The organism is Bacillus cereus group sp. BfR-BA-01430 (genome assembly GCF_022663115.1).
Lineage (GTDB): Bacteria > Bacillota > Bacilli > Bacillales > Bacillaceae_G > Bacillus_A > Bacillus_A cereus_BD.
Genome location: NZ_JAKUEW010000018.1, coordinates 1 through 52,716, shown reverse-complemented (window position 1 = coordinate 52,716; position 52,716 = coordinate 1). Strand labels below are relative to the sequence as shown.

Below are 52,716 nucleotides of genomic sequence, written 5' to 3'. Positions count from 1 at the left end.
TACCTCACTTATATCGTTGTATCCATTATAACGAGGTTTGCTTATAAAAATACACAAAAACCCCGAATTATGGACTTTTTTTAAGTGTCCACGATTCGGGGTACAGTTCAAACTGCTCGTGAAGGATCTTTTTTCACTTTTTTACTCATTCCTATTCACCCCTTCACGTTACTTTTTACTTTTCAATAAAAATCTATACAAAAAAAGCGAGAGGGCCTTCCTCTCGCTTTTTTTCATATTTTAAAACTCCGCAGAACCTGGCGTTCTTGGGAATGGAATTACGTCACGAATATTCCCCATACCAGTGATGTACATTAAGAAACGTTCGAAGCCTAGGCCGAATCCAGCGTGTTTTGTACCGCCGTATTTTCTAAGTTCTAAGTACCACCAGTAGTCTTCTTCTTTCATGCCTAATTCTTTAATTCTGTCTACTAAAACATCCATTCTTTCTTCACGTTGACTTCCACCGATTAATTCGCCGATGCCAGGAACAAGAAGATCAGTAGCAGCTACTGTTTTACCATCATCGTTCATACGCATGTAGAATGCTTTAATATCTTTTGGATAGTCTGTTACGAATACAGGACGTTTAAAGATTTGTTCTGATAAATATCTTTCATGCTCTGTTTGTAAATCAATGCCCCATTCTACTGGGTATTTGAAGTCAGCACCTGATTCTTGAAGTACCTTAATTGCTTCTGTGTATGTGATGCGACCAAAGTCAGAGTTAATGACATTGTTCATGCGCTCAAGAACTGTTTTATCAACAAATTTGTTGAAGAATTCCATTTCTTCTGGCGCATGCTCTAATACGTATTTCATTGCATATTTTAGCATATCTTCTGTAAGATCCATTACATCTTCCAGTTCAGCAAATGCAATTTCCGGCTCAACCATCCAGAACTCAGCTGCGTGACGAGTTGTATTTGAGTTTTCCGCACGGAATGTAGGTCCGAATGTATATACATCGCGGAATGCTAATGCATACGCTTCAGCAGGAAGTTGACCACTTACTGTTAAGTTTGTTTCTCTACCGAAGAAGTCTTTCGAATCGTCTACTTGTCCATCTTCTCCTTTTGGTAGGTTGTTCATGTCATGTGTTGTTACGCGGAACATTTCACCTGCACCTTCTGTATCGCTACCAGTAATAATTGGTGTGTGAACATGAACAAATCCGCGCTCTTGGAAGAACTTATGAATCGCATAAGCTGCGATAGAACGAACACGGAACGTTGCAGAGAATGCATTTGTTCTTGGACGTAAGTGAGCGATTGTACGTAAGTATTCAAATGTATGGCGTTTCTTTTGAAGTGGGTAATCGGAATCTGATAAGCCCTCAATTTCGATTTTTTCCGCTTTAATTTCAAATGGTTGTTTTGCAGTAGGTGTTGCAATTAACTTACCTTCTACTTTAATAGAGGAGCTAAGCGGTAATTTTGTAATTTCCTTAAAATTATCTAATTCTGTATCGAAAACAATTTGTACGCTTTTAAAGAAGCTACCATCGTTTAATTCGATAAAACCAAATACTTTTGAATCACGTAAGTTACGAATCCAACCAGATACTTGCACGTTTTGATCTACATATTTATCTGTTTCTCTATACAGACTTTTTACTAATGTGTTTTCCATAGTGAATGTCTCCTTTACTGATATTTAAATACAAAAAAACCTTTCATCCATAAAGGGACGAAAGGTTAAACTTCGCGGTACCACCCAATTTGTCATAAAGACCAACTTTGATTCGTATGTAATCCATACTTCCCGATTTGTAACAGGTCGGTTTCCCGTCTAAGTCTACTCTTGAATGGCAACATTCAATTTCGGTTAGCAACTCCAAGGTGTTCTTCATATATACCGCCTCACCAGGCTCTCACCGTCCCTGATTCGCTATGGATTATAGTATATACTACTTTTCCTTATCATCGTCTTTCATTTTGTTAAACTAAATTTAATGTACTACATTCGAGAGAAAGATGCAAGACGTCAGAAAATATATGAGTGATCTTTCTATTGTTGATTCGCCATAGAATATTGACTGACCAACACCAATCGAACTGTTACTGCGCTAAAATAGCGGGATAAAAAAATTGCCGGATTGATTCCGGCAATTTTTTATTATTTACGTAACTCCGCACCAAATTTCTCTTCTACCGCTGCTAATACACGGCTATGTGCTTCTGTTACTTCTTCGTCTGTTAATGTGCGTTCTGGATCAAAGTAATTCATAGAGAATGCAAGTGATTTCTTACCTTCTTCCATTTTTTCACCTTCGTATAAATCAAACAACGTTACTTCTTTTAGAAGTTCTCCGCCCGCTTCTGCAATAACCTTCTTCATTTCACCAGCTTTTACATCTTTCACTACAACAACAGCCATATCACGTGTCATAGATGGGAAACGTGGAATTGTCGAGTAATACGTTTCTTCTACATCTGCGCTAAATAGTTTTACAAGAGATAGTTCGAATACAAATGTATCTTTTACATCTAATTGTTTTTGTGCTTCTGGATGCAATTGACCGATAAAACCAATTACTTCGCCATCTAATAAAATATTAGCTGTACGACCTGGATGCATACCTTCACGCTTTGCTGGTGTATATGTGATATGGTTTGTAACGCCAAGTACGTCAAATAATCCTTCTAATACCCCTTTTACAACGAAGAAGTCGACAACTTTCTTTTCGCCTTGCCATGCATGATGAAGAGCAAGACCTGTCATAACACCTGCAAGATGCTGTTCTTCTTTCGGAAGCTCTCCTTCTGCTGTCGGTAAGAAGATAGAACCTACTTCATATAAAGCAACACTATCATTTTTACGAGCAAGGTTGTAAGAAACTGCTTCTAACAATTGTGGTACTAAACTTAAACGAAGCTGACTACGCTCTTCACTCATTGGGAGTGCCAAGTTCACAGGCGCTTTTTCATTTGGTTCAACTATATATTGTTTCGCCTTATCCGCACTTGTTAATGAGTACGTAATGGCTTCGTATAAGCCAGCACCCTCTAGGAAGCGGCGTACTTTACGACGTTTCGCTTGTGCTTCTGTTAACTTACCACGTGTCATTGTACCTGTTGGAAGTGTTACTGGAATATGATCGTATCCGTACAGGCGTCCTACTTCTTCTACTAAGTCTTCTGCAATTGTAATGTCAGGACGACGAGACGGTACATTTACATGGAATGTTCCTTCTACTTCTGTGAATCGAAACTTTAAGTTTGTGAAAATTGTCCCCATTTCACTCGCAGTAATGTCTGTACCTAATACACGGTTGACTTTTTCTACTGTAATCGATACTGTACGTTCTTTTACTTGTAAGTTATCAACTTCTACTACACCTTCTAACGCTTCACCACCAGCATATTTCGCCATTAGAGCAGCGGCGTGTTGAATTGCTTCGAACGTGCGTGTTGGGTCAATTCCTTTTTCGAAACGCGCACTTGATTCACTGCGAAGACCTAAATCTTTTGATGCGCGGCGCACTGTTTGACCTTCAAAGTATGCAGCTTCAATTAGAACGTTGACTGTATCATTGGTAACTTCAGAATCTGCCCCGCCCATTACACCTGCAATACCTACTGCTTCGTTTCCATTTGTAATCACAAGGTGATGTGCTTGTAATGTACGTTCTTGATCGTCTAATGTTTGAATCTTCTCGCCCTCTTTCGCATGACGAACAACGATTTCTTTTGAACCTAATTTATCATAATCAAATGCATGTAATGGTTGACCGTATTCCATTAAAATGTAGTTTGTAATATCGACTACATTGCTAATCGGACGAATGCCAGCTGCCATAAGACGTGTTTGCATCCACATTGGTGATGGACTAACCTTTACATTTTTCACCATTTTCGCAATATATAACGGATTTTCTTCTTTTGCTTCTACACTTACAGAAATATAATCCGATGTTTTTTCTGTTGACTCTTGTAGGTCAACAGCTGGAAGTTTTACTTCGCGACCGTAAATAGCAGCTACTTCATAAGCAACACCTAACATATTTAAGCAATCCGCACGGTTTGGTGTTAACCCAAGCTCAAGTACTTCATCGTGCAAGTTTAAAATTTCAAGTGCATCTGCACCAACTTCTGCATCACTTGAGAAAATGAAGATGCCGTCTGCATAATCTTTTGCAACTAACTTCGCATCAATGCCAAGTTCTTGTAGAGAACAAACCATACCATGAGAAGCTTCACCACGTAATTTTGCTTTTTTAATTTTGAAGTTACCCGGAAGTACAGCACCAACTTTTGCAACCGGTACTTTTAACCCTTTTGCAATGTTAGGAGCACCACAGATAATTTGTACTGGCTCTTCTTCACCGATATCGATTAAGCATTTGCTTAATTTATCAGCTTGCGGGTGTTTTTCACATTCTAATACGTGACCAACTACAACACCTTTTACCCCTTTATTTAATACTTCAACGCCTTCTACCTCAATACCACTTTTTGTGATTTTATCTGCTAGTTCTTGCGCCGTTACATCTTTAATATCTACATACTCTTGTAACCAACGATATGATACAAACATTCTTTATCTCTCCTTCCCTTACGCTCGTTTAAATTGTTGTAAGAAACGTACATCGTTTGTATAGAAATGACGAATGTCATCTACGCCATATTTCAACATTGCGATACGTTCTGCACCAATACCGAAAGCAAAACCTTGATATTCTTTTGAATCATACCCGGCCATTTCCAGTACATTTGGATGAACCATACCTGCACCTAAAATTTCAATCCAGCCTGTTCCTTTACATGTGCCGCAACCTTTACCATGACACATCATACAAGAAATATCCATCTCTACAGATGGCTCTGTGAATGGGAAAAAGCTTGGACGAAGACGAATTTCTCGATCCTCACCAAACATCTTTTTCACGAATACTTGCAGTGTACCTTTTAAATCACTCATGCGAATATTTTTGTCGATTACAAGCCCTTCAATTTGCATGAACTGGTGGGAATGCGTCGCATCATCATCGTCACGGCGATATACTTTACCAGGACAAATCAATTTGATTGGACCTTTTTCTGTATTCTTTTCCATCATGCGTGCTTGCACAGCTGATGTATGCGTACGAAGCAATGTTTCTTCTGTAATATAGAAAGTATCTTGCATATCACGCGCTGGATGATCTTTCGGTAAGTTTAATGCTTCAAAGTTATAGTAATCTTGCTCTACTTCTGTTCCTTCAGCAACTTCATATCCCATACCGATAAATATATCTTCCACTTGCTCAAGTACTGCAGTTAATGGATGATGACAACCTGTTTCGACAGGACGACCTGGCAATGTAACATCGATTGTTTCAGAAGCTAATTTTGCTTCAATTTCTGCTTTTTCAATATGATTGATTCTGTCTTCTAAACGCGTTTGAATTGCTTCACGCACTTCATTTACTAACGCTCCCATACGCGGGCGCTCTTCCGGAGATAATTTTCCCATGCCACGTAATACTTCAGTAATTGGACCTTTCTTCCCTAAATATGCTACGCGTACATCGTTTAAACTCTTTAGCTCTTTCGCTTCTTCAATAAGCTCTAACGCTTTTTGCTTTAGCTCTTTTAAACGTGCTTCCATTTAGAACCCTCCTAATAATAAAAAATAAAAAAACCTCGCTCCCTAAAAAGGGACGAGGTAAATTCGCGGTACCACCCTAAATTGACAGAACGAGTCTGCCCACTTGATTTGTATAACGGTCAACTTAGACCGGAACGCCTTTACATAATAAAAATGGTCCTGGCGTCAACTCCAGAGGTGAATTCACTTCCGTCTACCATAAGAATGCTTTCAGTCTGCGGCACTCTCTCCCTATATGGCGATTTTGAAAGTTACTCTTCTCTATCAATGTTTTTCATTCTATTCTTTTTATTATATGTTCAACTTATTATAAGAAGTTTTTTAACGATTCGCAACCGGACTTTGTAAATAATACGTTAAAATCCCAGCAGCAACTGCTACATTTAGCGACTCGGCTCCGCCGTAAATCGGAATGTATAAGTTTTGATCACATTTTGCAAGAATATCTTGGTGCACACCATTTCCTTCATTTCCTACAATTAATGCGAAACTTCCTGTTGGTGTTATTTCACCATATGGAACGCCATTTTCTAGAGCTGTTCCATATACAGGAACGTTATGTGTTTTTAACTTGTCTATCCATTCTTCTAAATCCCCTTTGACAACTGGCAAATGAAAAATAGAGCCTTGTGTAGAGCGCAGCACTTTACTATTATAAGCGTCTACACATCCTTCTCCAAGTACAACAGCATGAACACCTGCTGCATCAGCTGTGCGAATAATTGTCCCTAAATTACCTGGATCTTGAAGACCATCGAGCAAAAGAAATTTTCCATTTGTAAGCTCTACTTCTTTTTCTTGTTTCTCACAAACTGCAAATACACCTTGTGTTGTTTCTGTTTCACTAAGCACCTTTACAATCGATTCAGGGACAATATACATTTCGACATCAGAAACAGTCCAATCTTTCGGAAGGTCTGTTTGATCTGATACGATAAGTTCTGTAACAATGTCTGCTTTTAAAGCTTCTTCTACTAAATGGAATCCTTCTACAAAGAATAGATCTTTCTTATCGCGTTCTTTTTTTGTTTGTAACTTTTTCCACTGCTTCACACGCGGATTTTTTACTGAATCAATGTTTTTCATTCTATGCATTCCCTCTCTTCTTGTCTTCTCATTATAGCCTATTTTTCATACATATTTACATAAAAAAGAACAAAAACTAATGGCAGTTTCAATTTCGAAAAAGAGGTGACTGAAATGAACTTTAATTTACGCGGAGCAGTATTAGCAAACATAGCTGGTAATACACAAGATCAATTACAAGAGACGATTGTTGACGCTATCCAAAGCGGCGAAGAAAAAATGCTACCAGGACTTGGTGTTTTATTTGAAGTCATTTGGAAAAATGCAGATGAAAATGAAAAACATGATATGCTCGAAACATTAGAACAAGGATTAAAAAATAAGTAATATCACAAGCCTGTCTCCAAAGAAATATTTTTTTGGAGACAGGCTTGTGTACAAAATCATCATATATCGGCGTTTCGACACGAGATATCGACCAGCCGACAAATTTCGTCATCTCATTCCTACTAAAAATAATAAAAACCCGTCTCTTTTCCCTAAACATTTCTACTTTACTAATACCGCTTAATGGAGTACAATGTTCAAAATATATTTAAATCGGTTAAAAAAGGAGTGAATGTTTTATGCGCCACGTTACACTTGAACAAATTTTTGAACATCACATTACACAAAAGTACGTAAACCGTTCTGGAATGGTCCATGCGATTGCCGTCGCTTATCATGCGTTTCACTTAGCGAAAAAGCATCACACCTCAGTCGATGCGGCAACAAAGGCTGGTTTTCTTCATGACATCGGACATCATACATGGTATACAGGCGGCGAATGGGACTATGAATTATATAAAAAGAATGATATCCATGCAATTAAAGGAGCTGAAAGAGCTCACAAATTGTTGATTCGATTAGGAGAACACCCTAAACTTGCCAAAGAAATTTCCATTGCGATTCTTCTGCATACAGACTCTTTCTTAGTAAAACAAGAGATTGAAAGAACACCTCTTCAACAGATTATTAAATGGGCAGATGAAGCAGATGAAGAACCGGGCGGAGCACATCACTACCGCACAATTTCTTATGAAAAAGCACGAAAAGCAATTCAGCAATTAGATCAAATGGTAGAGCGTGAATTACAAACACAACAAACGAAATCCAATAAAAAAATAGCGCAAATTTGTCAATAAATAAGAGGTATCACTGCATAGCGATACCTCTTTTATTATTTTACAACAACTACATTTTATATTTCTTTACTCCTATATAAACCATGACATAATAAAGCAATATCAAGTTTTATTAATGATTGTTTATCCCTATTTTTGAAGAAAGCATTTTTCGAGGAATCATTATTATGATTATAACTTTCTTTATGGGCTAGTAAACGAACAAATTCTATTATTCCAACTATATTATTTCACGTTATGAATAATACGTTAGCATTTTTATCATAAAAACAGATTCGTTTTTAATCCTAATATTGTAAAATATAACTTATCAACTAGAAGGAGATTTTATATGGAAGCATCCGGAATATTCATTTGGATTTACTTAACGCCGATTTTCATATTATGTGGAATCATTTGCGGAATTTTTTTCATTATTACTGGAATTAAATATCGAAAATTACTTACTATTTTAGCAGGTTTGATTTGTCTCTCACTTATGGTTTCTCCTTTCATTTGTTTAGGGATTGGAATAGATTGCGAAAAACTACTCCCCGTTTCACCTGTTGTATATTGGAGCTTATTCCCTTTAGCTGGTGTACTCGCTATTATAAGTGGAAGGTCAATCAAAAGTATTTCTTACATGGGTATAATCACATTTATAACAGGATTCATCACATTTATCGCGTATCAACTTCTTATTGCAGCTTAATTATATTTGTAAAGAATACAAAAAAGCAGGGACATTAATTCCCTGCTTTTCGATTTGGCTTATTACCTGATTTCAAGAAGAATGATAATATCCAGGCAATACCCGCTAATATAGTTGCAATTAAGAACGCATCATTAATACCGTTAATTGCAGATAGCTTTGAAATTTGTCCGTATAATAGTTGCGTACTCATCACATCTCCAGCTTGTGCGGAACCAGCTAAAGCTGCTAAGCTTTGTCCCATTCCGTGCACTTTATCAACTAAAATCGGATTTGTCGTTGTTAACATATTTCCGTAATCTGCTACATGATAGTTTGTTTGCTGCGTCATGATTGTAATTAAAATCGCTGTACCGATTGAGCCAGCCACTTGTCTTGACGTATTTTGTGTTGCTGTACCATGAGAAATCAATTTTATCGGCAACGCGTTCATACCAGCTGTCATAATTGGCATCATAATGAACGACATTCCGATTGAACGTATGATGTAGTCTCTCATGATTACACTATATGGTGTATCCATTGTTAATTTCGTAAATTCATATGTTGCATATGTTGTAATGGCTAACCCAATAATCGCTAATGGACGAATGCCATACTTATCAAATAGTTTACCTGCAATCGGTCCCATAATCCCCATAATTAATGATCCAGGAAGAAGAAGTAGACCTGATTCAATTGGCGTAAAACCACGAATATTTTGCAGATATACAGGAAGTAATAACATACCTCCAAATAGCGCCATTGTTACAATTGCGTTAATTAACAATGTGAAAGTAAATGTTGGATACTTAAATACATGTAAATCCAACATCTTATTATCCGTCGTCATTTCTCTCCAAATAAACAATGCAAGACCAATTGTACCGATGATAAGAGAAACAACAACTTCTGCACTGCTCCAACTATTATTGCCGGCTTCACTAAATCCATATAATAAACTACCAAGTCCAATACTTGAGCTAATGACACCAAATGAGTCTAATTTTGCTTTCGATACTGGCTGTGCTAGTGTAAAGAATTTAAATGACAATAAAGTAATGATTAAGCCGATCACAAACATCGCATAGAACATTAAGTTCCAGCTGTAATTTTCAATGACCCAACCTGTTACAGTCGGTCCAATAGCTGGTGCTAAAATCATTGCTACCCCTAATAATCCCATTGCAGCTCCTCGCTTATGAGGAGGGAACAGTGTCATAAAAATATTCATACCAATCGGCATTAAAATACCTGCACCAACTGCTTGAATTACACGGCCTATCATCATCATCGTAAAGTTTCCAGATATAGCACAAATAATAGAACCTACTGTAAAGAATACCATTGCTGCTATAAATAAATTACGATACGTAAAGCGCGATACTAAAAAGGCACTGATTGGGACTAAAATCCCGTTTACAAGCATAAATCCTGTAATTAACCATTGCGCTGTTGAAGTTGAAACATTAAACTCATTCATTAATGGTGGCAAAGCAACATTAATAATCGTTTGGTTTAAAATTGAAACGAACATGCCAAGAATCAATACTGTTACAACTGCTTTTACATTTACATTTTCTATTGGCAAATGCTTTTTGGATGCTTCTTTTTTCATGTTTCGTATATCTGGCTCTACTGCTTCTTTCTGAGTTGCTTCTAATTCTACAATATTTGAAGCATTTTGTTCCGGTTGCTTCGTTTCTATTTTACTTACGGCTGGGACCTTCTCTTCTCCCGCGTTTGTTTTTTTCTTTCTAAAAAGACGATTTACAAGGAAGAAGACGATCATACAAAATATAGCATATCCTACTATTAAAGATGAGGACATTTTATCTCCCCCCCTTATTTATGAATACGAACTGTCACATTCATTCCAGGAACAATATTTACTGACTTACTGTGGTCTAAAGAAATTTTAACTGGTACTACTTGTGTCACTTTTGTATAATTTGCTGTCGCATTGCTTGATGGTAACATCGAGAACGTATTTGCCGTTGTTAAACCAACTTGTTCTACTTTTCCTGTTAATGTTGTATCAGGGTATGCATCAACATACACATCTACTTCTTGTCCTTTTTGTACATCATCAATCTCTGTTTCTTCAATGTTTGCTGTTACCCATAAATCATTCATATCAAATGCGTATGCAATTGGGCTGCCTGCCCCAACAAAAGCATTTGTTGTTGCATTAGATTGTACAACTGTTGCACCTTGCGGAATTGTCACATCCATTGTTTGTTCACCATTTGGACCTGATGTTGTAACAGCACCTAGTTTTTCATTTTCATTGTAGTTTTTACCTACTTCTGCTTGCCATTCTGTTAATTTCCCCGCTACTGGTGATGCGATTGGAATTACTTTTCCATCAATTTTCGCATTCTCTGTCTTTAAATAGTTTTCAGATTGGTTGTAGTAGTAATAACCACCGATACCGCCGCCAACTAATACGATTAATGTGATAATGTTGATAATCACCATTCTTCGAAATTGATTCATTGCTTTTCTCTCCTTATATCGAATATAATTTTTCTCTAAACTATTTCCATTCCTTTTGTTTATACTATTTAATTGTTAATTATATTAACAATTAACCAAAAAAAGCACACCTTTTGCATGATAAAATAAGCTTTTCTTTTCATCATACGAGTGGTGCTGTTTTCTAAAGGAATATCGTTTATAATTATAAATAATTATTTCAAATCTACAACCGACAAATTAAGCATATATGTTGTTTATCCAACATTTAATTATGTATATGTTGATTAAATAAATAAAACTCAACAAGGAGAAGCGAAAATGTCTATTAAAAATACAAATGATCCACGTGTAAAACGAACGAAACAGCTCATACAGGATGCTTTTATCACTTTAGTAGGCGAAAAAGGTTTTGAAAATGTAACTGTGCAGCACATTGCGGAACGCGCTCCTGTCAATCGCGCTACTTTTTATAGTCATTACCATGATAAGTACGACCTGCTCGAAAAAACGATTACTGAAATGCTAGAAACACTAACTGAAGCAATTAGACCAACAAAGCGAAATAAAGAAGATTTCCAGCTCACATTTGATTCACCACACCCAAGCTTTTTAGCTTTATTTGAACATATCGCAAAAAACGAAAATTTTTATCGCGTTATGCTCGGTGATCAAGCAGCTGGCAATTATGGATATAAAATGATGAAAACCATTCAAACTCATTTAACTTTAAGTTTATCCATCGCACAGCCAAATGATGAAAAGCTTATCGTTCCACGCGATATTCTCATCAGCTATATCACTGGCGCTCACCTTGGCATCATTATGTCTTGGCTCAAAAAAGGAATGATTTACACACCGCACTTTATGGCTCTTCAATTAACGCGTTTAATTATTTTAGGAGCGCATACTGCAGCTGGATTAGAGCGCCCTTTTTAAACAAAAAACGAAGAGACATCTCTTCGCTTTTTTTGTTTAACCAAATGTAATATTATGTACAGTCTCTTTATCAAGACGTTTAATCACTTCTACAATGAGTTTCACTGCATTTTCATAATCGTCACGATGTAACATAGCAGCATGAGAGTGAATATAACGAGTTGCAATTGTAATTGCCATAGATGGAATACCATTTACAGAAATATGAATCGCCCCTGCATCAGTTCCGCCTCCAGCTACAGAGTCGTATTGATATGGAATATCTAACTCATCCGCAACATCCACTACGAAATTACGAAGCCCAGCATGACCAATGACAGATGCATCATATAAAATAATTTGTGGGCCATCTCCCATTTTACTTTGCGCTTCTTTTTCTGTTACTCCCGGTGTATCGCCAGCAATTCCAACATCTACTGCAAACGCAATATCCGGTTTAATATAGTTTGCTGATGTTTTCGCACCGCGTAGTCCTACTTCTTCTTGAACTGTTCCAACACCGTATACAATGTTTGGATGTTTTTCATCTTTTAATTGTCTTAATACATCAATCGCAATAGCACAACCAATGCGGTTATCCCACGCTTTGGCAAGCAGCATTTTTTCGTTTTTCATCACTTGGAATTCGAAATATGGTACAACTTGATCTCCTGGTCGTACGCCCCATTCCATTGCTTCTTCTTTGCTAGAAGCACCGATATCGATGAACATGTCCTTAATTTCAACTGGTTTTTTACGAGCTTCTGCTGGTAAAATATGCGGTGGTTTTGAACCAATTACACCTGTTATATCCCCTTTGCGCGTTATAATTGTTACACGCTGCGCAAGCATAACTTGTGACCACCAGCCACCTACCGTTTGAAAACGAAGAAAACCTTTATTATCGATTTGTGTAATCATAAAACCCACTTCATCTAAATGACCAGCTACCATAATTTTTGGACCGTTTTCTTCCCCTACCTTTTTAGCAACTAAACTTCCTAAATGATCTGTAGAAAGTTCATCCGCAAACGGTTCAATGTACTTTTTCATCACTTCACGTGGCTCACGCTCATTTCCCGCAATACCGCGCGCATCTGTTAGTTCTTTCAGCATTGTCAATGTTTTATCTAACTTTTGCATTGTCAATCCTCCTTTTTCTTCGTTTAACCTATTATACAATAAGTAAATTGAAATATTCAAAAAAATAAAGCAACACTTTAATCAGTGGAGATTTTCTTTATGCTCCACTGATTATAAACCTTCATCCATTAATATCCTTGCGTTTGACGTTGATGATTCACTTTATTTTTATCCAAATATGCTTTTTCAATTTCTTCTTGACTAAATTCAAGAACTTGTCCAAGGCGAAGATAGCTTGTAAATAATTCAATGTAATTTGTAATAGATGGTTGATCTGTGAAACGAATTACTTTTGCATATGTGTCTAAGAAACTTTCCACCTGTGTTTTATTCGTTTGCGCACATTTATAAAATAGAAAGTTCTTATCAATTCCTAAATCAATACCAATTGATAAAATGAAATGTAAACCATCTACATATTCTTCTAGTATGACTTCACGCTCAGATGCTGGTTTTGTACTCCAGTATTTAAAGCAACGCGTTTCATTTGCAAGTTCTCCAATCTCAACAAGGAGCGCTAACATTTTTTCTTTTAATAGCTTCTTCGGCTGTAAATCATGTTCTTTTGTAATATGATCATCTAATTCTTTTTGCAATTTAAATAGCTGTAGTAAATCCATTCCATCGTCCTCCTCTAACATCGCACAAAGACAATGTTGTTTCATCTCATATTTCATGTAAGCTAAAAGTCCTACCCTTATTACCTATTTCGCTTTCTATTCCCTTATGAAATATCTTGTCCTTAAATCATGAATCCATTTCAAACATTAGTAAATGATATGATAATACTTCTATATCATCTTTCCATTATAACAGTGTCGTTTCTACTAGAAAAGATACCTTTCAGAAGCAGTAAAAAAGTCAGAGAAATCCCCCTTGACGTTTTGTTACCTATTATAAATTTTATACAAATTTTGTCATATCGATTACAAAATCCCCATTTCTTTTCTTCATTTCCAGCTAGCGTTATATCTTAGGAACACAAAAAAACCTTAGAAGAAACTCTTCTAAGGTTTTTAAGTAATTATTTTAAGTTGTTTTTTGCAACTGTTGCTAATTCAGCGAAAGCTTTTTCGTCATGAACAGCTAAGTCAGCAAGCATTTTGCGGTTAACTTCGATACCAGCAAGTTTTAAACCGTGCATTAAACGGCTGTAAGAAAGACCATTCATGCGAGCTGCTGCGTTAATACGAGTGATCCATAATTTACGGAAGTCACGTTTCTTTTGACGACGGTCACGGAACGCATATAATAGAGACTTCATTACTTGTTGGTTAGCAACTTTGAATAAAGTATGTTTAGAACCGTAGTAACCTTTCGCTAATTTAATCATTTTTTTACGACGTTTACGAGTAACTGTACCACCTTTTACTCTTGGCATAATATTACCTCCTAGTGTGTTCTATATATCAACCGAACTTATTTTAAGTTGTCAAGCATTTGACGAATACGTTTGTAGTCACCAGCACTTACTAGACCAGCTTTACGTAGTTTACGTTTCGCTTTTGTAGACTTATTTGCAAATAAGTGGCTAGTATAAGCGTGATCACGTTTAAGTTTACCAGATCCAGTTTTTTTGAAACGCTTTGCAGCGCCGCGATGAGTTTTTTGTTTAGGCATAGGTATTTCCTCCTCTATCTATTACTTATCGTTTTTCGGTGCTAAAATTAAGAACATGCTACGTCCTTCCATTTTAGGCTTAGATTCAATTGTTCCTACTTCAGCACAAGCTTCCGCGAAACGATCTAAGACACGTTGACCGATTTCTTTATGAGTAATGGCACGTCCTTTAAAGCGAATAGATGCTTTAACTTTGTCGCCTTTACCTAAAAATTTAAGAGCGTTGCGAAGTTTTGTGTTAAAGTCATGTTCATCAATTGTTGGACTTAAACGAACTTCTTTCATGCTAATTACTTTTTGATTTTTACGCTGCTCTTTTTCTTTCTTTTGTTGCTCAAAGCGGAATTTACCATAATCCATAATGCGGCATACTGGTGGTTTCGCATTTGGAGCAACTAATACTAAATCAAGATTAAGATTTGCAGCCATATCTAAAGCGTCATTACGAGACTTAATACCAAGTTGATCACCATTTGCACCAACTAAACGTACTTCACGGGCACGAATTTGCTCGTTAATCATCATATCCTTGCTAATAGTAAGCCACCTCCAAGATTTTCTCAGAATATGTTTGCAGTCATAGAACCCGAACAAAAAAAGTGCGGGCATACGGGCACCCACACTTGTACTATCTTAAGTAAGAAATACATTTACCTGTTAACTGCGAATGCGTCAATCAGGTGAGAAGCGGGTGCTTCTACTTGTTCTACAAAACAATATTCTATTATCCTTGATGAGTTTACCATAGGATATAATGTCTGTCAAGAAGACACGTTTTACTAACAACAAGAAATATTGTAACAAACAACACGAATACATGCAATACTTTTTTATGATAAGTATCATTTCATTATGATATGTATTCAGCAAGAAAGTCGCGGCATGCCGCGACTTTCTTATCGTTTTCCTTCAACTTTAATCATATCAACAAAGGCATCTAATGCAATTGTTTCTGATTTTTGCTCACCATATTTACGTACATTCACGCCGTTTTCAGCAACTTCATTATCACCTACTACAAGCATGTATGGAATTTTTTGCATTTGTGCTTCACGGATTTTGTAACCAATTTTTTCTTCACGTGTATCTACTTCAACACGGATACCAGCACGTTGCAATTGTTCTTGCACTTTCTTCGCATAGTCTAAATGCACTTGCGGAGAAACTGGAATAACTTGTACTTGAACTGGTGCTAACCAAGTTGGGAATGCACCTTTGTATTCTTCAATTAAGAAGGCAACGAATCGTTCCATAGTAGATACGACACCTCGGTGAATAACTACTGGACGATGTTGTTTTCCATCTTCACCCACATAAGTTAATTCAAAACGTTCTGGAAGTAAGAAGTCTAATTGAACTGTTGAAAGTGTTTCGTCTTTTCCAAGTGCAGTACGAACTTGAACATCAAGTTTTGGACCATAGAATGCCGCTTCACCCTCAGCTTCATAGTATTCAAGTCCCATTTCATCCATTGCTTCTTTTAGCATTCCTTGTGCTTTTTCCCACATTTCATCATCCGCATAGTACTTTTTAGTATCTTCTGGATCGCGGTAAGATAGACGGAATGAATAATTTTCTAAACCGAAGTCTTTGTATACCTCTAAAGTTAAGTTCACAACACGTTTTAACTCTTCTTTAATTTGATCCGGGCGGACGAAGATATGCGCATCATTTAAAGTCATCCCACGTACACGTTGTAGTCCAGATAACGCACCAGACATTTCATAACGGTGCATTGTTCCAAGTTCTGCAATGCGGATTGGTAATTCACGATAACTGTGAATGTCGTTTTTATAAACCATCATATGATGAGGGCAGTTCATTGGACGAAGGACTAATTCTTCATTATCCATCTGCATAGATGGGAACATACCATCACGATAGTGATTCCAGTGACCAGAAGTTTCGTAAAGTTCTCTGCTTCCTAATACTGGAGTATATACGTGGTCATAACCTAAGCTTGCCTCTTTATCAACAATGTAGCGCTCAATAATACGGCGAATTGTTGCACCTTTTGGTAACCAAAGAGGTAAACCTTGTCCTACTTTTTGACTATTTGTAAATAATTTCAACTCTTTACCTAATTTACGATGATCACGTTCTTTTGCTTCTTCAAGCATACGCATATGTTCATCTAATTCCGCTTTCTTCACGAATGCAGTACCGTAAATACGTTGTAGCATTTTATTATTGCTATCACCACGCCAGTAAGCACCTGCAACGCTTAACAATTTAAACACTTTAATCTTTCCTGTAGATGGAAGATGCACACCGCGGCAAAGATCGAAGAATTCGCCTTGTTCATAAATTGAAATAACAGCATCTTCTGGAAGATCGTTAATCAATTCTAATTTTAGTTCATCATTAATTTCCTCATAGCGACGAAGAGCTTCAGCGCGTGGCACTTCATGACGAACAATTTCTAAATTTTCATTTACAATCTTTTGCATTTCTTTTTCAATTTTTGGGAAATCTTCAACTGTAATCGCTTCTTCCATATCAATATCATAATAGAAGCCGTTTTCGATTACTGGACCAATACCAAGCTTCACATCTTTATATAAACGTTTTAATGCTTGGGCTAATAAATGAGCTGTTGAATGGCGTAAAATATATAAACCATCCTCAGAATCTAATGTAACAATTGAGATTGCACCATCTTTTTCAATTGGTGTACGAAGATCAAGCATCTCATCATTCAATTTTCCAGCCACAGCTTTTTTCTTTAAGCCTGGGCTAATAGAAGCTGCGATTTCTTCAGTTGTTATTCCTTTAGGAAACTCCTTAACAGCTCCATCAGGGAAAGTAATTTTAACTACATCTGCCATCACTGGTCACTCCTCTTCTTCTCAAAATAAAAAACACTCATCCCCGTAAAAGGGACGAGTGTTGAATTCGTGGTTCCACCCTTGTTCCAATTAACTAAATTGTTAATTGCTCAAGTTCAACATAACGGTGTTGTCCGTTAGCAATTACTAGACAAACGTTCACTGCTAAAGTTCAGAGGTGGTAAGTAATAAACCCGTATTAGGAAGCTCACACCTTCATACTTCCCTCTCTGAAAATCGTAGTAAATTACCCATGTCCTCATCGTGACATTTCAATATATTTCGTTTATGTAGGTAATTATATGCTCAAAAACTTAGAAAATCAAGGGCGTCACCCTTATTTTTTATTTTTTTCACATTGCGCTCAAATTCATGTAATCCATACAACTGCACCCGTTCCTGAAATACATTTTGAAGGGTAATAATCATATTGTGATCCTGTTCCTTTGCATACAAATAAATCTTTTTAGGTGCAATCGACAAAAGCGGTGCAATTACCTTCGTATCAAGATAGATATCTTTTTGATTTACTAAATCTTCATCTATATACTGCACTAATTTCTCTTGTTTTAAACGTACTCCTTTTTCATTATAAAAAATAAAACTTTCATCAAATACAAGATGTAAACAAGACAATCGGGATTTTCTACTACTCACTTGTTGCCTTAACATTTCGATAAACATTTGATATTCCTGCTCCATTTTATATTCATCAATCGCGACTACGGCGAGTCGATTGATCCTCTCTCTATATGCGCGAAGACGAAATTGAACATAGGATGAAAATGAAAAGGATAAAGGGTCTCTTAGCCAACCTTTTAACGAAGAAACAACTTGAGACTCCATCTCTTTCTGCGTTAAGTCTTGTGCAATTCCTTTTCGTCTCCCTTTTAAAATCTCATGTGCCATATGTAAAATTTGGCGACACTCCTCTTGATCCTCGTAAAAAAACTTCTCTTTCAAAATCGTACGGAGCCATTCATTTTGTTTCATATTTACAATAAAATAAAGGAGCACTGGCATCAGAACTTTTCTAATATAGTGCGATTCACATATCGGGATATGAATTACTACTTTCTTTTCACTTACATAAATACTCGTTTCTTTATATAAGGCTTCCGTCCTTTTCATAAGTTGTCGATATACATATACAGCTTCATTTTTTTCTTCGAAGCAAATTTCAATCACTTTTGTCCCCCCTTTTATCCCCGTTCAAAACATTGTCTTCTCTTAAGAAGAAGCGAAAGAGTCTACCACCTGGAAAGCTTTTACTCTTCGCCCGATATTTCTTGCTAATTTTATATATATTAAGGGCAGGGAAAAAAAATGATACAAGCTGGTTGCTTTAATAAAAAAAGAGCAAGCATTCCACTTACTCTTTTTGTCACGATTTGTTTCGTAACTAGTATTCTTGACCCGAATCGTTGCGATCTCATATCTATAGGTAAGATATATGTTTACATATGACGACGATTCTTACCACCAATTGCAACGGGTTTTGCTAAGTATTTAATCCGCTCCATAATACGAGCCGCTTTCATCTCTTCCGCTTCTCCACGCTGCGTATATGTTAAATGATGCTCTAACTGTTTAAAATCAAAATTAGATGTAAAAAACGTTGGTAAGTTCTCTAGCATTCGGAACTGCAATATCGCACCTAGGACATCATCACGCACAAAGCTCGACATCGCCTCTGCTCCAATATCATCTAACATTAATACCGGCACATATTTCACCGCATCAATTTTCTCACTAATTGTATTGTTCTGTAATGAGCTTTTAATCTCACGTAAAAATTCCGGTAAGTAGACAATCATCGAACTTATCTTTCGCTGCGCTAATTCGTTTGCAATTGCTCCTAAAATAAATGTTTTCCCTACACCAAATGGCCCATAGAAATATAGTGCTTGCACCTTTTTCCCTGGTTCATATGCACTTAAAAACTCATTAGCAGCACGTATCGCTTCAAAACGATCTCCATCTGATAAATCAAGCGAAGACATAGAGGCTTGCAATATATCCTTTGGCATATATACACTTTGAATTAACTTTTCTTGTTTCTTTCTCTCATCGTAAGCCACTTGTCGAACGCAGCGATCATAATGAATGTCTATCATTTTCCCTTGAATGATTAATTTCGGCTCATATCCTTGAATGATATTTTTACACGATTCTAAGTTCGGACAATCCGCACACCCAACACTTTGACCAATGTATTCATATAATTTCACCAAACTTCTCTCGATCATAGAAGTTGTCACTTCATCTTTATGTTCTTCAATAAATTCCTTTACACGCGGATGTTCCATAACTTCTGCTTTCAATATTTCATATCTATTTTTAAAGCTTTCATTTTGCATTAATTTTGCAAATGAATTTTGAATATGCTCCATTCTTTCACCTCAAAGAGCGTTCATTCTCCTCTATTAATCACGCTTATATTTTTTCAATTCTTCTTCCAATCTCTTTCGTTCTTCTTCTAGCTTGTTCGTTTTTCGTTTCGAACTTGCCTTTTCCTTATCTGGCAATGATTCTTTTGATTCTTCTTTCAGCCAATCTGGCACCATTTCTTTTCGTACTGTTTTTGTCGATGGACGCCCCTTTTTCTTCGTCTCCGCCCATTCTTGATATTGACGATTTTCTTCTTTCGCTAAAGCCATCGCTTCTGACACTGTGCTTACTTTTTTCCTTGCCCAATGACCTGCAATCTTTTCAACATATGTTTTAGCAAGTTTCATATCAGAACGCAACATTACATAATAAATAAGAACATTCACAACTCCCGGTGCTAATTTTTGATTTAACATAACATCTTCGACAATTTGTAAATCTGCCTTTGTTGCCTCTGCGCCACCTGAAATTTCTTTTAATAACTGCTTTGGTGAAATTTCTTCTAATTGTTTTATTAACAACTCTTCTTGCGTAGAAGGTTCTTTCTCCACCATTGTTCGTGCTGAATGAGGCTGTACACGTTCACTTAATACCGGAAGTGCTTGTCCATGTTCAAATTGATACCAATCACGAGCCCCTTTACGAAGGCGTTCCATATCAATTGTTTGCATTTCCGTCATCGCACCAAGAACAATATTTTGCATGGATAACACATCCACTCCGTATACATAAGCTAGTGTAACGACGCATTCACGAACCTGTTCTGTAATTGATTTTTTAGGGACAAGCGCCGATAATCCTTCAACAAATAATGAAAAATCAAAGAAATCATTCCAAATCTTAGGTGCATTTCCCGTTTCACTTTGCGGCATCACTGTTGCCTTTGGAATGCGAAGTTCTTCTTGTACATGTTCAAACTGTTCCGGATTAAACGAACCAAATACATCATTAAAAGAATGGGTAACATTCTCATATGAAGTAAAATCAAACATTTCTTCTAAAAAATATTTTTTTACTTGGTTGTACTTCGTTCTACTTAACCTATTGTATAAGAAAATACTTAAAACAATATCATCAAAAAACTGTTTTGGAGATAATGGTGGTTGCAGTTCATATATAAACATACGAATGTCTTTTTCTTTTTTTATATAGACATTTAAAAGCCCAATTGCTTCTAACTTTCTTCGTTCCTCATATATTTCAGGAAGCTGCATTTGCATGGTTACCATAAGAGAGTGGTGCGTATTCTCTTTTCCAAACAAGCGATCTTGTTCCAACTCTCCCCACAGCGTCATGTATAAACTAAAAGCTTTGCTACCTACTAAAGGTTGATATAGCATGGTTAATACTTTCCGGTCATAGCTATGCAACAACCCTTTTGCACTTACTTTATAACGATCAATTGGCAATAGCTCCATCCATGACTGTTTTTCCATCCTTGAAATTCCTTTCTTTCATCCATTCTAACCTAACATCCACCATGCGTTCACCTTATAGAACTTCTTAGTGAAAAAGAGCTATTAGCTTACGCTTCTAGCTCTCTTATCCCGTTATTCGCAAATCAGATTTTTACCCTGCTATTTCAAGGCAGTAAAACTCCCATCTTAAGATTCAGAGAGAAACAAGGGAGATAACGGCCCATAATAACCCAATCAGCGCGAGATGAAGCCACGTTTATCATTGCGAGGCAAAAACCTCATCTTACTCTCTCTCTTTTTGCAGTATATCTTTTAATTCTTCAATAAACACATTTAAATCTTTAAATTGGCGATATACCGAAGCAAATCGTACGTAAGCAACATCATCGATATCCCTTAATGCTTCCATTACAATCTCACCAATCATATCACTTTTTACTTCCGATATCCCTAGATTCCGAAGCTCACGCTCTACATTTTGCGTTACTTCTTCTAATTGCTTTAAAGAGACCGGTCGTTTTTCACAAGCTTTAATTAAGCCACGTAAAATCTTTTCTTTATTAAATTCTTCTCGTGTACCTTCTTTTTTTACAACAATAAGAGGTGGTTCTTCCACTCGTTCAAATGTTGTAAATCGGTTTAAACAACTTTCACATTCTCTCCTTCTTCGAATAGAGCGTCCTTCATCTACTGGACGTGAATCCAACACTCTCGTACCATTATGAAAACAGGATGGACAACGCAACGTATTCACTCCCTTACAAAATAATCTTTACTCTTTTTCATTTCTCTACACGTAAATATATATCCACATTATATAACTTATTTATCTGTGCTTACCACTTTAAACTCATTTTATATAAACTAAAAAAGAGGTGTATTATACACCTCTTTACATTTTAAATCAATTATGTTCTTTTTTAAAGAGCTTTTGTTTCTCTTTGCTTAATTTCGAAGCTACCTGTACCTCGAGGAAGCTCGATGCTCTCACGCGTTTTCGCATTTAAGCCTTCTGCAATATATTCTGCAGCAACATTTGGATCGATACGATCCCCGCAAGTATAAACATCAATACTCGCATAGCCGTGTTCTGGAAAGCTGTGAATTGTTAAGTGTGATTCTGAAATAATTACAACTCCACTTACACCCTGCGGTGCAAACTTATGAAAAGCAACCTCACGTACTTCAGCACCAGCTCTTAGCGCTGCATCCACAAACAATTGTTCAATAAACGGCATATCATTAAGCTTGTCGAAATCGCAATCCCAAAGTTCAGCGATTACGTGACGACCCATAGTGTCCATAGTATCCATTCTACAGTTCCCCCTTATAAATTTAATCTAACTGTTCGAATTGAAAACTAATTTGCAATTTGGCTTGCTCCACTACCACGGGGGAAAGTTAGTCCAGAGAGGTCCTAACCCTTTAAGTAGTGACTACGTACCTCAGCTCTTAAGTTTACGAGTGTTAGTATACTTTGTTTATTTTCATTTTGCAACAACAGTTTTTTCGATTTTTTGTCAAATTCTCTTCTTTACTTTTCCCAAAACGAAATAAACGATTCACAAATACAGTAATCACAATGTTTCTAAGTATGTATCTGACTTAACAATATATTTATATAACTTTTTCATTTTTTTGAAAAGGAAAAAGAAGGCAAGCAATCGCTTGCCTTCTCATTTTTCCACTTAAATATGTTGAACATTTTCTTGTTTTGCTAGTTCTGCAGTAACTAATTTCACAAGATCGACAACACGGCGAGAGTAGCCCCACTCATTATCGTACCAAGCAAGAACTTTTACTTTACGTTCAGCCATTACCATTGTGGATAAACCATCAATAATCGCTGAGTGTGTATTCGTATTAAAGTCAATAGAAACTAAAGGCTCTTCACTGAACTCAATAATTCCTTTCATTGTACCATTTGCAGCTGTTTTAAACGCTTCATTAATGTCCTCAACTGTTACATCACGTTTTAAATCAACTACTAAGTCAACAAGAGACACGTTTGGTGTTGGAACGCGAAGCGCCATACCGTGAAGTTTTCCATTTAAATGTGGAAGAACTTTCGCTAATGCTTTTGCAGCTCCTGTTGTTGTAGGAATGATAGACTGCCCACAAGCGCGTGCTCTTCGTAAATCTTTATGTGGATTATCAATATTTTTTTGGTCATTTGTATAAGCGTGAACAGTTGTCATTAAACCGTTTTCAATTCCGAACTGTTCATCTAACACCTTCACAACAGGTGCTAAACAGTTTGTTGTACAAGATGCATTTGAAATAACTGTATGTTTTGTTACATCTAATTGTTCTTCATTTACACCAACTACAACTGTTACATCTTCATTTTTACCAGGCGCTGTTAAAATAACTTTTTTCGCACCAGCTTCTACATGAAGAACCGCTTTTTCTTTTGCATTAAATTTACCAGTTGCTTCAATTACAACTTCTACACCTAGTTCTTTCCAAGGCAATTCTTTTGGATCGCGATTGTTTAGAAGGCGAATCATTTTCCCATCCACTAGTAAATGATCTTCAAACGCTTCAATTGTTCCATCAAACTTTCCATGAATTGTATCATACTTAATCAAATGTGCTAATGTTTCCGCTGGATAGCTTGCATTGATCGCCACAATTTCGAATGCGCTTTCTTTTATTGCCTGACGAAATACCATTCTTCCAATACGTCCAAAACCATTAATTGCCACACGAATCATAATATGTTATCCCCCTTGAATGCGTTATACTATTTATCTCCAATCCCAATAATAGTATAACACAAAAAGAGGATATGTCACTAAGCATTTTCATTAATTTCAAAATTTTTTAGTTAATAATGCCCCATTCCTTTAAAATCCGCTCCAATTGTCCTTTTGTCTCAGCAATTGTGCCATCATTATAGATAACTTTATCTCCTAATGTTATCTTTTCTGCTAGCGGCATTTGTGAATGAATCCTCGCTTTCGCTTCTTCTTCTGAAAAACCATTTCGCTTCATTAAACGTTCTAATTGTACACGCGGTGAAACTGCTACAACTAAAACATGATCTACAAGATTTGTTAATTTCCCTTCAAACAAAAGGGGAATATCTAGCACAACCGCTTGTACTCCTTCATTTATGTACCGATCCTTTTGTTCATTCATCTCTTTACGCACAGCAGGGTGAGCAATTCCATTTAATTGCATTCGTTTTTCTTCATTATGAAATACAATACTCCCAAGTTTTTGACGATTTAATTCTCCATCCTCTTGTAATATTTCTTTTCCAAACACCTCTACAATTTTGTTATATGCTGGTTTCCCTTGTTCTACAACCTCTCTTGCAACAATATCTGCATCAATAACAGGAATGTTACATTCACGTAACATTTGCGAAACAGTGCTTTTTCCGCTTGCAATACCTCCTGTTAATCCAATTACAACTGTCATCCGTTTTCCTCCTTAACAATAAAGGCGTGAAACTTATGTTCCACGCCCCCTACATTTTCCAAAGTCCAATAATAATTAGTAACACTCCAGGCAGGAAAGTAAATCTTTGTAACCACCGCATATTTGATAACATTGTGCCCATTTGCATTCCAATAAATAAAAATAACGAACTCATCACCGCTACTAGCATTGCCATCATCGCTGGTGCATACCCTAATAAAGACGCTCCTATTCCAGCTCCAAATGAATCTACTGAAAGCGCAATGCCCAGTAATAAAGCTTCTCCAGCAGAAATTGTCCCCGACCTGTCAAAATCAGCGACAGTTGGTTTTCGTAAAATTTGAATTACTAATCCAAGGGAAGCAATTTCTAATTTCCAAACTTTTTCTTCTTGCTTCAGTTCCTCTTTTTTATCGCCTCGAAAAAACTGATATAACACCCACGCACCAATTCCGACAAGGACAAACCCACCGATGCGTGTTGCAATCATAGGCGAAAACACTTCCGCAATCATATTTCCGATTCCCATAGAAACAAGCATTACGGCTGCTGAGCATATTCCAATGATTATGATGGAGCGTAGCGGAATCCGCACGTTCCTCAGCCCATACGTAAGCCCTACACTACAACTATCTAAACTTAATGTAAAAGCTAATAAAATAAGAGAAAAGTAAAGAGACATCGGCAAGCTCCTTCCTATACACAACTCTGCTGTATGTATATGATAAATGCCTATCCGATGTTCACTTTCTTAGTTTCTCGGCTGACAATGCGGGCAATAATGCGTACCGCGTCCACCAACTACTATTTTTTCAATGGCTGTCCCGCATGTTACACATGGTTCACCTTTTTTTCCGTATACATTCAACAGATCTTGGAAAGAACCAATTTCTCCTTGTGAATTGATATACGACCGAATTGTACTGCCGCCCCGCTTCACTGCCTCTGTTAATGTCGCTACAGTTGCCGCATGAATCTTTTCGATTTCATTTTTTGCAAGAGATGAAGCTTCTCGTTCCGGATAAATGCCGGAACGGAACAACACTTCATCTACATATATATTTCCAAGCCCTACTAAAAGCCGCTGATCTAATAACGCAACCTTTATTTTACGATTTGTCTTTTGCAATTTCTCTTGCAAATACTCCACTGTTAGCTCAGGGCCAAATGGTTCTGGCCCTAAATCAGCAAGCGGCATTTCTTTAAATTCCTCGCCCTTTGTAAAAAGATGCATCGTTCCAAACTTTCTTACATCTTTATAATGAAGCTCTGTGCCATCAGTAAATTGAAAGCGTACATGTGTATGCTTATCAACTAATTCATCACTCTCATGAAGGAAATATTTCCCTTCCATACGCAAATGTGAAACAATCACATAATTCGTTACATATAGAAGAAGAAATTTTCCTCTTCGTTCAATTCGTTCAATCGTTTCCCCTCGCAACAGTTCTTTAAAAAGCTCTGCATCATCTGGTCGTTTCACTAATTTCGGATATGTTACAATGACATCTTTCATTGTTTTTCCTGTTACAAGATTTTCAAGTGTTCTTCTTACATTTTCAACTTCTGGTAATTCAGGCATTTCATCACTTCCTTATTTTGCATCATACCAAGTTGACCCGTATGAATAATCAACCTTTAGCGGAACAGCAAGTTCAATCGCATGTTCCATTACTTCTGGGACAAGCTTTTCAAGTTTTTCTATTTCCTCTTTTGGCACTTCAAAGATTAATTCATCGTGTACTTGTAGAAGAAGACGCGCTTGCAATCCTTCTTCTTCTAAACGATCTGCCATAACAATCATTGCTTTTTTAATAATATCAGCGGCACTACCTTGAATTGGCGTATTCATTGCCGTACGCTCAGCAAAACTACGCAAATTAAAATTTCTACTTGTAATTTCTGGAATATAGCGACGGCGATTTAATAAAGTAGAAACATATCCCTTTTGTTTCGCTTCTTGGACAATTTCATCCATATACTCTTTTACACCAGGGAAGCTAGCAAAATACTTCTCGATAAACTCTCCTGCTGCTTTCCGTGTAATTCCTAAGTTTTGTGAAAGTCCGTAATCGCTAATGCCGTACACAATACCAAAGTTTACTGCTTTTGCTTGTCGTCTCATATTTGATGTTACTTCATCTTTTCCAACACCAAAGACATCCATTGCTGTCTTTGTATGAATATCCATATCATGCTGAAACGCTTCTACTAATCCTTTATCCTTTGCAATATGTGCCAGTACACGCAATTCGATTTGTGAATAATCAGCCGCATACATGACCCAGCCTTCTTGTGAAGGAATAAAAGCCTCGCGAATCTTTCTTCCTTCCTCTAAACGAATCGGGATATTTTGTAAATTTGGTTCTGTAGAACTTAAGCGCCCCGTTTGTGTTAATACTTGATTAAAACGAGTATGAATTTTAGATGACTCATCATGAACAACTTTTAGTAGACCTTCAATATACGTTGAGTTCAATTTACCAAGTTGACGATAATGTAAAATCTTTGGAATGATTTCATGATGATCCATCAGCTTGTCTAGTACATCAGCTGATGTAGAATATCCTGTCTTCGTCTTTTTAATCACCGGTAAATTCAGTTTCTCAAACAGAACAACACCGAGCTGCTTTGGCGAATTAATATTAAATTCTGTACCAGCAAGCTCATAAATTTCTTGCTCCATTTCCTTTAGTCTACCAGCAAGTTCATCTCCCATATTACGCAAGCGCTCTGTATCAACTTTCACACCTTTTACTTCCATGTCAGCTAAGACGCGCGCTAGCGGCATTTCAAGATTTGTGAACAGTTCATATTGTTCATTTTTCTCTAATTCATCTATAAATGTTTGTTTTACATCGTATAAGACATGTACTTTGCGAGCTACATGTTCCGCAACAATTTCCTGCGCCGGAACAGCACGTTTTGCTCCCTTACCATACACTTCTTCATCCGATTTCACCGCATGCGTTTCTTTCATTTTCGCTACCGTACGAAAATCTTTATCTGTATCAGCTGGATCAAGTAAATACGCAGCGATTAATAAATCAAAATCAATCCCTCTAATTTCTACATCTTTCCATTTAAGCGCTACAATGGCACGTTTGGCATCAAATGTATACTTTCTCATTTCTTCATCTTTCAGCCACTTTATGAATGCCTCAGACGCAAGAGCTACATCCGTTGGGATGAAATAACAACCATTGTCATTTTGAATACCAAATCCTTGAATGTCTGCTTTATGATAATTCTCTTCTTGCACTTCTACAATGATTGCACTATCTCGCTGCAGCATCTCTTCTGTTACTTCTTCAGCAATTTCAAATGAAATCTCATCTAATTCAGCTGGAGCAGTTTCTTCAGAAGGTGCCCCAAGCTTATTTAATAAAGACGTAAACCCTAGATTTTCAAAAAGAGGAATAACGTCGACTGCCTCATATCCTTTATATTCAATATCATCTATATGCACGGTAATAGGTGCATCCGTAATAATTGTCGCAAGTTCTTTACTCATAAATGCTTGCTCTTTATGTGTCTCTAATTTTTCTTTTAACTTCTTACCGCTCACTTGATCTAGATGTTCATATACAGCTTCCACTGTCCCAAATTGCGTTAACAGTTTAATCGCTGTTTTCTCTCCAACACCTGGGACCCCAGGAATGTTATCTGATTGGTCTCCCATTAGACCTTTCATATCAATAATTTGCTTTGGTGATAAGTTATACTTTTCAAAGAGTGTCTCTTTTGTATACTCGTCCACTTCTGTAATTCCTTTACGCGGAATACATACACGTGTATGATCAGAAATGAGTTGAAGTAAATCTTTATCTCCTGAAATTACTTTTACCTGTGCCCCTTGTTCACTTGCTTCTTTCGCTAACGTCCCCATAATATCATCAGCCTCGTAGTCTTCTAATTCATAACGAGGTACATGAAAAGCATCTAACAATTCGCGAATGAAGGGGAATTGCTCTGAAAGTTCAGGTGGCGTTTTTTGACGTCCTCCCTTATAGTCACTAAATGTCTTATGGCGGAATGTTGTCTTCCCAGCATCAAATGCCACAAGCATATGCGTAGGCTTTTCTTCTTCCAATATCCTCATAAGCATCATTGTAAAACCATAAATTGCGTTCGTATGTATCCCCTTATCGTTATTTAAAAGCGGTAGTGCGAAAAAAGCACGATACGCGATATTATTTCCATCAACTAATACAACTTTTTTTTCCAAATTTGAAACCTCCCCATACAAAATTGAACTGTTCTTTCCTATATAAAAAAACCGTTCTTTCCTTCTCTCTATATTAACACGACTAAGAGAGAGAAGAAAAATAACGGTTTTCCTTATTACATAAAAATATAATATCTCACAGAAAAGGGAAGTGACGAGAACAGAGCATCTATTCTCGTCCCAATTTACTACTCCTTGGATGAAGGGGTTTTCATGTATTATATTAACAGGTCTTTATTAATCTTTAATGAAGCTATTGTTAATATAATGTAAATATCCCTCAACCAAAGTCTAGAGATTTACTTTTGGTAAAGCTACCGTAAACATTGTCCCTTCTCCTATTTTACTTTCTACAGTAATCATTCCGTGATGAGCTTCAACTAAATGTTTAACAATAGATAGTCCAAGCCCTGTTCCACCTGTATTTCGGCTTCGTGCCTTATCTACACGATAAAAACGTTCAAAGATTCGTGGGATTTCTTCTTTACTAATCCCAATTCCCGTATCAGCTACTTTCACATATGCATTCTGTTTGTCCTCAAATAACGAAACAGAAACGGTCCCACCAACAGGCGTATATATAATTGCATTATGAATTAAATTAATAAAGATTTGCTTCAAGCGGCTGGAATCTCCAATAACAGACACATGCTGCATAGTATCTATCTGTAACATAATCTCTTTATCTTGCGCCTTTTTATCTAACACCATTTTTATATCTTCCAGCAAGTCCTTTATATCCACATTTCCCATATTTAATTTAAAACCTTGTTGCTCGATTTTCGATAAATCTAACAAATCTTCAATCAAGTCTTGCATACGTTCACTTTCTTTTAAAATAATATGTAAAAAATGCTCACAAAATTTTCGATTCTCCATCGCTCCGTCAAGCAACGTTTCTGAAAATCCTTTAATAGAAGTAATTGGTGTTTTCAACTCATGAGAAACGTTCGCTAAAAAGTCTTTTCGCATTTGCTCAAGTTTCTTTAATTCGGTTATATCATGAAATACAAGTACAATCCCTTTCCACTCATGATTCGTCCCAATAATAGGCGCGCCGTATACTTCAAAATGCTTTCGTTCAATATCAAGCGGCAACAGCACTTGTTTGCGCACTTTCACTTCTGTCATAAAAATCTCTTCTACAAGTTCAATAATCTCAGTGTGATGAAACGATTCATAATATAAACGATCTAAATATTCTTCATCTGTAACATGAAAAATCTCTTTATACGAACGGTTTACAAGACTAATATATCCTCGGCTGTCAATTAAAATCATACCGCTCCCCATATTTTCAATAAGCGTATGCAAGCGATCTTGCTGCATTTCTTGCTCTAACGTCATCTCTTGTAAATTACGGGCTAAAATATTAATTGCCTTACTTAACATTCCTGTTTCATCAGAATGATTCTCATACGCTCTTGCCTTATAATTCCCCTTAGCCAACTCAATGGCTACCTTTGTAACAGATTCTATCGGGCGAATATACTGTCCAGTAATTTTCATTCCAAGAAAAACAACTACAAGACAAGCAATTACAAATCCAACAATTAATAGTCCCCATGTTTTTTGATGAACATCCTTTAAAGGTTCGATTATACTTTTCACAAGAATATAACCTTGCTTTCCTTGCGTATCTTGTACAAATACAGCATGGTAAAATACATTGCTCTGCTTTGATTCTTTTGTAATGACCTTACTTTTTTGGCCGGCTGTTTCAGAAGCAAGCTCCTCTATCATTTTTTGATCAAACACCGGCTTATCGCTCTTACTATATTGAACCTTTTTCGCTTCATCAATAAGGAGGATAGAAATCGGTATTTGTTCTTCTAATTCGGTAAAAACATTCTGTTCATGTAAAACCTTATCAATACCTAACTCTTCTACTAATAAAGCAACATACCTTGTTTCCTTTATCGTTCTCTCTTTCGTGTGCTCGATATAATAATTCTCAAACAATGTCTCTAACAGTACACCGAGTCCCACTAAAATAAAAATAATAAGCGAAACAAATGTAAAAAGAAGCCTGGAGCGAAATTTATTCATCTCCTTTTGGCTCCTCTAATTTATAACCTAATCCTCGAATTGTCTTAATATACGTTGGTTTTTTTGTATTGTGTTCTATTTTATCTCGCAGATGACTAATATGAACATCAACAATTCTCGTATCACCAGCGAAATCATAATTCCATACCGCGCTTAATAATTGATCGCGGGTTAATACCCGCCCTTTATTCCTCGCAAGATAAACAAGTAATTCAAACTCTTTCGGAGTAAGTTCTAACTTTTCTCCTCTGAAATATGCCTCATAAAATTCTGGTAAAATCTTTAGTTCAGAAATCATAATGCTATTTTCATCTGGCACTTCTGGAGTTTGTTCCTCTTGCAGCTTTGTTCGGCGTAAAATGGCCTTCACTCGCGCAACAACTTCCCTCGGGCTAAACGGCTTCGTCATATAATCATCTGCCCCAAGTTCAAGCCCTAGTACTTTATCAAATTCATCATCTTTTGCAGTTAGCATAAGAATAGGTGTCATAACGCGCTGCAAACGTAATTCTTTACATACTTCCATTCCATCCATCTTTGGAAGCATTAAATCTAATATAATCAAATCTGGACGCTCTGTTGTCGCCTTTTGAAACGCAACTTCACCATCCATTGCTGTGATCACTTCAAAACCAGCCTGCTGTAAATTAAACTCAATTAAAGTTAAGATAAACTCTTCATCATCAACAACTAAAATTCGATTGCTCATTCTCTTCCTCCAAGTAATAGACTTGAAACCTTCTTCATCCTAGTATTTTCCCCACTATTCTCATCATACTAGAAAACAAAGCCCCTCTCAATAGAATTGTCCATTCGGAAAACCTTATCGTTACAAAGTTGAAACGATAAACTAAAAAACAGCATGCCACCGTTCCTATCAAATGAAGGAACAAACATATGCTATTTTCATTCTTTTTTGAAATTGGTGTAGTTCTCTCATTTGAAAATGGTTAAGAGAAGGCTGTTCTACTTGGAGACATCATTTTATGCTTATACCGTACCATGCTATATTTCAATTATGTTCCAGTTTTGAACGTGTATATGCAAATGATGAAGGCATATTTACTATGAGGATAAGATCCATTAGAAACCCCCGATTGGTGAGGGCTCATAATGAAGGAGACTTGACCATTTGACTTACCTACCTTAAAATGAAACTATTATATATCGTTTAATTAAAATATATTGTTAAAAGAGGTACTTTTGTAATGAATCAAAAAAAATGGATATTATCTAGTATGGCCTTCTTATTTGTCGCTACATTTGTGATTGGATTTTCTAACTGGGACACATTACACTCCTTCTTATCTGATTTTGGAGAAGGATTTGCCGCAGGATTTTTTAACTAAATGACTGCTATATGATTATACGAAAAAAGTAGTGCTAGTCCAGTGGAGCAGCACTACTTTTTTTCTGTCAAACTGATTTAACGTGTTTAGAAGTTATCTAATGTTTTTTCTAACATGGACACCGATTGGTAAGGAGGCGTTACTGTTAATCTTCCTTTCACAACCACTTCTTCACTTTCATCATAAGCAAATACACGCATATCAATTGTATGTTCTTCTTGAGAAACCTCAATCACTTCAAAATGAATTTCTAATGTTTCATAATGATGAACTGGTTTGACAAACATAAGATCCTTCCTAACAACATGACTTCCTGGACCTGGTAAATATTTTGTAACTGCTGTTGTAACCATTCCTGTTAACATCATGCTCGGTACAATCGGCTTTTCATATGGAGTTTGGGATGCATAATCATGCTGAATATATAACGGATTCGCGTCATTTGTTAAACCTAAATACAATAACAAATCTTTATCTTCTATTTTCTCAGTAATAGATAACTTCTCTCCTACTGCTATTTCATCTATTCGACGACCAATTTGAACTTTTTTCTTTAACATGTCACATTCCCCCTCCGATTTTCACCTTATTATCCTACTAAAAGCGATTTTTATTCGAAGCGTTGCAATAACGAAGGCAATGTCTGTTACAATTCTATCGTTCTACTATAGGACATAACGATTGATAGCGCTTTCAAATTATTTCAAAAAAACAATCTACTAAATAGCGGAAAAAGATTCGGAACCCGAATCTTTTTCCTAGCACATATTTAACTTAAGAAAGAATTTTCATAACGTTACGCACAGATTCAACTGAACGATCTAATGCCGTTTTTTCTTCTTTGCGAAGTTCCAACTCAATCACTTTTTCAATACCGTTACCGCCTAAAATTACTGGTACACCTAGGTAAAGATCACGATAACCATATTCCCCTTCAAGATATGCAATAGCTGGTAACACGCGGCGTTGGTCTTTCAGGATTGCTTCCGCCATCTCAACGAGAGAAGCAGCCGGTGCATAATATGCACTACCATTTCCTAATAGATTTACAATTTCACCGCCACCTTTACGTGTACGTTCCACAATTGCATCTAAACGCTCTTTCGAAATGAGTGTTTCTAGCGGTATACCACCTGCATACGAGTAGCGAACGAGCGGTACCATATCATCACCGTGACCACCAAGAACAAATCCAGTAATATCCTTAACAGAAAGGTTCAATTCTTGTGCGATAAATGTACGGAAACGAGCTGTATCTAATACACCAGATTGACCAATAACGCGTTCTTTCGGGAATCCCGCTTCTTTAAATACAGAATATGTCATTGCATCAACTGGATTTGTTAACACAATAATAATTGTGTCTGGTGAGTATTTTACAATTTCTTTTGTCACACTTTTCATAATTTTAGAGTTTGTTGCTACTAAATCATCGCGGCTCATACCTGGTTTACGTGCGATTCCTGCTGTAATAATTACAACGTCAGAATCAGCAGTATCTGCGTAATCAGATGTACCGATAATGTTAGCATCAAAACCTTGGACAGGGCTTGCCTCTAACATATCTAACGCTTTCCCTTTTGTTGGATTTTCAAGCTGTGGAATATCCACTAGTACAACATCTGCAAGCTCTTTTTGAGCTAATAAAAACGCCGTTGTTGCTCCTGTAAATCCCGCACCGATGACTGATACTTTTTTGCGTTTGATTGTCATACGTTCACCCCCGCTTTTATTACGCGTTTTTAATTGCCGCTACGTCCATATTGTTAATAAGAGCATCAGCAAATTCAGAACATTTCACTTCAGTTGCACCATCCATTAGACGTGCGAAGTCATATGTTACCACTTTTGAAGCAATTGTTTTTTCCACTGCCCCAGTTACTAATTTTGCAGCTTCATTCCACCCTAAATGTTCTAACAATAATACTCCTGAAAGAAGAACAGAAGATGGGTTTACTTTATCTAAACCTGCATATTTCGGAGCTGTACCATGTGTAGCTTCGAAAATTGCATGTCCAGTCACATAGTTAATATTTGCACCTGGAGCAATACCAATGCCACCTACTTGAGCTGCAAGCGCATCAGAGATATAGTCACCATTTAAGTTCATTGTTGCCACAACATCAAATTCACGTGGACGTGTTAAAATTTGTTGTAAGAAGATATCTGCAATGGAATCTTTTACGATGATTTTACCAGCTGCTTCAGCTTCTGCCATCGCCTTATTCGCTGCATCTTTACCATCTTTTTCAACAATGCGATCGTATTCTGCCCATGTAAATACTTTATCACCAAACTCTTGTTCAGCAACTTCATAACCCCAATTTTTGAAAGCACCTTCTGTAAATTTCATAATATTCCCTTTATGAACTAATGTAACAGAAGAACGTTTTTCATTAATTGCGTATTGAATCGCAGCACGAACAAGACGCTTTGTCCCTTCTTCTGAAATTGGTTTAATACCAATTCCTGATGTTTCTGGGAAGCGGATTTTATTTACACCCATTGTATCTTTTAAGAAAGCAAGAACTTTTTCTGCTTCTGGAGATCCTTTTGCATATTCAATACCAGCATAAATGTCTTCTGTATTTTCACGGAAAATAACCATATCAGTATCTTCCGGGCGTTTTACAGGTGAAGGAACACCTTCAAAATAACGAACCGGACGTAAACATACATATAAATCTAACTCTTGACGAAGCGCCACGTTTAGAGAACGAATTCCACCACCAACAGGAGTTGTAAGCGGACCTTTAATCGCAATTAAATACTCACGAATTGCATTTAAAGTTTCCTCTGGTAACCATTCACCCGTTTGGTTGAATGCTTTTTCCCCTGCAAGCACTTCTTTCCAAATAATTTTCTTCTCGCCATTGTAAGCTTTCTCTACAGCCGCTTCTAATACACGAGATGCAGCTGCCCAAATATCCGGTCCAATTCCATCCCCTTCGATGAAAGGGATAATTGGATTGTTCGGTACATTCATAACACCATTTGTTACAGTAATTTTTTCTCCTGTCGTCACTGTGATAACCCCCATGTTTGAAATTTCATATGTATGAGACTGAGGGAATAACCCTCAGTTCAAACCGTTAGTTAAATTAAAATATTCCAATCATTACTTCTTTCCTAAAAAGTCAGACTTTTAAAAGTGTATTTCTACTATCGAAATAGTGCTTTTTACTTAGCGTTGTGCTAGCGGAACGTATCTTTGATGCGTCGGTCCACTATATTCAGCACGCGGGCGAATTAAACGGTTATTTTCATATTGTTCTAAAATATGAGCTAACCAGCCTGACATACGGCTAATCGCAAAGATTGGTGTAAATAAATCATGGTCAATTCCTAAACAATGGTATACAGAAGCAGAGTAGAAATCGACATTTGGCGGAAGAGCTTTTTCTCTTGTTACAATATCTTCTATTTTCACAGACATATTATACCATTTCTCTTCTCCTAAAAGCACGCATAATCTCTTAGACATTTCACGTAAATGTTTTGCACGTGGATCACCATGTTCATATACGCGATGACCAAATCCCATAATCTTCACTTTATTTTGAAGCGCATTATGAATATAGGATTCTACATTTTCTTCTTCACCAATTTCTTTTAACATCTTCATTACATTTTCATTTGCCCCGCCATGAAGAGGCCCTTTTAGCGCACCAATCGCTGCTGTAATACCAGAATATACATCTGAAAGTGTAGCAACACAAACGCGCGCTGTAAATGTAGAAGCGTTTAATTCATGATCTGCATGAAGTACAAGCGCCTTGTCAAAAGCCTCAATTTCAACTTCATTCGGTTCACGATTATTTAGCATGTATAAGAAGTTTGCTGCTAATGATAGATCTTTTCTTGGTTCGATAACCTCTAATCCTTTACGAATTCTTGCGTATGCTGCGACAATTGTTCCGACTTGAGCCTGTAATTTAACCGCTTTCAAACGATTGGACTGTTCATCCATGATTTCAGCGCTCTCATCATATAATGCTAACATGGAAATCGCTGTTCGTAAAACTGACATCGGATGCGCAATCTTTAAATCTACTTGCTTTAAATATGTGAAAATCTCATTTGGAACTTCCGAATACTTGGATAAAGTTTCCTTGAATTCCGCTAATTCAGCTTCGTTAGGCAGTCTGCGATTCCATAATAAGTATACGACTTCTTCAAATGTAGCATTTTCTGCTAAATCATCAATATTATACCCAACATATGTTAATGTATCATCAATAATTGAGCTCACAGATGATGTTGTTGCTACTACCCCTTCTAAACCTCGAATAACAGTCATGACACTCTCTCCTTTTCCTAAAAATTCTCCCAACCTTGTATCCACTTGCACTCCTTCTAAATTATGAACGCCCGTTCACTCTTTAGGCAAGCAAAATGCACGATCATGCAATTTGTTGTGATATCCCCATCATGTAAGTTCTATTGCCTTATTTGTCTAAAGCATGAGCGTGAGTTTCTCCCCGACTCCTCACACTTAGAACTACAGATGGTGAGGAAAACTAGTTTCGAAGAGTTTATGATAAAAACAACATAAAACAATATTACTAAAAATTGTTTTATGTTGTTTTTATTTTATCTGGTGTAAGTCTTTGTTGTTATGTAACCTTTTTAAGTTTCTATCTTTATTATAAACAATTATCTGACTTTTGTGAATGGAAAGAATTCAAAAAATTTATATTACTATAAAATTTTTCATTTAAACATCTGTATAATGTTCATGACTGCATAGGCAATTCCAGCTCCGATTAACGGTCCTACAGCTACCCCATTAAATAGAGCAACCGCAATAATAGTCCCAAATACAAGCGCAGTTGTAATATGCGGATCGTTCGTTAACAACTGCAAACCGCCCTTTGCCAATAGTGCAACCGCTATTCCTGAAGCTAACGCAATCCATGCATAATAAGATTTCGTCGCTTCACTCAGTTGCTTAAAACCAATTTCACCTGTCGCAATTGGAACAAGAACCGCTATCGTAATGACTGTTACTCCTAGATTAATCCCTTTCGTTTGTAAATAAGGTAGAATTTTATCTCCCAAAAACGTCCACTTTAATACAAATAGCACACAAATGGCTACAATTAATGATTGATTTTTAGCAATTAACCCAATAATAAGCAGTATGAATAAAAATAACGTTGATTGACTAATCATGATTGCACTTCCTTTCTGAAAATAATGAACCTGTTTCCAAACAAAAATACTGTTAAACATATCGTTATACCAGATATAAAGTCTTCATCCATTACTTTCTATAAAAATAAGTACTGTATGGACGATACAAATAAATTACATACAATTTTTGCGATTTGAAAACTTAAACCAGAATGAAGAATAGTATACAGCCATAAAACAGATTCCTTTTCTTTCTTTTCTGAAAAGAAACAGGTAAAATAAAAAGAAAATAAAGTGAGGTTCTTACCATGTAAACATAACTTTTCTGTTTGGTTAATCCGCATCATCAAGCTTTTACGAGAGGATGGTTTTGCCGTTTTAGGTGTATCCTAACACTCGCAAATAGCAGGATAAATCCATCATTCCACTATAACACAATACACTTTGGAATGGGAGGTAAACATCTTTGAATCGTAACTCACTATACATCTTATTACGACTGATCTTAGTCATCATGATAACAATAATCGGGTTTTATGTTCTCATCTATATTTCAGGACTCATATACCCATTTATTATCGCTCTAGCATTTGCTTATTTAATTAATCCAGTCGTAAATTTTCTGAACCAAAACCTACACTTTCCTCGTGCATTATCGGTGCTCGTCAGCTTAATTCTCGTTTTCGGTGCCATCGTTGGACTCGTCACATACCTTGTGACAGAAGTTATTTCTGCCACAACTTATTTATTGCAAATTGTTACCGACAAATTTCCGACTATCGTTCAATATGCACAACAATTTGCACTCAACAATATTATGCCTCTCTACGACGATTTAATTTCTAAATTTAATCATCTTGGAGAATCTCAGCAACATACCATTACACAAAACATTCAAAATCTAGGCACGGAAGCTACAAAACAAATGAAAGATTTGTTAACTGCTATTATTAGTGGATTAACAAACTTTATTAGTGCACTTCCAACTACGTTAACTGTGCTTGTTTTTGTTCTCTTAGCAACTTTCTTTATTAGCTTCGATTGGCATAGACTTGCTCATAAAACAAGACATTTTCTTCCAAATCGGGTACACGGATACGGAAAGACCATTTTTGTAGATTTAAGAAAAGCATCATTTGGATTTGTGAAAGCACAACTTACCCTCGTATCGATGACAACGATTATTGTATTGGTTGGTTTATTAATTTTACGAGTACCATACGCAATCACAATCGCATTAATAACTGGTATTGTAGACTTGCTTCCTTATTTAGGAACAGGAGCTGTCTTTGTTCCTTGGGTTATATATGTCTTTTTTACAGGAGATACAGCCTTTGCAATCGGCTTACTCATTTTATATATCGTCGTAATTGTCCAAAGACAAATTATGGAGCCAAAAGTCTTATCATCAAATATTGGACTTGATCCTCTTCCAACACTTGTCGCTTTATTCGTTGGATTTAAGCTCTATGGTTTTTTAGGGTTAATTGTCGGTCCAGTCACATTAGTACTCTTAAATACATTGCATAAAGCACATGTCTTCCATGATTTATGGAAATTTATTAAAGGGACTCCCTTAAAATAATACCATTCATATGTAACACTTTTATTCGAAACAAAAAAATAAGGGATTAGTCATCTATCACGACTAATCCCTTATTTTTTTGCATATAATATCATAATTGAGGGCAGTTTTGTATTTTTATTCTATTTTCAGTATTTTTATCATTACCTTTTCTTCCTTTTTCTACAAATGAATAAATATACAATTTATGATTCGACAAAAAATAACCCGTAGAGCATTCCTCGTTCTACGGGTTATTTTTGTACAATAATAGTTGTGTTTCTTCTTAATTTCCACTCTAGCCATCTCATTACTATCGGCTTCCATATCTTTCGCGTCACTGGCATGATGAACACAAAACCAATTACATCTGTTACATATCCAGGCACTAACAAAAGCACTCCACCTATAAGAATAAAAATCCCATCTAATACAGCATCTCCTGGCATCTCTCCTCGGTCTACTCTAAGCCTAATTTCCCTAAGTACCCTAAAGCCTTGTTGCTTCGCTAAATAAGCTCCTAACGCAGCTGTAACAATAATCATAGCAAACGTTGGCCATATACCAATTAGATGACTTGAACCAATCAAAACCGTCACTTCAAGAGCTGGTATCAAAATAAATAAAACGAGAAGCCATTTCATTTTTCTATCACTCCTTTCAACTGTCCCTAGCAAGCTGCACAATCTTTCAGAAGAACGAATCCCCATATCCCTAATCCCTTCTCTGGTAAGGGCTCATAATCAGTAAGAGCGGAAGAAACTCCCTTACTACACCCCTTATTCAATCGTAGTTTTACGAATTTCCTTTTTAAGTTGTAAAAAAAAGAGAAGGATCCTCATCCTTCTCTCCATATTACTTCTTATAGCACTTCCGCATGTCCATTATAAACAATTCCGCGAGCTGCATCAACTGTTACTTCTTGGCCATTTTTTAAAGTTTCTGTTACACTGTTTACGCCAACGATAACTGGAATACCGATTGAAACACCTACAACAGCTGCATGGCTTGTTAAACCGCCTTCTTCTACAACTAAAGCTGCCGCTTTTTCAATTGCAGGAATCATATCTTTATCAGTACTTGTTGTAACTAGAATATCTCCTTCTTTTACGTTCGCTACAGCCTCAGCTGCTGTTTTCGCTACAACCACTTTACCTTTTGCCGCTTTACGACCAATCCCTTGTCCTTTAGCGATTTCTTCGCCAACAACATGAATTTTCATTAAGTTTGTTGTACCTGTTTCAGCAACTGGAACACCAGCTGTAATAACTACAGTATCACCAAGTCCGATTAGACCAGCATCCATACCTGTTTGAATAGCAGTATCTAACATTTCATCAGTAGACGCCGCACGTTTACTAGCCATAAACGCTTGTACACCCCAAACAAGCGCAAGACGACGGCATACTTGCTCATCAGATGTTACAGCTACGATTGGAGATTTTGGACGGTATTTAGAGATCATTTTTGCAGTATAGCCACTTTCAGTTGGAGCAAAGATTGCAGCTACATCAAGAGCGATTGCTGTATGTGCAACAGATTGACTAATCGCATCTGTAATTGTTGGTGTAAGCTCTTTAATACGTTTCTTGAACATATCTTTATATTGTAATGACTTCTCAACGCGTGTTGCAATATTCGCCATCATCGTTACTGCTTCTATTGGATATTGCCCTGCTGCAGTTTCACCTGAAAGCATGATTGCATCTGTACCGTCAAAGATTGCATTTGCTACGTCACTTGCTTCCGCACGAGTCGGACGTGGGTTACGTTGCATAGAATCTAACATTTGTGTTGCAGTAATAACTGGTTTGCCTAATACGTTACATTTTTTGATTAGACGTTTTTGTACTAATGGCACTTCTTCTGGTGGAATTTCTACACCCATATCACCACGAGCTACCATTAAGCCGTCAGAAACTTCTAAGATTGAATCGATATTATCGATACCCTCTTGGTTTTCAATTTTTGGCACGATTTGGATATGTTGTGCATTATGTTCTTCTAATAATTCACGAATTTCTAACACGTCAGCTGCTTTACGAACGAAAGATGCTGCGATGAAGTCAACGTTTTGCTCGATACCGAAGATGATATCTTTTACGTCTTTTTCAGTAATACCAGGAAGCTTAATGCTTACGTTTGGTACGTTTACACCTTTTTTATTTTTTACAATACCGCTGTTTAGTACTTTTGTACGGATATTTCCGTCAGCTTTCTCGATTACTTCTAGCTCGATTAAACCATCATCGATTAGAATGCGAGAACCTGGATTTACATCGTCATATAAACCAGCATAAGTTACTGAGAACTTTTCTGCAGTTCCTAATACTTGCTCAGTAGAAATAACTACTTCTGAACCAGTTGTTAGCTCAGCTTGTCCGTCTACGAAGTCGTGTGTACGAATTTCTGGACCTTTTGTATCAAGTAAGATTGCAACTGTTTTACCAGTCTTTTTAGACGCTTCACGAATGTTTTTAATACGTGCTCCGTGCTCTTCATGGCTACCATGAGAGAAGTTTAAACGAGCAACGTTCATACCAGCCTCAATTAACTGTTCTAATTTCTCAATATTTTCACTAGCAGGACCTATAGTACATACAATTTTTGTTTTACGCATATTGCACCTCCGAAATTTCTGAAACCGTTCCCAAATATCTGACATTACGTCGATTAGATGGATAATTCTTTTGATAATTCATACATATCTGTATCAATTACATGTGTTTGAGCTAACGCTTCGATAATATCATGATCAACTAGTTTGTTGTTTTGAATACCAACGCAACGTCCGCCCTTGCCTTCCATTAATAATTCAACTGCTCTCGCGCCAAGGCGACTCGCTAATACACGGTCTTGTGCACTTGGTGATCCACCACGTTGTACATGACCTAATACTGTTACACGAGTATCAAAGTTTGTCGCTTCCTCAATTTTCTTACCGATGTCAATCGCACTTCCAACACCTTCAGCTACAACAATGATACTATGTTTTTTACCACGTTCGCTACCGCGTTTTAAACGAGCAATTACATCATCCATATCATATTCTACTTCTGGAATCAAGATTGTCTCTGCACCATCAGCTAAACCAGCCCATAATGCGATGTCTCCAGCGTGACGCCCCATTACTTCAATAACGTATGTACGTTCATGAGATGTAGCTGTATCACGAATTTTATCAATTGCATCAATAACAGTATTTAAAGCCGTATCGAATCCAATTGTAAAGTCTGTTCCAGGAATATCATTATCGATCGTACCTGGTACACCTACACAAGGGAAGCCTTGCTCTGTCAATTTTTTAGCTCCTTGGTAAGAACCGTCTCCACCAATAACAACAAGTCCTTCAATACCAAGTTTCTTCAATTGTTCGATTCCTTTTTCACGAACAGCTGGATCTTTAAACTCAGGGCATCTTGCTGTATATAATTTCGTACCACCACGGTGAATAATATCGCCAACGGAACCAAGTTCTAATTTTTCAATGTGACCAGAAATTAGACCAGCATATCCATGGTAGATACCATATACTTCAATATCATGGTAAATCGCTTTACGAACAACCGCACGAATGGCAGCGTTCATACCAGGTGAATCTCCACCACTTGTTAATACACCAATACGTTTCATTTGTACTCACCTCAAAAAGATTATTTGCCTTATAATAAAATAACATGAAGAAATATAAAAATACAATGGAGAAGATGTGTCTTTTCACAATAAAAACGTGCATTCGCGAAAGGGAACGCACGCTTTTATTATTTTACCCAAATGGAAGCGTTTGAAAACGAAACTTGCCCAATTTTCATATATTTTTCATAACGTTTTTCAATTAATTCGTCTTTCGAAATACCACTTAATTGTTCAAACGTTTTCTGCAACACAACATTGATATTTTCTGATTGCTTTAAAATATTACGATGCGCTCCGCCTCTTGATTCGGGAATAATTTCGTCAATTACACCTAATTCTTTCAAATCAGCCGCTGTAATTTTCAATGCTTCCGCAGCATCTCTCGCTTTTGTCGCATCTTTCCAAAGAATGGTCGCGGCACCTTCTGGACTAATGACAGAATAAGTGGAATTTTCTAGCATATAAATGTAATCCCCTACTCCAAGACCTAAGGCACCACCGCTACCACCTTCACCAATAACAATACAAATAACAGGAACAGTAAGACCCGCCATTTCAAATAAATTGCGAGCGATCGCTTCACTTTGACCACGTTCTTCAGCCGCTTTCCCTGGATAAGCACCTTTTGTATCAATAAAACAAATAATTGGACGATTAAACTTTTCCGCTTGTTTCATTAAACGCAGCGCTTTACGATAGCCTTCTGGATGAGGCATTCCAAAATTACGGCGAATATTTTCCTTCGTATCTTTCCCGCGCTGATGCCCAATTACAGTTACAGGCATGCCATTATACTTCGCAATGCCGCCAACAATCGCTGCATCATCACCAAAGAAGCGATCTCCGTGACATTCAAAAAAATCAGTAAATAAGTGCTCAATATAATCAAGCGTCGTTGGCCTTTCTGCATGCCGAGCAATTTGAACGCGATCCCAAACCTTCATATTGCCGTATATTTCTTCCTCTAAATTTTCTAGCTTATCTTCCAAAATACGAATCTCCTCACTGAAATCCATCTGGCTGTGTTTCGTATATTCTTTTAGTTCATGAATTTTATTTCTTAGCTCAACAACCGGTTTCTCAAATTCTAGTTCTGCCATACAGCCATTCCCTCCCCTTGATGAACTTCTAAAATCTTGCGGAGTGATTCTCTCATCTCATTGCGATGCACAACGGCATCCAATTGACCGTGTTCTAACAAAAATTCTGCTGTTTGGAAATCTTCTGGGAGTTTCTCACGCACTGTTTGTTCAATAACACGTCTACCAGCAAAACCAATCAGTGCACCTGGTTCTGCAAGATTATAGTCACCAAGTGAAGCGAAACTTGCTGAAACTCCGCCCGTTGTCGGATGCGTCATAACAGAAATAAATAATCCTCCAGCATTACTATATTTCTTCAAAGCTACACTTGTCTTTGCCATTTGCATTAGACTTAATATACCTTCTTGCATACGAGCACCACCCGAAGCAGTGAAAATGATAAACGGCACTTGTAATTCATATGCCTTTTCGACTGCACGTGCAATTTTTTCGCCTACTACAGAGCCCATGCTGCCCATTCGAAAACGAGAATCCATTACTGCCACAACAACAAGCATTTCATCAATTGTTCCCTCACCTGTCACAACCGCTTCATTTAATTCTGTTTTCTTTCGATCGTTCTCTAGTTTTTCTTCATAGTTTGGAAACTGAAGTGGATTTAAAGAAACCATTTCTTTATCATATTCACGAAATGATCCTTCATCCAATATACTGTCGAGACGTTCCCATGCATTCATCGGATGATGATATCCACAGTTCACACATACTTTTAAATTTTTTAGAAGCTCTTTTGTATACATAATTTTTTTACATTTTGGACATTTGGTCATAACACCGTCCGGTACATCTTTTCGTACTTGTTCTGAAGGAATTGCAGCGTACTTTTTCTTTTTCACGAATAAATCTCTTAGCACAATTTGACCCCCTTTGTTGAGAGCTAAGGTTAGGAAGAAAATGGGGCTAACACCAAAAATCGATGTTAGCCTTCTTTTCTTAATCTGTCTAATAACCTCTCTCTTTACGTTTAACTTTAACCGCTATGCGGTAGATTGTTTGTCATAACGTGTCATGGTCATTTCGACAAATTTTATACATTACGAGTGAAACTGTATTTTCTCTATCAATTCATCATAAATGTTCAGTGTCTCTTCTTCCTGTTTTGCTTCCAAAGCTTTGTACAGTTTTCTATATCCCTCTATAGAGTCTATTAATACTTTACAAGAAAGGGTTGCCACATAATCATTTACAATCATCCAAATGCGATATAGTAAATAGTTATCCACTTGTTCAATAAGTGTTTTGAAAAACGTTTGATGAAACGCTTGAATTGAACTTTCCTGTCTCTCAAGCGCCTGTTTTAATTTACTTAACACCGTAGAGAATGTATCATCTGATAAATTACAGACAATCCGAATCATATCTTTTTCAATTAATCGTTTCGTTTGTAATAAATCCTGTCTTGTTTTTTCATCTTGCAATAAAAATGGTGCAATTAATTGAACGAGACCATTTTCATAAAAGTTACGAATAAACGTCCCTTCACCGCGCCTTGTTTCAATTAATCCTACCAGTTCTAAAGCACGCAATGCTTCTCGTACAGACGAACGCCCAACATTCAAACGTGCACTTAACTCACGCTCTGATGGCAAACGGTCACCTGCAACTAAACCATCCTCCTCCATAATGGAGCGGATTTTCTTTACAATTTCGAGGTATACTTTTGTATTTGATGATGTCAATTAAAACTCCTCGCTTATTCGTTACCAATCAACGCTAATCGTTTTGTTTTCTCAGCAACTTCATTTGGATCTACTTGACGACGAGCTACCCCTGTTTCCATCGCAGCTTTCGCTACATAAGCCGCTACCTGAGGCGCTACACGCGCGTCAAATGGCGCCGGAATGATATAGTCTTCATTTAACTCATCAGCTGTTACAAGCTCTGCTATAGCTGCTACAGCTGCCATTTTCATTTCTTCGTTAATTTGGGTAGCATATGCGTCAAGTGCACCACGGAAAATGCCAGGGAATGCTAACACATTATTTACTTGGTTCGGGAAGTCAGAACGACCTGTTCCAACAACCGCTGCACCCGCTGCTTTTGCCGCTTCTGGCATAATTTCTGGAACCGGATTTGCCATTGCAAAGATAATTGCGTCGTTATTCATCGTACGAACCATTTCTTCCGTTAATGCACCTTCCACAGATACACCGATGAATACATCCGCACCTTTTATAACATCCGCTAAAGAACCTTCTACACGGTCTTTATTTGTATATTTTGCAACTTCTTCTTTCACTGGATTCATACCAACAGGGCGGCCGTCGTAAATCGCTCCTTTACGGTCACACATAATAATGTCGCGCACACCGTAGCGGTATAAAAGTTTAATAATCGCAATACCCGCTGCACCTGCACCATTTGCCACAACTTTAATATCAGACATTTTCTTTCCAACTAGCTTCAGAGCATTTACAAGACCTGCCACTGTTACGATAGCCGTTCCGTGTTGATCATCATGGAACACAGGAATATTCGTTTCTTTTTTCAAACGTTCTTCAATAATAAAACAGTTTGGAGCTGCAATATCCTCTAAGTTTACACCACCAAAGTTTGGCTCCATTAATTTTACAGTTTCAATAATTTTTTCTACATCGTTTGTATTTAAGGCAATCGGGAATGCATCTACGCCAGCAAAGCTCTTAAATAATACCGCTTTACCTTCCATTACAGGTAGAGATGCTTCTGGTCCAATATTACCAAGACCAAGTACTGCTGTCCCATCTGTTACAACAGCTACCATGTTTCCCTTCATTGTATATTCATATACCTTACTTTTATCGTCATAAATTTCTTTACAAGGTTCTGCAACCCCTGGAGAATATGCAAGACTTAAGTCTTTTGCATTTTCTACTTTTACTTTTGATACAGTTTCTAATTTTCCTTGATGCACTTTATGCATGTGAAGTGCTTCTTCACGAAGTGTTGACAAACTATCCACTCTCCTCAAATTATTCTTGCTGCTATCAATTTTTCCGAGTGGTCTGACCACGAACACTACTACTATAATAATCGAACTATAGGGGCGTTGTCCATTATATTTTTACGACCACATTTTCCTTGCCGACAATTTCACGAAGTGTTCTTAAACATTCCTCGCTCGGATGGATTGACAAACTACGAGATAATTGTACCACTTTATGTTCCTTTTCATAATAAATTAGTACTTTCGCAAAACCTGAATAGTGAAATAATATTTTTGTAACTTGATTGAATAACTTCTTATCGTACTGCGAAGGTAATTTGACATAAATGGATGCGTCTTTCATTTCGTTATATACATCCATTTGTTCTAATGAATAGAGCCCGTTTATAATCCACTGTAATTTATTATTTCTAGATTCAACCGTTCCCTCAACAAGAACAATTTCTCCTTCTTGTAGCCTTTCTGAAAAATGAATGTATGTCTCTGGAAAAACAACCGCTTCCATTTCATCGTTATGATCACAAAACGTAACAAACGCCATTTTTTGTAATTTCTTTGTACGAATGACTTTCACTCTTGTAATATAAACAATCGCACGTTGTACTTTTCCTTTTTGTCTCATTGCTTGCGCAAGAGAAGGAATTTCTAATTCTTTTACTAAGCTTGCATACTGAGCTGTCGGATAACTTGATAAATAAAAACCAAGCGTTTCTTTTTCCTTATTCAATTGTTCGATAAAAGACAACTCTTTCCCTTGCACGTAAACTGATTTTGGTACACTTTCTTCCCCTAATTCACGCGCAAGACTTGCGTACTCGAAAGCACCCTTTATGCTGTTAAACAAAGTTGTTCGTGAAACTTGAAAGTCATCGAAACAACCAGACCAAACAAACGCCTCTAAATTGCGCTCTGTTACAAATTTCACTGGCATTCGAAGACAAAAGTCAAATAAATCTTGAAACGGTGCTTTCTCTCTTTCTTCAATCAAAGCAGTCACTGTTGCCATCCCAATATTTCGAATGGAAAGAAGGCTATAACGAATCGCATTTCCTTCAATTTGAAAATGATAGCTACTTCTATGAAGTGATGGCGGCAAAACACGAAAACCCTTTCGTTTTGTTTCGCGTATATATTGCATAATCTTATCTTCATTTCCAATTGCACTTGATAATAAAGCAGTCATAAACTGAAGTGGATAATTCGCTTTTAAATATGCAAGTTGATACCCAATCATACTGTACGCCACCGCATGGCTTCGGTTAAAACCGTAATTTGCAAATCTAACAATTAAATCATAAATTTTCTCCGCAGATGTTTGATCATATCCATTTTGTAAACAACCTTGCACAAAATGCTTTCGCTCTTCCTCTAAAATATCTCGACTTTTTTTACTGACTGCACGGCGAAGTAAATCCGCTTCCCCAAGTGAAAATCCAGCCAATTTAGAAGCAATTTGCATAATTTGTTCTTGATAGACAATTACGCCATATGTACTCTCTAAAATCGGTTTCAAATCTGGATGTAAATATTGAATGTTTCGTCTTCCATGTTTAGATTCAATAAAGACCGGAATTTGTTCCATCGGTCCTGGGCGATATAAAGAGTTGACGACAACGATATCTTCAAATTCGTTTGGCTTTAACCCACGAAGTACATTTCGCATGCCACCTGATTCAAGCTGAAATACCCCTGTTGTATCTCCTCTTCCGAGCAATTGAAATGTCTTTTCATCTTGGAGCGATACATTCCTTATATCAATTTGTTTTCCAGTCGTTATTGTAATAAAAGTAAGAATATTTTCAAGCAATGTTAAATTGCGCAACCCTAAAAAGTCCATCTTTAGTAGACCAAGTTCTTCTAAAACATCCGCTGGATATTGCGTTACATATACATCATTATGCCCTTCTTGAATCGCAATACTTCTTGTTAGGGGCTCTTGACTCATAATAACGCCAGCTGCATGAATAGACGTATGACGCGGTAATCCTTCCACACGTTTTGCAATTTCAAACACACGTTCATGCAAAAGATTTCCTTGAATAAAATCACGAAGAGCCTCTGACTCCTCATAAGCTTCTTTTAATGTAATTCCAAGTTTCGACGGAATCAGTTTAGAGAACAAATCAATATCTCGAGGCGGCAATCCCATTACACGAGCAATATCACGGATTGCTGCTTTTGCAGCCAGTGTTCCGAACGTAACAATTTGAGCAACACGAAGCTGGCCGTATTTGTCCTTTACATAACGAATCATTTCATCGCGTCTTACATCAGGGAAATCAATATCAATATCTGGAAGCGTAACACGTTCCGGATTTAAAAATCTTTCAAATAATAAATTGTATGCAATTGGGTCAATATCTGTAATTTCTAGTACATATGCGACAAGTGAACCCGCTGCCGATCCACGTCCTGGCCCTGTTAAAATCCTCTGTTCATGTGCATATTTCATAAAGTCCCATACGATGAGGAAATAATCACTGAACCCCATGCGAGAAATAACCTCAAGTTCATGATATAAACGGTTCATATGTACCTCTTTTGGTGTTCCATAGCGCTTGTATAGTCCCTCTTCACAAATTCGGCGCAAATAAGCATCGCTCGTTTCATTAGTAGGAACAGGAAATTCCGGTAATTGATTCACATGAAATGGAATTTCTACATGGCAATGTTCTGCAATATGGATGGTATTACGAAGCGCGTCTTCCACATGAGAAAATAAGGCTTCCATTTCAGCTGATGATTTCAAATAGTACTGATCCGTTTTCAATCTTGGTCTATCCGGATCCGTCATTTTTGTACCGCTCTGAACAGATAATAAACATTCTTGTACAAGTGCATCGCTTTGATTAATATACCGAACATCATTTGTTGCCACGATTGGAATATTCATGTTTCTGACAAACTCTGCTACTTTTTCTTGCAACAATAATTCATCTTGAATTGCATGATGCTGCACACTCATATAAAAATGTCCAAACATATTTTGATACGTGCGGGCAATTTCTTCTGCAAGCTCCTCTTTTCCTTGCAATAATAATTGTTCAATTTCTCCATCTTTCCCTGGTGAAATTGCGGTTAATCCTTTCGCATAATGGACAAGCCACTTTTTAGGAATTCCATCTTTAGACTTTGTCATAATCGTGCTAGAAATTTTCAATAGATTTTGATAACCTACTTCATTTTCAGCCAATAAAACAAGTGGATAAGCGCGTTCTTCTTCCTCATTCAAAACGGAAGCTGTTAATCCGATAATCGGCTTTATCCCCATCTTCTTACATGCTTTATAAAACGGAATAACTCCGTACATCACGTTTTCATCTGTAATTGCAAGAGCTGAAAACCCAAGTTCTTTCGCTCTGACCACAAGTTCATCAATTTTACAAGCACTTTTTAACAAACTATAAACGGTTTGACATTGTAAATGCACAAACTTCACTGTTGTACCCTCTCTTTACCTATTTGACTACTTTCATTATAGGTGATGAGGAAAGGGGAAATCAAAACATACTTCTCACACTTTGTCCATATATATGAAGAGGAAAGGGGAATGACAATGGACATAAGAGAACAAACTTTTTTCTCTCTTCTTATTATTAGTTACTTTATTGCCTTTGGAGTCCTACTCGGCGGCTCGTTAATCGGAGGAATTGGAGCATTTCTTATCGGCAAACCAGCCCTTACCTACATCAATCAATTCGCACAAAACTTACGAATTTGGGCACTGGTAGCGGCAATTGGTGGCACTTTTGATACGTTTTATAGCTTTGAGAGAAGTTTTTTTGAGGGAGATATGAAAGATATCGTGAAACAAATTTTACTTATCTTCTTTGCAACAGGCGGCATGCAAACTGGTCTTATTATTATTAAATGGTTAACGCAGGAGCATGTATGAGAGTTCCCAGCGCTTCTACTGCCAAACGATGGTATTTATTTTTAGCTGGTGCTGCTGTTGGCGGTGTAATTAGCTGGTTTATCTTCCTCTACATATATGGCATCTTCCAACAAGAACAAGCTAGTCAACTTGCAGAGCAAAAGTACATTATAAATAAACAAGAAGAAAAACTACGTGTGCTTCTTGAAGATCAAGATAAACTAAATAAAGAGAATAAACGACTCTTAACAATCCAAGAAATTAAAATAAAAATTATCAACGGGGAAAAATATGACTTAGACAACCTCACACTTGAGAATATGACTACTTCTATTCATAACGACCTCCAGCATCTTTTAACGAAAAATATTCAAAGTATCGCCAAAAATAAAGAACTGCTCAAAAAATTAATTGAAAATAAAACTTACAAACATTACGATCGTATGTATCGCTTTAAAGTCGACATGATTTCTTTTGATACTGTACTTGAAATTAGTGTTCATATAGAAAAAGAAAAGTAGAGCCTTTTCGCTCTACTTTTCTCCTCAGTCTATTGAAATGATTCCAACAACGATAGGAGGCATTCCCCCTACTTACTTGCAAATGGCACGTAAATCTTCAAAAAGGCGATCTGCTTCTTCCCAAGAAAATACTTTCGCACCAGAAGCCATCGGATGTCCCCCACCATTATATTGCATTGCTAAAGTATTAATAACAGGCCCCTTCGAACGAAGACGAACACGAATCACATCGTCCTCTTCTAAAAACAGAACCCACGATTTTAATCCATCAATATTACCAAGCGCTCCTACAACGCCAGATGCTTCTGAAGGAAGCACATCAAATTGTTGTAATATTTCTTTCGTTAGCTTAATATAGGCCGCACCTTCTTCTGTCATCGTGAAGTTTTGTAAAATGTAGCCGTTTAAACGAGCAATTTTCTCTTTCGTTTTATACATTTCATCATATAATTCAGTAAATGTAACACCCATTTCGACAAGTTCACTGACATAGCGGAACGTTTTTGCGGTTGTATTTGGAAATAAGAAACGTCCTGTATCTCCAATAATTCCCGCGAAAATAAGACGTGCTGCTTCCGCTGTCATTTTTAAGCCTTTCTCTTTCCCATAAGAATAAAACTCGTAAATCAATTCACTTGTAGAGCTTGCTGTTGTATCCACCCATGTAATATCTCCATACGGGTCTTCATTTGGATGATGATCAATTTTAATTAACATCTTCCCTTTTGTATAGCGCTGATCACAAACACGTTCCTGGTTTGCTGTATCACAAACAATAACAAGTGCATTTTCATATACACTGTCTTCAATCTCGTCCATTACTCGTAAATACGATAAAGACGGTTCATTGTAACCAACCATATAAATATTTTTTTCTGGAAACGATTCTTGCAAAATTGTTCCAAGCCCACATTGGGATCCTAATGCATCTGGATCTGGACGCACATGACGATGAATAATAATTGTATCAAACTCTTGGATTGCCGCTAAAATTTGTTCATGCATATGTATAATCTCCTTCTTATCAATCGATATTTATATACTCTATTTTCACTTTATTCTCCATTATAGCGGAAAATATTTCATACATGCGAACAATTCCTTTATAATATAAATCAGAAAGTTTAGATTTTTACCACTTATACTTATCATTCTGCGGAGAAACAGAATATGCAAAATAATGGAGGGATTGTATTATGCCAGTATTAGTCTTTTGTATTATCATCTCATTTATGTTGTATCTTTTCTATAAAACAAAATATTTTCGTACAAACCGTCCAATGGAGAAAGGCTGGCTTTCCGGAAAATCGGCAATGGCACTCGGTTCATTCGTTTCTTTATTTGGTTTCAATCAATTTTTCCTAGAACTTTCTACTGCACGAATCATTGTCGGTGCATTATTTCTCTTATTTGGCATTGCAAGTATTGTAAATGGTTTCCGTCAATATAAGCATTTCTTACCTCTAGCTGTAAAAGAAGCAGAAGCTTATAAAACAATGTAATATAAAAAAGCATCGGCTATTTGAACTGTACCCTATAAAATGGACAGTTTAATAAAAAGACCTTTAAAAATCAAGCACTTAAAAGATGGTTCCGGTATTGTACCGGAGCCATTTTTTTGAGTGTCCATTGA

Annotated in this window: 47 protein-coding genes, 1 pseudogene and 4 other annotated features; of the genes and pseudogenes, 10 read left to right on the top strand and 38 right to left on the bottom strand. The window is 36.9% G+C overall.

From position 1 onward, the window contains the following. Nucleotides 1–240 precede the first annotated feature (240 nt). From asnS to MR058_RS20325, 4 genes are all read right to left on the bottom strand, one after another. Nucleotides 241–1,632, bottom strand: coding sequence for an asparagine--tRNA ligase (gene asnS, locus MR058_RS20340; RefSeq protein ID WP_242145559.1), 1,392 nt, complete (start codon nt 1,630–1,632; stop codon nt 241–243). Between the two features lie 50 nt (nt 1,633–1,682). Then, nucleotides 1,683–1,935, bottom strand: a binding site (T-box leader). A gap of 183 nt (nt 1,936–2,118) precedes the next feature. Next, nucleotides 2,119–4,539, bottom strand: coding sequence for a phenylalanine--tRNA ligase subunit beta (gene pheT, locus MR058_RS20335; RefSeq protein WP_242145558.1), 2,421 nt, complete (start codon nt 4,537–4,539; stop codon nt 2,119–2,121). 18 nt (nt 4,540–4,557) lie between these two features. Next, nucleotides 4,558–5,592, bottom strand: coding sequence for a phenylalanine--tRNA ligase subunit alpha (gene pheS, locus MR058_RS20330; protein WP_242145557.1), 1,035 nt, complete (start codon nt 5,590–5,592; stop codon nt 4,558–4,560). A gap of 45 nt (nt 5,593–5,637) precedes the next feature. After that, nucleotides 5,638–5,869: a binding site (T-box leader), on the bottom strand. A 44-nt stretch (nt 5,870–5,913) separates the two neighbouring features. Then, entirely contained in the window at nt 5,914–6,678 is a 765-nt protein-coding gene (locus tag MR058_RS20325; RefSeq protein ID WP_242145556.1) for a TrmH family RNA methyltransferase, read from the bottom strand. Nucleotides 6,679–6,792: 114 nt separating this feature from the next. On the opposite strand from MR058_RS20325, the gene sspI reads away from it, so the two are divergent. From sspI to MR058_RS20305, 4 genes and pseudogenes are all read left to right on the top strand, one after another. Next, the gene (gene sspI, locus MR058_RS20320) at nt 6,793–7,005 is read left to right on the top strand and encodes a small acid-soluble spore protein SspI (protein ID WP_242145555.1); all 213 of its coding nucleotides are present in this window, start codon (nt 6,793–6,795) and stop codon (nt 7,003–7,005) included. A gap of 239 nt (nt 7,006–7,244) precedes the next feature. Beyond that, nucleotides 7,245–7,802 carry an HD domain-containing protein gene (locus MR058_RS20315; RefSeq protein ID WP_242145554.1) on the top strand — a complete coding sequence of 186 codons (558 nt, stop codon included), beginning with the start codon at nt 7,245–7,247 and terminating at the stop codon, nt 7,800–7,802. Between the two features lie 70 nt (nt 7,803–7,872). Further along, nucleotides 7,873–8,069, top strand: a pseudogene (locus MR058_RS20310) (CPBP family intramembrane glutamic endopeptidase); the annotation flags it as partial. 64 nt (nt 8,070–8,133) lie between these two features. Then, on the top strand, nt 8,134–8,493 hold the full coding sequence (locus tag MR058_RS20305; protein ID WP_242145553.1) for an ammonia permease: 360 nt from the start codon (nt 8,134–8,136) through the stop codon (nt 8,491–8,493). Nucleotides 8,494–8,527: 34 nt separating this feature from the next. Here the strand turns inward: MR058_RS20305 and MR058_RS20300 are convergent, their stop codons facing one another. After that, complete coding sequence (locus tag MR058_RS20300; RefSeq protein WP_242145552.1) at nt 8,528–10,303, bottom strand: DHA2 family efflux MFS transporter permease subunit; 1,776 nt, start codon at nt 10,301–10,303, stop codon at nt 8,528–8,530. Between the two features lie 14 nt (nt 10,304–10,317). Then, nucleotides 10,318–10,971 carry an HlyD family secretion protein gene (locus MR058_RS20295; protein ID WP_242145551.1) on the bottom strand — a complete coding sequence of 218 codons (654 nt, stop codon included), beginning with the start codon at nt 10,969–10,971 and terminating at the stop codon, nt 10,318–10,320. 300 nt (nt 10,972–11,271) lie between these two features. On the opposite strand from MR058_RS20295, the gene MR058_RS20290 reads away from it, so the two are divergent. Continuing rightward, nucleotides 11,272–11,889 (top strand): TetR/AcrR family transcriptional regulator, encoded by a 618-nt coding sequence (locus tag MR058_RS20290; RefSeq protein WP_242145550.1) that lies wholly within the window; start codon nt 11,272–11,274, stop codon nt 11,887–11,889. A 36-nt stretch (nt 11,890–11,925) separates the two neighbouring features. Here MR058_RS20290 and MR058_RS20285 read toward each other — a convergent pair whose 3' ends face one another. The 18 genes from MR058_RS20285 to MR058_RS20200 all read right to left on the bottom strand — a co-directional run bounded on the left by MR058_RS20285 (nt 11,926) and on the right by MR058_RS20200 (nt 31,683). Next, nucleotides 11,926–13,011 carry a M42 family metallopeptidase gene (locus tag MR058_RS20285; RefSeq protein WP_242145549.1) on the bottom strand — a complete coding sequence of 362 codons (1,086 nt, stop codon included), beginning with the start codon at nt 13,009–13,011 and terminating at the stop codon, nt 11,926–11,928. A 128-nt stretch (nt 13,012–13,139) separates the two neighbouring features. Beyond that, nucleotides 13,140–13,631 (bottom strand): dUTP diphosphatase, encoded by a 492-nt coding sequence (locus MR058_RS20280; protein WP_041810065.1) that lies wholly within the window; start codon nt 13,629–13,631, stop codon nt 13,140–13,142. A 404-nt stretch (nt 13,632–14,035) separates the two neighbouring features. Next, entirely contained in the window at nt 14,036–14,392 is a 357-nt protein-coding gene (gene rplT / locus MR058_RS20275) for a 50S ribosomal protein L20 (protein WP_012095717.1), read from the bottom strand. A 38-nt stretch (nt 14,393–14,430) separates the two neighbouring features. Continuing rightward, nucleotides 14,431–14,631, bottom strand: coding sequence for a 50S ribosomal protein L35 (gene rpmI, locus MR058_RS20270; protein ID WP_012095718.1), 201 nt, complete (start codon nt 14,629–14,631; stop codon nt 14,431–14,433). 21 nt (nt 14,632–14,652) lie between these two features. Next, on the bottom strand, nt 14,653–15,156 hold the full coding sequence (infC, locus tag MR058_RS20265; RefSeq protein ID WP_109090154.1) for a translation initiation factor IF-3: 504 nt from the start codon (nt 15,154–15,156) through the stop codon (nt 14,653–14,655). Between the two features lie 62 nt (nt 15,157–15,218). Beyond that, nucleotides 15,219–15,340 (bottom strand) — a sequence feature (ribosomal protein L20 leader region). 187 nt (nt 15,341–15,527) lie between these two features. Further along, nucleotides 15,528–17,459 (bottom strand): threonine--tRNA ligase, encoded by a 1,932-nt coding sequence (thrS, locus tag MR058_RS20260; RefSeq protein ID WP_242145548.1) that lies wholly within the window; start codon nt 17,457–17,459, stop codon nt 15,528–15,530. Nucleotides 17,460–17,506: 47 nt separating this feature from the next. Next, nucleotides 17,507–17,734, bottom strand: a binding site (T-box leader). A 31-nt stretch (nt 17,735–17,765) separates the two neighbouring features. After that, nucleotides 17,766–18,647 carry a putative sporulation protein YtxC gene (gene ytxC / locus MR058_RS20255; protein ID WP_242145547.1) on the bottom strand — a complete coding sequence of 294 codons (882 nt, stop codon included), beginning with the start codon at nt 18,645–18,647 and terminating at the stop codon, nt 17,766–17,768. A 269-nt stretch (nt 18,648–18,916) separates the two neighbouring features. Then, on the bottom strand, nt 18,917–19,852 hold the full coding sequence (gene dnaI, locus MR058_RS20250; protein ID WP_242145546.1) for a primosomal protein DnaI: 936 nt from the start codon (nt 19,850–19,852) through the stop codon (nt 18,917–18,919). 33 nt (nt 19,853–19,885) lie between these two features. Next, nucleotides 19,886–21,286, bottom strand: a complete 1,401-nt coding sequence (locus MR058_RS20245) for a replication initiation and membrane attachment family protein (RefSeq protein ID WP_242145545.1) — start codon at nt 21,284–21,286, stop codon at nt 19,886–19,888. A gap of 265 nt (nt 21,287–21,551) precedes the next feature. Continuing rightward, nucleotides 21,552–22,013 carry a transcriptional regulator NrdR gene (nrdR, locus tag MR058_RS20240; RefSeq protein WP_012095725.1) on the bottom strand — a complete coding sequence of 154 codons (462 nt, stop codon included), beginning with the start codon at nt 22,011–22,013 and terminating at the stop codon, nt 21,552–21,554. A gap of 175 nt (nt 22,014–22,188) precedes the next feature. Continuing rightward, nucleotides 22,189–22,572 (bottom strand): adenosylmethionine decarboxylase, encoded by a 384-nt coding sequence (gene speD / locus MR058_RS20235; protein WP_176371956.1) that lies wholly within the window; start codon nt 22,570–22,572, stop codon nt 22,189–22,191. Between the two features lie 384 nt (nt 22,573–22,956). Beyond that, complete coding sequence (locus tag MR058_RS20230; RefSeq protein WP_242145544.1) at nt 22,957–23,985, bottom strand: glyceraldehyde-3-phosphate dehydrogenase; 1,029 nt, start codon at nt 23,983–23,985, stop codon at nt 22,957–22,959. A gap of 109 nt (nt 23,986–24,094) precedes the next feature. Then, the gene (gene coaE / locus MR058_RS20225) at nt 24,095–24,697 is read right to left on the bottom strand and encodes a dephospho-CoA kinase (RefSeq protein WP_242145543.1); all 603 of its coding nucleotides are present in this window, start codon (nt 24,695–24,697) and stop codon (nt 24,095–24,097) included. Nucleotides 24,698–24,746: 49 nt separating this feature from the next. Then, nucleotides 24,747–25,379, bottom strand: a complete 633-nt coding sequence (ytaF, locus tag MR058_RS20220) for a sporulation membrane protein YtaF (RefSeq protein ID WP_242145542.1) — start codon at nt 25,377–25,379, stop codon at nt 24,747–24,749. A gap of 69 nt (nt 25,380–25,448) precedes the next feature. Continuing rightward, nucleotides 25,449–26,279 (bottom strand): DNA-formamidopyrimidine glycosylase, encoded by an 831-nt coding sequence (gene mutM / locus MR058_RS20215; RefSeq protein WP_242145541.1) that lies wholly within the window; start codon nt 26,277–26,279, stop codon nt 25,449–25,451. A 12-nt stretch (nt 26,280–26,291) separates the two neighbouring features. Beyond that, nucleotides 26,292–28,925: a DNA polymerase I gene (gene polA / locus MR058_RS20210; protein WP_242145540.1), complete on the bottom strand. Its 2,634-nt coding sequence runs from the start codon at nt 28,923–28,925 to the stop codon at nt 26,292–26,294. Nucleotides 28,926–29,216: 291 nt separating this feature from the next. After that, on the bottom strand, nt 29,217–30,974 hold the full coding sequence (gene pnpS, locus MR058_RS20205) for a two-component system histidine kinase PnpS (protein WP_242145539.1): 1,758 nt from the start codon (nt 30,972–30,974) through the stop codon (nt 29,217–29,219). After that, nucleotides 30,967–31,683, bottom strand: a complete 717-nt coding sequence (locus tag MR058_RS20200; protein ID WP_242145538.1) for a response regulator transcription factor — start codon at nt 31,681–31,683, stop codon at nt 30,967–30,969. Before MR058_RS20200 ends, pnpS begins: the two co-directional genes overlap by 8 nt. A 499-nt stretch (nt 31,684–32,182) precedes the next feature. Here MR058_RS20200 and MR058_RS20195 point away from each other — a divergent pair, with 499 nt between their 5' ends. After that, nucleotides 32,183–32,323, top strand: coding sequence for a hypothetical protein (locus MR058_RS20195; RefSeq protein ID WP_242145537.1), 141 nt, complete (start codon nt 32,183–32,185; stop codon nt 32,321–32,323). 86 nt (nt 32,324–32,409) lie between these two features. Here MR058_RS20195 and MR058_RS20190 read toward each other — a convergent pair whose 3' ends face one another. The 5 genes from MR058_RS20190 to MR058_RS20170 form a co-directional block, all read right to left on the bottom strand. Beyond that, nucleotides 32,410–32,883 carry a MaoC/PaaZ C-terminal domain-containing protein gene (locus MR058_RS20190; RefSeq protein WP_242145536.1) on the bottom strand — a complete coding sequence of 158 codons (474 nt, stop codon included), beginning with the start codon at nt 32,881–32,883 and terminating at the stop codon, nt 32,410–32,412. Nucleotides 32,884–33,097: 214 nt separating this feature from the next. Next, nucleotides 33,098–34,036 (bottom strand): malate dehydrogenase, encoded by a 939-nt coding sequence (gene mdh / locus MR058_RS20185; RefSeq protein ID WP_242145535.1) that lies wholly within the window; start codon nt 34,034–34,036, stop codon nt 33,098–33,100. A gap of 19 nt (nt 34,037–34,055) precedes the next feature. Next, entirely contained in the window at nt 34,056–35,348 is a 1,293-nt protein-coding gene (gene icd / locus MR058_RS20180; RefSeq protein WP_242145534.1) for an NADP-dependent isocitrate dehydrogenase, read from the bottom strand. Between the two features lie 159 nt (nt 35,349–35,507). Beyond that, complete coding sequence (gene citZ, locus MR058_RS20175; RefSeq protein ID WP_242145562.1) at nt 35,508–36,656, bottom strand: citrate synthase; 1,149 nt, start codon at nt 36,654–36,656, stop codon at nt 35,508–35,510. 380 nt (nt 36,657–37,036) lie between these two features. Further along, a complete protein-coding gene (locus MR058_RS20170; protein ID WP_242145561.1) occupies nt 37,037–37,498 on the bottom strand; it encodes a DUF441 domain-containing protein in 462 nt (153 codons plus the stop codon). A gap of 427 nt (nt 37,499–37,925) precedes the next feature. On the opposite strand from MR058_RS20170, the gene ytvI reads away from it, so the two are divergent. Continuing rightward, nucleotides 37,926–39,044: a sporulation integral membrane protein YtvI gene (ytvI, locus tag MR058_RS20165; protein WP_242145533.1), complete on the top strand. Its 1,119-nt coding sequence runs from the start codon at nt 37,926–37,928 to the stop codon at nt 39,042–39,044. 233 nt (nt 39,045–39,277) lie between these two features. Here the strand turns inward: ytvI and MR058_RS20160 are convergent, their stop codons facing one another. From MR058_RS20160 to dnaE, 8 genes are all read right to left on the bottom strand, one after another. Continuing rightward, entirely contained in the window at nt 39,278–39,667 is a 390-nt protein-coding gene (locus MR058_RS20160; protein ID WP_242145532.1) for an FxsA family protein, read from the bottom strand. A gap of 218 nt (nt 39,668–39,885) precedes the next feature. Continuing rightward, nucleotides 39,886–41,643, bottom strand: a complete 1,758-nt coding sequence (gene pyk, locus MR058_RS20155) for a pyruvate kinase (protein WP_242145531.1) — start codon at nt 41,641–41,643, stop codon at nt 39,886–39,888. 53 nt (nt 41,644–41,696) lie between these two features. Then, the gene (pfkA, locus tag MR058_RS20150; protein WP_242145530.1) at nt 41,697–42,656 is read right to left on the bottom strand and encodes a 6-phosphofructokinase; all 960 of its coding nucleotides are present in this window, start codon (nt 42,654–42,656) and stop codon (nt 41,697–41,699) included. Nucleotides 42,657–42,784: 128 nt separating this feature from the next. Next, a complete protein-coding gene (gene accA / locus MR058_RS20145; protein ID WP_242145529.1) occupies nt 42,785–43,759 on the bottom strand; it encodes an acetyl-CoA carboxylase carboxyl transferase subunit alpha in 975 nt (324 codons plus the stop codon). Further along, nucleotides 43,747–44,616 (bottom strand): acetyl-CoA carboxylase, carboxyltransferase subunit beta, encoded by an 870-nt coding sequence (gene accD / locus MR058_RS20140; RefSeq protein WP_242145528.1) that lies wholly within the window; start codon nt 44,614–44,616, stop codon nt 43,747–43,749. Before accD ends, accA begins: the two co-directional genes overlap by 13 nt. A gap of 180 nt (nt 44,617–44,796) precedes the next feature. Beyond that, nucleotides 44,797–45,441: a FadR/GntR family transcriptional regulator gene (locus MR058_RS20135; protein ID WP_242145527.1), complete on the bottom strand. Its 645-nt coding sequence runs from the start codon at nt 45,439–45,441 to the stop codon at nt 44,797–44,799. Nucleotides 45,442–45,455: 14 nt separating this feature from the next. Further along, a complete protein-coding gene (gene ystJ, locus MR058_RS20130) occupies nt 45,456–46,664 on the bottom strand; it encodes an NADP-dependent malic enzyme (RefSeq protein ID WP_242145560.1) in 1,209 nt (402 codons plus the stop codon). Between the two features lie 133 nt (nt 46,665–46,797). Beyond that, a complete protein-coding gene (gene dnaE, locus MR058_RS20125) occupies nt 46,798–50,127 on the bottom strand; it encodes a DNA polymerase III subunit alpha (RefSeq protein WP_242145526.1) in 3,330 nt (1,109 codons plus the stop codon). 117 nt (nt 50,128–50,244) lie between these two features. Between dnaE and ytrH the strand changes: the two genes are divergently transcribed. Next, entirely contained in the window at nt 50,245–50,583 is a 339-nt protein-coding gene (gene ytrH / locus MR058_RS20120; RefSeq protein WP_012095749.1) for a sporulation membrane protein YtrH, read from the top strand. Next, nucleotides 50,580–51,083 carry a sporulation membrane protein YtrI gene (ytrI, locus tag MR058_RS20115; protein WP_242145525.1) on the top strand — a complete coding sequence of 168 codons (504 nt, stop codon included), beginning with the start codon at nt 50,580–50,582 and terminating at the stop codon, nt 51,081–51,083. The genes ytrH and ytrI overlap by 4 nt, the downstream gene beginning before the upstream one ends. Nucleotides 51,084–51,155: 72 nt before the next feature. Here the strand turns inward: ytrI and MR058_RS20110 are convergent, their stop codons facing one another. Next, on the bottom strand, nt 51,156–52,088 hold the full coding sequence (locus MR058_RS20110; protein ID WP_242145524.1) for a DHH family phosphoesterase: 933 nt from the start codon (nt 52,086–52,088) through the stop codon (nt 51,156–51,158). Between the two features lie 191 nt (nt 52,089–52,279). On the opposite strand from MR058_RS20110, the gene MR058_RS20105 reads away from it, so the two are divergent. After that, on the top strand, nt 52,280–52,585 hold the full coding sequence (locus MR058_RS20105) for a YtpI family protein (protein WP_242145523.1): 306 nt from the start codon (nt 52,280–52,282) through the stop codon (nt 52,583–52,585). The last annotated feature ends 131 nt before the right edge of the window (nt 52,586–52,716 follow it).

What these genes read in the sequence shown, in the direction of transcription:
- sspI (WP_242145555.1), top strand. Translation starts at nt 6,793, where the DNA reads ATGAACTTTAATTTACGCGGAGCAGTATTAGCAAACATAGCTGGTAAT.
- pfkA (WP_242145530.1), bottom strand. Translation starts at nt 42,656, where the DNA reads ATGAAACGTATTGGTGTATTAACAAGTGGTGGAGATTCACCTGGTATG.
- MR058_RS20160 (WP_242145532.1), bottom strand. Translation starts at nt 39,667, where the DNA reads ATGAAATGGCTTCTCGTTTTATTTATTTTGATACCAGCTCTTGAAGTG.
- ystJ (WP_242145560.1), bottom strand. Translation starts at nt 46,664, where the DNA reads ATGCATAAAGTGCATCAAGGAAAATTAGAAACTGTATCAAAAGTAAAA.
- pheT (WP_242145558.1), bottom strand. Translation starts at nt 4,539, where the DNA reads ATGTTTGTATCATATCGTTGGTTACAAGAGTATGTAGATATTAAAGAT.
- MR058_RS20195 (WP_242145537.1), top strand. Translation starts at nt 32,183, where the DNA reads ATGAATCAAAAAAAATGGATATTATCTAGTATGGCCTTCTTATTTGTC.
- accA (WP_242145529.1), bottom strand. Translation starts at nt 43,759, where the DNA reads ATGGCAGAACTAGAATTTGAGAAACCGGTTGTTGAGCTAAGAAATAAA.
- rplT (WP_012095717.1), bottom strand. Translation starts at nt 14,392, where the DNA reads ATGCCAAGAGTAAAAGGTGGTACAGTTACTCGTAAACGTCGTAAAAAA.
- MR058_RS20170 (WP_242145561.1), bottom strand. Translation starts at nt 37,498, where the DNA reads ATGATTAGTCAATCAACGTTATTTTTATTCATACTGCTTATTATTGGG.
- asnS (WP_242145559.1), bottom strand. Translation starts at nt 1,632, where the DNA reads ATGGAAAACACATTAGTAAAAAGTCTGTATAGAGAAACAGATAAATAT.
- MR058_RS20105 (WP_242145523.1), top strand. Translation starts at nt 52,280, where the DNA reads ATGCCAGTATTAGTCTTTTGTATTATCATCTCATTTATGTTGTATCTT.
- MR058_RS20200 (WP_242145538.1), bottom strand. Translation starts at nt 31,683, where the DNA reads ATGAGCAATCGAATTTTAGTTGTTGATGATGAAGAGTTTATCTTAACT.
- MR058_RS20230 (WP_242145544.1), bottom strand. Translation starts at nt 23,985, where the DNA reads ATGATTCGTGTGGCAATTAATGGTTTTGGACGTATTGGAAGAATGGTA.
- MR058_RS20305 (WP_242145553.1), top strand. Translation starts at nt 8,134, where the DNA reads ATGGAAGCATCCGGAATATTCATTTGGATTTACTTAACGCCGATTTTC.
- MR058_RS20245 (WP_242145545.1), bottom strand. Translation starts at nt 21,286, where the DNA reads ATGGAAAAACAGTCATGGATGGAGCTATTGCCAATTGATCGTTATAAA.
- mutM (WP_242145541.1), bottom strand. Translation starts at nt 26,279, where the DNA reads ATGCCTGAATTACCAGAAGTTGAAAATGTAAGAAGAACACTTGAAAAT.
- dnaI (WP_242145546.1), bottom strand. Translation starts at nt 19,852, where the DNA reads ATGGAGCATATTCAAAATTCATTTGCAAAATTAATGCAAAATGAAAGC.
- infC (WP_109090154.1), bottom strand. Translation starts at nt 15,156, where the DNA reads ATGATGATTAACGAGCAAATTCGTGCCCGTGAAGTACGTTTAGTTGGT.
- MR058_RS20110 (WP_242145524.1), bottom strand. Translation starts at nt 52,088, where the DNA reads ATGCATGAACAAATTTTAGCGGCAATCCAAGAGTTTGATACAATTATT.
- pheS (WP_242145557.1), bottom strand. Translation starts at nt 5,592, where the DNA reads ATGGAAGCACGTTTAAAAGAGCTAAAGCAAAAAGCGTTAGAGCTTATT.
- MR058_RS20325 (WP_242145556.1), bottom strand. Translation starts at nt 6,678, where the DNA reads ATGAAAAACATTGATTCAGTAAAAAATCCGCGTGTGAAGCAGTGGAAA.
- MR058_RS20315 (WP_242145554.1), top strand. Translation starts at nt 7,245, where the DNA reads ATGCGCCACGTTACACTTGAACAAATTTTTGAACATCACATTACACAA.
- mdh (WP_242145535.1), bottom strand. Translation starts at nt 34,036, where the DNA reads ATGACAATCAAACGCAAAAAAGTATCAGTCATCGGTGCGGGATTTACA.
- MR058_RS20290 (WP_242145550.1), top strand. Translation starts at nt 11,272, where the DNA reads ATGTCTATTAAAAATACAAATGATCCACGTGTAAAACGAACGAAACAG.
- speD (WP_176371956.1), bottom strand. Translation starts at nt 22,572, where the DNA reads ATGGACACTATGGGTCGTCACGTAATCGCTGAACTTTGGGATTGCGAT.
- coaE (WP_242145543.1), bottom strand. Translation starts at nt 24,697, where the DNA reads ATGACAGTTGTAATTGGATTAACAGGAGGTATTGCAAGCGGAAAAAGC.
- MR058_RS20280 (WP_041810065.1), bottom strand. Translation starts at nt 13,631, where the DNA reads ATGGATTTACTACAGCTATTTAAATTGCAAAAAGAATTAGATGATCAT.
- ytrI (WP_242145525.1), top strand. Translation starts at nt 50,580, where the DNA reads ATGAGAGTTCCCAGCGCTTCTACTGCCAAACGATGGTATTTATTTTTA.
- MR058_RS20285 (WP_242145549.1), bottom strand. Translation starts at nt 13,011, where the DNA reads ATGCAAAAGTTAGATAAAACATTGACAATGCTGAAAGAACTAACAGAT.
- MR058_RS20300 (WP_242145552.1), bottom strand. Translation starts at nt 10,303, where the DNA reads ATGTCCTCATCTTTAATAGTAGGATATGCTATATTTTGTATGATCGTC.
- rpmI (WP_012095718.1), bottom strand. Translation starts at nt 14,631, where the DNA reads ATGCCTAAACAAAAAACTCATCGCGGCGCTGCAAAGCGTTTCAAAAAA.
- pnpS (WP_242145539.1), bottom strand. Translation starts at nt 30,974, where the DNA reads ATGAATAAATTTCGCTCCAGGCTTCTTTTTACATTTGTTTCGCTTATT.
- MR058_RS20295 (WP_242145551.1), bottom strand. Translation starts at nt 10,971, where the DNA reads ATGAATCAATTTCGAAGAATGGTGATTATCAACATTATCACATTAATC.
- MR058_RS20190 (WP_242145536.1), bottom strand. Translation starts at nt 32,883, where the DNA reads ATGTTAAAGAAAAAAGTTCAAATTGGTCGTCGAATAGATGAAATAGCA.
- ytaF (WP_242145542.1), bottom strand. Translation starts at nt 25,379, where the DNA reads ATGTCTCTTTACTTTTCTCTTATTTTATTAGCTTTTACATTAAGTTTA.
- thrS (WP_242145548.1), bottom strand. Translation starts at nt 17,459, where the DNA reads ATGGCAGATGTAGTTAAAATTACTTTCCCTGATGGAGCTGTTAAGGAG.
- pyk (WP_242145531.1), bottom strand. Translation starts at nt 41,643, where the DNA reads ATGCGTAAAACAAAAATTGTATGTACTATAGGTCCTGCTAGTGAAAAT.
- ytrH (WP_012095749.1), top strand. Translation starts at nt 50,245, where the DNA reads ATGGACATAAGAGAACAAACTTTTTTCTCTCTTCTTATTATTAGTTAC.